The organism is Streptomyces sp. NPDC050549 (assembly GCF_040655035.1).
In the GTDB taxonomy this organism is placed as follows: Bacteria; Actinomycetota; Actinomycetes; order Streptomycetales; family Streptomycetaceae; genus Streptomyces.
On sequence record NZ_JBFAJD010000017.1, the window covers coordinates 1 to 56,154 of the forward strand.

At 70.9% G+C, this 56,154-nt stretch carries 49 protein-coding genes and 1 pseudogene (1 of these 50 only partly in view); 32 read left to right on the forward strand and 18 right to left on the reverse strand.

What is annotated here, in order from left to right:
* Positions 1-306 precede the first annotated feature (306 nt).
* From AB0I51_RS24260 to AB0I51_RS24295, 8 genes are all read left to right on the forward strand, one after another.
* On the forward strand, positions 307-3,102 hold the full coding sequence (locus AB0I51_RS24260; RefSeq protein ID WP_362978361.1) for an AAA family ATPase: 2,796 nt from the start codon (positions 307-309) through the stop codon (positions 3,100-3,102).
* A 147-nt stretch (positions 3,103-3,249) separates the two neighbouring features.
* Positions 3,250-3,996 carry a methyltransferase domain-containing protein gene (locus AB0I51_RS24265; RefSeq protein WP_362978363.1) on the forward strand — a complete coding sequence of 249 codons (747 nt, stop codon included), beginning with the start codon at positions 3,250-3,252 and terminating at the stop codon, positions 3,994-3,996.
* Between the two features lie 424 nt (positions 3,997-4,420).
* A complete protein-coding gene (locus tag AB0I51_RS24270; protein WP_362978365.1) occupies positions 4,421-5,254 on the forward strand; it encodes an enoyl-CoA hydratase/isomerase family protein in 834 nt (277 codons plus the stop codon).
* Positions 5,255-5,385: 131 nt separating this feature from the next.
* Entirely contained in the window at positions 5,386-6,201 is an 816-nt protein-coding gene (locus AB0I51_RS24275) for an oxidoreductase (RefSeq protein ID WP_362978367.1), read from the forward strand.
* Positions 6,202-6,359: 158 nt separating this feature from the next.
* A complete protein-coding gene (locus AB0I51_RS24280; protein ID WP_362978369.1) occupies positions 6,360-7,442 on the forward strand; it encodes a hypothetical protein in 1,083 nt (360 codons plus the stop codon).
* 38 nt (positions 7,443-7,480) lie between these two features.
* Complete coding sequence (locus AB0I51_RS24285) at positions 7,481-8,149, forward strand: TetR/AcrR family transcriptional regulator (RefSeq protein ID WP_362978371.1); 669 nt, start codon at positions 7,481-7,483, stop codon at positions 8,147-8,149.
* A gap of 292 nt (positions 8,150-8,441) precedes the next feature.
* Entirely contained in the window at positions 8,442-8,624 is a 183-nt protein-coding gene (locus AB0I51_RS24290; protein WP_362978373.1) for a hypothetical protein, read from the forward strand.
* 293 nt (positions 8,625-8,917) lie between these two features.
* Complete coding sequence (locus AB0I51_RS24295) at positions 8,918-9,268, forward strand: DoxX family protein (protein ID WP_362978375.1); 351 nt, start codon at positions 8,918-8,920, stop codon at positions 9,266-9,268.
* A 124-nt stretch (positions 9,269-9,392) separates the two neighbouring features.
* Here the strand turns inward: AB0I51_RS24295 and AB0I51_RS24300 are convergent, their stop codons facing one another.
* Positions 9,393-9,995, reverse strand: coding sequence for a TetR/AcrR family transcriptional regulator (locus AB0I51_RS24300; RefSeq protein WP_362978377.1), 603 nt, complete (start codon positions 9,993-9,995; stop codon positions 9,393-9,395).
* Positions 9,996-10,164: 169 nt separating this feature from the next.
* On the opposite strand from AB0I51_RS24300, the gene AB0I51_RS24305 reads away from it, so the two are divergent.
* Positions 10,165-10,878 (forward strand): SDR family oxidoreductase, encoded by a 714-nt coding sequence (locus tag AB0I51_RS24305; RefSeq protein WP_362978379.1) that lies wholly within the window; start codon positions 10,165-10,167, stop codon positions 10,876-10,878.
* 329 nt (positions 10,879-11,207) lie between these two features.
* Here AB0I51_RS24305 and AB0I51_RS24310 read toward each other — a convergent pair whose 3' ends face one another.
* From AB0I51_RS24310 to AB0I51_RS24330, 5 genes are all read right to left on the reverse strand, one after another.
* On the reverse strand, positions 11,208-11,354 hold the full coding sequence (locus AB0I51_RS24310; RefSeq protein WP_362978381.1) for a hypothetical protein: 147 nt from the start codon (positions 11,352-11,354) through the stop codon (positions 11,208-11,210).
* 107 nt (positions 11,355-11,461) lie between these two features.
* On the reverse strand, positions 11,462-12,292 hold the full coding sequence (locus AB0I51_RS24315; RefSeq protein ID WP_362978383.1) for an enoyl-CoA hydratase/isomerase family protein: 831 nt from the start codon (positions 12,290-12,292) through the stop codon (positions 11,462-11,464).
* Between the two features lie 101 nt (positions 12,293-12,393).
* Positions 12,394-13,200 carry a strictosidine synthase gene (locus AB0I51_RS24320; protein WP_362978385.1) on the reverse strand — a complete coding sequence of 269 codons (807 nt, stop codon included), beginning with the start codon at positions 13,198-13,200 and terminating at the stop codon, positions 12,394-12,396.
* A gap of 34 nt (positions 13,201-13,234) precedes the next feature.
* Positions 13,235-14,101, reverse strand: a complete 867-nt coding sequence (locus tag AB0I51_RS24325) for an alpha/beta hydrolase (RefSeq protein ID WP_362978387.1) — start codon at positions 14,099-14,101, stop codon at positions 13,235-13,237.
* A 92-nt stretch (positions 14,102-14,193) separates the two neighbouring features.
* On the reverse strand, positions 14,194-15,189 hold the full coding sequence (locus AB0I51_RS24330; protein ID WP_362978389.1) for an NADP-dependent oxidoreductase: 996 nt from the start codon (positions 15,187-15,189) through the stop codon (positions 14,194-14,196).
* Between the two features lie 163 nt (positions 15,190-15,352).
* Between AB0I51_RS24330 and AB0I51_RS24335 the strand changes: the two genes are divergently transcribed.
* The 8 genes from AB0I51_RS24335 to mug all read left to right on the forward strand — a co-directional run bounded on the left by AB0I51_RS24335 (position 15,353) and on the right by mug (position 24,084).
* Complete coding sequence (locus tag AB0I51_RS24335; RefSeq protein WP_362978391.1) at positions 15,353-15,961, forward strand: helix-turn-helix domain-containing protein; 609 nt, start codon at positions 15,353-15,355, stop codon at positions 15,959-15,961.
* A 259-nt stretch (positions 15,962-16,220) separates the two neighbouring features.
* Positions 16,221-17,423, forward strand: coding sequence for an IS110 family transposase (locus AB0I51_RS24340; protein ID WP_362978393.1), 1,203 nt, complete (start codon positions 16,221-16,223; stop codon positions 17,421-17,423).
* Positions 17,424-18,237: 814 nt separating this feature from the next.
* Complete coding sequence (locus AB0I51_RS24345; protein ID WP_362978395.1) at positions 18,238-19,149, forward strand: alpha/beta hydrolase; 912 nt, start codon at positions 18,238-18,240, stop codon at positions 19,147-19,149.
* 209 nt (positions 19,150-19,358) lie between these two features.
* Positions 19,359-21,248: a propionyl-CoA synthetase gene (locus AB0I51_RS24350; RefSeq protein WP_362978397.1), complete on the forward strand. Its 1,890-nt coding sequence runs from the start codon at positions 19,359-19,361 to the stop codon at positions 21,246-21,248.
* Between the two features lie 160 nt (positions 21,249-21,408).
* Complete coding sequence (locus AB0I51_RS24355) at positions 21,409-21,660, forward strand: hypothetical protein (protein ID WP_362978399.1); 252 nt, start codon at positions 21,409-21,411, stop codon at positions 21,658-21,660.
* A gap of 6 nt (positions 21,661-21,666) precedes the next feature.
* The gene (locus AB0I51_RS24360) at positions 21,667-22,008 is read left to right on the forward strand and encodes a DUF4326 domain-containing protein (protein WP_362978401.1); all 342 of its coding nucleotides are present in this window, start codon (positions 21,667-21,669) and stop codon (positions 22,006-22,008) included.
* A 73-nt stretch (positions 22,009-22,081) separates the two neighbouring features.
* Positions 22,082-23,524 carry an adenylosuccinate lyase gene (gene purB / locus AB0I51_RS24365; RefSeq protein WP_362978403.1) on the forward strand — a complete coding sequence of 481 codons (1,443 nt, stop codon included), beginning with the start codon at positions 22,082-22,084 and terminating at the stop codon, positions 23,522-23,524.
* The gene (gene mug, locus AB0I51_RS24370; protein ID WP_362978678.1) at positions 23,521-24,084 is read left to right on the forward strand and encodes a G/U mismatch-specific DNA glycosylase; all 564 of its coding nucleotides are present in this window, start codon (positions 23,521-23,523) and stop codon (positions 24,082-24,084) included. Before purB ends, mug begins: the two co-directional genes overlap by 4 nt.
* A gap of 4 nt (positions 24,085-24,088) precedes the next feature.
* Here the strand turns inward: mug and AB0I51_RS24375 are convergent, their stop codons facing one another.
* The 3 genes from AB0I51_RS24375 to AB0I51_RS24385 are packed head-to-tail and all read right to left on the reverse strand — an operon-like array spanning position 24,089 to position 26,208.
* Positions 24,089-24,505: a hypothetical protein gene (locus AB0I51_RS24375; RefSeq protein ID WP_362978405.1), complete on the reverse strand. Its 417-nt coding sequence runs from the start codon at positions 24,503-24,505 to the stop codon at positions 24,089-24,091.
* A gap of 57 nt (positions 24,506-24,562) precedes the next feature.
* Positions 24,563-25,285 carry an ABC transporter permease gene (locus AB0I51_RS24380; protein ID WP_362978407.1) on the reverse strand — a complete coding sequence of 241 codons (723 nt, stop codon included), beginning with the start codon at positions 25,283-25,285 and terminating at the stop codon, positions 24,563-24,565.
* A gap of 2 nt (positions 25,286-25,287) precedes the next feature.
* Positions 25,288-26,208: an ATP-binding cassette domain-containing protein gene (locus AB0I51_RS24385; RefSeq protein ID WP_362978409.1), complete on the reverse strand. Its 921-nt coding sequence runs from the start codon at positions 26,206-26,208 to the stop codon at positions 25,288-25,290.
* Between the two features lie 108 nt (positions 26,209-26,316).
* Here AB0I51_RS24385 and AB0I51_RS24390 point away from each other — a divergent pair, with 108 nt between their 5' ends.
* The 3 genes from AB0I51_RS24390 (at position 26,317) to AB0I51_RS24400 (ending at position 29,405) form a co-directional block, all read left to right on the forward strand.
* The gene (locus tag AB0I51_RS24390) at positions 26,317-27,474 is read left to right on the forward strand and encodes a histidine kinase (protein ID WP_362978411.1); all 1,158 of its coding nucleotides are present in this window, start codon (positions 26,317-26,319) and stop codon (positions 27,472-27,474) included.
* Positions 27,475-27,488: 14 nt separating this feature from the next.
* Entirely contained in the window at positions 27,489-28,151 is a 663-nt protein-coding gene (locus AB0I51_RS24395; protein WP_362978413.1) for a response regulator transcription factor, read from the forward strand.
* Positions 28,152-28,250: 99 nt separating this feature from the next.
* The gene (locus AB0I51_RS24400) at positions 28,251-29,405 is read left to right on the forward strand and encodes an ROK family transcriptional regulator (protein WP_019070977.1); all 1,155 of its coding nucleotides are present in this window, start codon (positions 28,251-28,253) and stop codon (positions 29,403-29,405) included.
* A 156-nt stretch (positions 29,406-29,561) separates the two neighbouring features.
* Here AB0I51_RS24400 and AB0I51_RS24405 read toward each other — a convergent pair whose 3' ends face one another.
* The gene (locus AB0I51_RS24405; protein ID WP_362978415.1) at positions 29,562-30,323 is read right to left on the reverse strand and encodes a GntR family transcriptional regulator; all 762 of its coding nucleotides are present in this window, start codon (positions 30,321-30,323) and stop codon (positions 29,562-29,564) included.
* A 239-nt stretch (positions 30,324-30,562) separates the two neighbouring features.
* On the reverse strand, positions 30,563-31,447 hold the full coding sequence (locus tag AB0I51_RS24410) for an RNA polymerase sigma-70 factor (protein ID WP_362978417.1): 885 nt from the start codon (positions 31,445-31,447) through the stop codon (positions 30,563-30,565).
* Between the two features lie 109 nt (positions 31,448-31,556).
* Between AB0I51_RS24410 and AB0I51_RS24415 the strand changes: the two genes are divergently transcribed.
* A complete protein-coding gene (locus tag AB0I51_RS24415; RefSeq protein WP_362978419.1) occupies positions 31,557-32,210 on the forward strand; it encodes an NAD(P)-binding domain-containing protein in 654 nt (217 codons plus the stop codon).
* Positions 32,211-32,320: 110 nt separating this feature from the next.
* Entirely contained in the window at positions 32,321-33,151 is an 831-nt protein-coding gene (locus AB0I51_RS24420) for an alpha/beta fold hydrolase (protein WP_362978421.1), read from the forward strand.
* Positions 33,152-33,196: 45 nt separating this feature from the next.
* Here the strand turns inward: AB0I51_RS24420 and AB0I51_RS24425 are convergent.
* A pseudogene (locus AB0I51_RS24425) lies at positions 33,197-34,090 on the reverse strand (DMT family transporter); the annotation flags it as partial.
* Here AB0I51_RS24425 and AB0I51_RS24430 point away from each other — a divergent pair.
* From AB0I51_RS24430 to AB0I51_RS24450, 5 genes are all read left to right on the forward strand, one after another.
* Positions 34,081-35,538, forward strand: a complete 1,458-nt coding sequence (locus AB0I51_RS24430) for a PLP-dependent aminotransferase family protein (RefSeq protein WP_362978423.1) — start codon at positions 34,081-34,083, stop codon at positions 35,536-35,538. The pseudogene AB0I51_RS24425 and the gene AB0I51_RS24430 overlap by 10 nt on opposite strands.
* Positions 35,539-35,643: 105 nt before the next feature.
* On the forward strand, positions 35,644-37,227 hold the full coding sequence (locus tag AB0I51_RS24435; protein ID WP_362978425.1) for an alkaline phosphatase D family protein: 1,584 nt from the start codon (positions 35,644-35,646) through the stop codon (positions 37,225-37,227).
* A gap of 140 nt (positions 37,228-37,367) precedes the next feature.
* Positions 37,368-38,771: an SWIM zinc finger family protein gene (locus tag AB0I51_RS24440; protein ID WP_362978427.1), complete on the forward strand. Its 1,404-nt coding sequence runs from the start codon at positions 37,368-37,370 to the stop codon at positions 38,769-38,771.
* Positions 38,768-41,449 carry a DUF6493 family protein gene (locus AB0I51_RS24445; RefSeq protein ID WP_362978429.1) on the forward strand — a complete coding sequence of 894 codons (2,682 nt, stop codon included), beginning with the start codon at positions 38,768-38,770 and terminating at the stop codon, positions 41,447-41,449. The genes AB0I51_RS24440 and AB0I51_RS24445 overlap by 4 nt, the downstream gene beginning before the upstream one ends.
* 144 nt (positions 41,450-41,593) lie before the next feature.
* Positions 41,594-43,048, forward strand: a complete 1,455-nt coding sequence (locus AB0I51_RS24450) for a GNAT family N-acetyltransferase (protein ID WP_362978431.1) — start codon at positions 41,594-41,596, stop codon at positions 43,046-43,048.
* Here AB0I51_RS24450 and AB0I51_RS24455 read toward each other — a convergent pair.
* Complete coding sequence (locus tag AB0I51_RS24455; protein WP_362978680.1) at positions 43,017-44,282, reverse strand: PLP-dependent transferase; 1,266 nt, start codon at positions 44,280-44,282, stop codon at positions 43,017-43,019. The two genes, AB0I51_RS24450 and AB0I51_RS24455, sit on opposite strands and share 32 nt — an antisense overlap.
* Before the next feature lie 42 nt (positions 44,283-44,324).
* Between AB0I51_RS24455 and AB0I51_RS24460 the strand changes: the two genes are divergently transcribed.
* Both AB0I51_RS24460 and AB0I51_RS24465 read left to right on the forward strand, forming a co-directional pair.
* The gene (locus tag AB0I51_RS24460; RefSeq protein ID WP_362978433.1) at positions 44,325-44,819 is read left to right on the forward strand and encodes an Lrp/AsnC family transcriptional regulator; all 495 of its coding nucleotides are present in this window, start codon (positions 44,325-44,327) and stop codon (positions 44,817-44,819) included.
* 33 nt (positions 44,820-44,852) lie between these two features.
* Complete coding sequence (locus AB0I51_RS24465) at positions 44,853-46,544, forward strand: DUF885 domain-containing protein (RefSeq protein WP_362978435.1); 1,692 nt, start codon at positions 44,853-44,855, stop codon at positions 46,542-46,544.
* A gap of 37 nt (positions 46,545-46,581) precedes the next feature.
* Here the strand turns inward: AB0I51_RS24465 and AB0I51_RS24470 are convergent, their stop codons facing one another.
* Both AB0I51_RS24470 and AB0I51_RS24475 read right to left on the reverse strand, forming a co-directional pair.
* Positions 46,582-47,100: an immunity 21 family protein gene (locus tag AB0I51_RS24470; protein ID WP_362978437.1), complete on the reverse strand. Its 519-nt coding sequence runs from the start codon at positions 47,098-47,100 to the stop codon at positions 46,582-46,584.
* Positions 47,101-47,205: 105 nt separating this feature from the next.
* Positions 47,206-47,646: a rhodanese-like domain-containing protein gene (locus AB0I51_RS24475; RefSeq protein WP_362978439.1), complete on the reverse strand. Its 441-nt coding sequence runs from the start codon at positions 47,644-47,646 to the stop codon at positions 47,206-47,208.
* A gap of 126 nt (positions 47,647-47,772) precedes the next feature.
* Here AB0I51_RS24475 and AB0I51_RS24480 point away from each other — a divergent pair, with 126 nt between their 5' ends.
* Positions 47,773-48,228, forward strand: a complete 456-nt coding sequence (locus tag AB0I51_RS24480; protein ID WP_362978441.1) for an Lrp/AsnC family transcriptional regulator — start codon at positions 47,773-47,775, stop codon at positions 48,226-48,228.
* Here AB0I51_RS24480 and AB0I51_RS24485 read toward each other — a convergent pair.
* The 3 genes from AB0I51_RS24485 to AB0I51_RS24495 all read right to left on the reverse strand — a co-directional run bounded on the left by AB0I51_RS24485 (position 48,222) and on the right by AB0I51_RS24495 (position 53,307).
* Positions 48,222-51,212 carry an SMC family ATPase gene (locus AB0I51_RS24485; RefSeq protein WP_362978443.1) on the reverse strand — a complete coding sequence of 997 codons (2,991 nt, stop codon included), beginning with the start codon at positions 51,210-51,212 and terminating at the stop codon, positions 48,222-48,224. The genes AB0I51_RS24480 and AB0I51_RS24485 overlap by 7 nt on opposite strands.
* A 31-nt stretch (positions 51,213-51,243) precedes the next feature.
* Positions 51,244-52,407: an exonuclease SbcCD subunit D gene (locus AB0I51_RS24490; protein WP_362978445.1), complete on the reverse strand. Its 1,164-nt coding sequence runs from the start codon at positions 52,405-52,407 to the stop codon at positions 51,244-51,246.
* 198 nt (positions 52,408-52,605) lie between these two features.
* Positions 52,606-53,307, reverse strand: coding sequence for a haloacid dehalogenase-like hydrolase (locus AB0I51_RS24495; RefSeq protein ID WP_362978447.1), 702 nt, complete (start codon positions 53,305-53,307; stop codon positions 52,606-52,608).
* A 256-nt stretch (positions 53,308-53,563) separates the two neighbouring features.
* Here AB0I51_RS24495 and AB0I51_RS24500 point away from each other — a divergent pair, with 256 nt between their 5' ends.
* Both AB0I51_RS24500 and AB0I51_RS24505 read left to right on the forward strand, forming a co-directional pair.
* Positions 53,564-54,292, forward strand: a complete 729-nt coding sequence (locus tag AB0I51_RS24500; RefSeq protein ID WP_362978449.1) for an IclR family transcriptional regulator — start codon at positions 53,564-53,566, stop codon at positions 54,290-54,292.
* 169 nt (positions 54,293-54,461) lie between these two features.
* Positions 54,462-56,154: the 5' portion of a protein kinase gene (locus AB0I51_RS24505; protein ID WP_362978451.1), read on the forward strand. 209 nt of this gene lie beyond the right edge of the window; 1,693 of the gene's 1,902 nt are visible here — the first part of the coding sequence; the start codon lies at positions 54,462-54,464; the stop codon falls past the right edge of the window.

Genomic DNA, 56,154 nt, shown 5'->3' on the forward strand with positions numbered 1-56,154 from the left:
CAACGTCTTGTGGGCGATGCTTCGTGACGGACAGTGCTATCAAGGTTCACCTCCCGTCACGGCTGCGGCTTGACATCACGATTGGGAAGTCCTTTGTCAGACGGAACGAGTGACAGATCAACAGAGGTGATGGCCGTCGCCATGTCGTCCTCCTGCGGTGGGGCGCGCAGTGATCACGCTCGACGCTACGGGCGGTGCGCTGGAAGCGGATCCGTCATCTCATCCGTCAAAGGATCGCCAAGCGGCGGTGAACAGGCGGTGTCTGGAGTAGCCCGGGCCACAGCAGGCCCTTAACATTTCAAACAAATGGACCTGTATGGACGGCGCCAGGAACAGGCAGCCCTCGACGAGATCCTTGATGCCGCTCGTCAAGGTGCCGGGGCGGCTCTGATGGTGTGGGGCGAACCCGGTATCGGCAAGACCGCTCTGCTCGATTACGGGGCCGAAGCAGCCGCTGGAGACTTCACCGTCGCGAGATGCCGGGGTACCCGTCTGGAGTCGCGGGTGGCGTTCGCAGGCCTGCATGAACTGCTGTGGCCGGTAACGGACCGGATCAGTGCGCTCCCGGAGCCGCAGGCCAACGCCTTGAACGGGGCGCTCGGCATCAGCGGTGACGTCGCGGACCCGTTCCTGATCAGCGTGGCCGTGCTGACGCTCGTCGGCGAGTTGGCCGGGAAACGGCCGGTGCTCATCGCCGTGGACGATGCCCACTGGCTCGACGAGCCCTCCGCACGAATCCTGGCCTTCGTCGCCCGCCGCCTGCGCGACGAGCCCGTGGCCATGCTCCTGACCGGACACGACGATCCCGTCGAGGGACCGTGGGAGGAGTTGGCGGCGATGGAGGTTCGCGGGCTGGGCGACAAGGACGCCCGGCTGCTCGTCGGTGCCGTCGCTCCGGACGCGGACGAGGCGGTGATCCGCCGCACGGTCCGCGCGGCAGCCGGCAATCCGCTCGCGCTCCAGGAACTGCCCACGTCCATGGCGGCGGGCGACATCTCGGCGCACCCTCTCGCCGGTGAGCAGATCGCCGTCGGGCCCCGCCTGCGCCGCGCCTTCCGCGCCCGCATCGCGAGGTTGTCCGCGCCCGCCCGCACCGCGCTTCTTCTCGTCGCCGCCGATGACCGCAGCGACCGGAACACCATGTCCAAGGCGAATCGTGTGCTCGGCCTCGACTCGGTCGCGTGGGACGAGGCGCTGCACTCGGGCCTGCTCACCACGCGTTCGGACGGTCGTATCCGCCTCCGCCACCAGCTGATGGGGGCGGTGGTCTACGAGGAGGCACCGGCCGCGGACCGACAGGCGGTTCATCGCGCGCTCGCCTCCGTGCTGACCGGTGAGAACGCCGACGAGTTGCGCCCGTGGCACCTCGCCGCAGCCGTGGAAGCCGCGGGCGGACCTGACGGGGAGGTGGCGCGGCTGCTGGAGGAGTCGGCCGACCGCTCCTGGGCACGCGGCGGCTGTGCCACGGCCGGCCGTGCTCTGCGGCGGGCGGCGGCACTCTCCCCGTCCACGGACGACGCGGCCAGGCGGCTCGCTCACGGAGCGAAGGCGGCCTGGGAGGCCGGCCAGGCCGATGTGGCGCGGGACATGCTGGCGCGGGCCGAACAGATCTCCTCCGAAGCCAAGGTCGCGAACCTCAGTGAGGGGTTGCTCGGGCTGATCGAGTTCACGCACGGGCATCTCGAGATCGCCTGCCGTCAGCTGACCCGGGACATGGAGCGGGTGGCCGATCCCGGGCAGGCGTTCAGGCTCGGCAGCGTGGCGCTGTGGGCGGCGTGGGCGGCCGGGCACAGCGCACTGCAGCGCGAGGCGCTCCACCGGCTCGAGCGGCGGCTCGCACAGGGGGACTTCCCGAACGCCGGTCTGCTGCCGTTGCTCCGCGCATGGTGGACGGAGGAGCGGGACAGCGGCGCTGATGACCGCGACCAGATGGTGGCTCTCGGCGGTGAGGGCTTCAACCGGCTCAGCGGCAGTTCCTGGCTCCTGATGCCAACGGCAGCGCTGGGGGTGGCCTGGGGCATCGAGCACGTCCTTGGGGAGGGCCTCCACCGCGAGATCGACCAACTGCGGCACACGGACCAGGTGTCGGCCCTGACCCAGGCGCTGGCCCAGTCCGTGACGGTGGACATCGCGCAGGGATCCTGGGCCTTGGCCGAGGCGAATGCCATCGAGGGACTCCGAGTGGCGGAGGAGATCGGCGACGAGAAATCGGCGGCACAGTACCGCGGCGGTATCGGATGGCTGGCAGCCGCGCGAGGCGATGAGCGGACCGTCGTGGACCATGCCGCCGGGACCGTCGAACTCTGGGCGCCGCGCGGAGTGCGCGTCTTCAGCGCGGCCGCGCAGTGGAGCCTCGGCATGTCGGCGCTCTTCGGCGGCCGGGCCGAGGAGGCTGTGGGCCGCCTGGTCCGGCTGACCGAGGACGGGCACCACGCGGCGCACCCCACCATCGCGATCCTGGCCGCGCCGGACACCGCCGAGGCCGCGGTCCAGGCCGGTCAGCGGGCGACGGCCGAAGAACAGGTGCGGCTGCTGCAGCGGTGGTCCGAGCGGTCCAACGCACCCTGGGCGGTCTCCGCGCTGCACCTTGTCCGTGCCCTGCTGGAGTCCGGGGCGGAGGCGGAGAAGCACTTCCGGCTCGCGCTGGATGTCCCCGGAGCCCAGTCACGGCCCTTCGCCTACGCCCGCACCCGCCTGCTGTACGGCGAGTGGCTGCGGCGGGCACGCCGCCGTGCCGACGCCCGGACACAGTTGGCGGAAGCCGCGGAAACCTTCCGGCGACTCGACGCGGCGCCCCTGCTCGCCCGCACCCGGGCCGAACAGGAGCTGAGCGGACAGCAGGTGCGCCGCGACTCGGGACCGGACCGGGACACCGCAACGGTTCTGACCGCGCAGGAGTCGCGAGTCGTGCGGCTGGCCGCAGAGGGGCTCACCAACCGGGAGATCGGGGCACAGCTGCTGATCAGTCCCCGTACGGTGGGCTATCACCTGGCCAACGTCTTCCCCAAGCTCGGCATCGTCTCGCGCGCCGACCTCGCGCGCGTCGATTTCGAGGACGGGCTGCGCCTGGTGGACTCACCGGGACCTTTCGGCGCCGGCTGAGTGGCGGCTGATGCCCGGCGGGACCCTGAGCGACGGGCCCGGCTGTCTCGCCGACCGCGCTGAGCCTTTACGGCCGCTAAAGGAACCGGAGGGCTTCCGCCACGAACTGCTCGTGGAACTGGAAGATGCCTCCGTGGCCGCGTCGGGATGGATCATCAGCTCGACGTTCTGCAGCCGCCGCGCCAGGTCGGCCAGGTTCTGCGTCGCTGGCACCATCCTGTCGCTCCCGCCGTTGGCGACGAGCACCGGCTGGTCGCCGCCCGCGCGGTGGGCCCGACGGCGACGTCCCTGCATCAGCGGCAGCGGGCCGCCAGGGAGGGCCCCGCCCCGCAAGTGACGACCCAGGTCGGCACACCGGCCCCCTCGCCTGTACCCGACGCCTCGGTAGATTCGGCGCAGTGCGCGTATGTCCTGCACGAACTGGCCGAGACGACTGCCGTGGCCGTCGCTGAGACGTACCGGATGCTCAGGCCCGGCGCGCGGGTCGCCATCGCGGACCACCGCAAGGCCTCGGGCATCGCGCACAACCGCGAGATCGAGGCCTGGTACGCGCGCCGGCCCGGCGGGGCGAGCCTCGACGAGCGCCATCCCACGTCCTCTCTCGAAGGGCCGGAGGAGGTGCGCGCCGCGGACTCGGCCACGCATTCCAGTAGGGCGGTCCTGCTCATGCCGGGGTCACCCCACAGCACCAGCGGTGCTCGTCGCCCTGGCGAGCACCGTCAAGGATCGGGTCAAGGGCTGCCTGCTCCGGGCGCCGTCCGTACAGGTCCATTTACTCAAAAGCTCAATGGGCTGCGGTCGCCCAGAGCCACTGCCGGCAACCCGAGTTTCAACGACACCAGGTCACATGTGACAGACACGGTGACGGATCCGCTTTCCTCGCATCCTCCGTAGCTTCGAGCGCGACCAGTGAACTTGCGCCCCACCGCAGGAGAAAGACATGGCGACGGCGATCCAGGGTCGGGAGCGTCGGCACGACAGCGGCTCGGCTCGCTGTGACGGACGCCGATATCGCCTCGGCGGCCACTCCCCCGAAACCGGGGCCGCGCCGCACCGCCGTCCCAACCGTCGGCCGCCTCAGCACGTTGTGCCGCGTCGCCCCGCCCGGCCCTCGACCAGCCGCGCCGCGCACCCGGCCGGCCGGCTGACCCGCTCGGCTGCCAAGCCGGTCGGAGCGTCGAGGCTGCAACAGCACGGCGAAGCAGGACATGGCCACGCGGCTGCGCGCCCCGGTGCCGGGCGTCGCCTCTGCCGGTTCAGGGCGCTCCGACGAACACGCATCCCTGGCGAACCGTCAGGGTCACCCTTGGAGCGAACGATGACGCAACCCAGCACGATCAGCGTGGAGCAGCTGACACCAGGAATCCGCAAAATCACATTCTCGAATCCACCAGTGAATCTCATCCTCAAAGAGACCGTGTCCCGACTGGTCGAGGTCGTCACGGAGCTGAGCGAGGACCCGCAGGTTCACGTTGCCGTCCTCACCAGCAGTACGCCCGGCTACTTTTTCAACCAGTTCGATCTCGACCGGGTTGCCGACTTCATGCCCTCCGATCCGGAGGCGACGCCGACATGGATCGATCTCGTGATCCGGCTGTCCACAGCTCCGTTCGTCAGCATCGCGTCCATCCGCGGACGGACCAGGGGCGGCGGAGGCGAACTGGCCCTGGCCTGTGATCTGCGCTACGCCAGTCGCGAGCGCGCGGTGTTCGGCCGGTCCGAGGGCGGCGGCGGGATTCTTCCCGGCTGCCGGGGCTCAGAACACCTGCCCCGGCTCATCGGACGGGATCGGGCACTCGAAGCCATCCTGAGCAGCAATAACTACGACGCCGACACGGCAGAACGCTACGGATGGGTGACCCGCTCCGTCGCCGACGCCGAGCTGGACGACTTCGTGGACGGTGCGGCAACCCGGCTGGCGTCATTCGGCAAGGCGGCGCTGGCAGCCGCCAAGGCTCGGGCCAACAGGGCGACGCCCCCGCCCGACGCCGACCCGCGAACGGCCTACACGCAATTCCTTAGCTCCCCGACCCGGCCAGGAATCGAGGCATTCCTGCCCCGGTTCGAGAAGCCCGCTGCCGAAAAGGGTCCCGAGGAGCTGGAACTCCGCTCGGGTGGCCACCTCGGCATCGCACGTCCGAAAAGCCGGTGAACACCGACTCCCCACGATTCCGGATCCTTTCCCAGATCGCCGGACGTGCCCACTTGCCATCGACCGACGACCAGCATATGGTCGTACGACCGTAAGGCATACGATCATAATTTAAAGTGAAGGAGTACGTGATGACGACAACGCGGCCGGTGGCGCTCGTGACAGGCGCCTCGTCGGGGATCGGCAAGGAGACGGCCCGCGCCTTCGTCTCGGCGGGTTTCGAGGTGATCGGAACCGGCCGCAAGACATCCGGACTCACCCCGCCCGCCGGTGTGACGTACCTCGATCTCGACGTCGGCAGTGACGACTCGGCCACCGCCGCGGTCGGAGAGGTGATCGACCGGTTCGGACGCATCGACGTCCTGGTCAACAACGCGGGCATCGGCTCGGCGGGCGCCGTCGAGGAGAACTCCGTCACCCAGGCCCAGAACGTCCTGAACATCAACGTCCTCGGCGTCATCCGCATGACGAAGGCCGTCCTGCCGCATATGCGCGCCCAGGGCAGCGGACGCATCATCAACATCTCGTCCGTCCTAGGGGTCGCCCCCCAGCCCTTCATGGCCCTCTATGTCGCCGCGAAGCACGCGATCGAGGGCTACTCCGAGTCGCTGGACCACGAGGTCCGCGAGCACGGTGTGCGGGTCCTCCTCGTCCAGCCCGCCTACACCAAGACCAGCTTCGACACCAACGCCGCACAGCCCGACACCCCGCTGCCTCTGTACGCGGAGCGACGGCGCGACTTCGACAGGATGATCGCGGATGCGATGAAGGACGGCGACGACCCCGCCGTCGTCGCCAAGGTGATCGTCACCGCAGCGACCGACAAGAAGCCGAAGCTGCGCTACACCGCCGGACCGCTGGCCGCACGCGTCGCCACCGCTCGCCGCCTCGTCCCTGCCGGAACGTTCGACAAGCAGATCCGCAGGAACAACCACCTGCCCACCTGACTCCCCGGCCCGGCTTCAAAGGCGCCGATGACATCCAGGTCCGGCTTCAGGGCCGCCGATTCCGCCTGAACGCCTCTGATGTACCCGACATCACCGACATCACCGATGTCCTCGAAAGTCCCATCGACCAGTCACTCGTTGATTTACCGAGGAGAGTCATGCAGCAGCAACGCCGGCAAACGGCCCGGCGCAGTGCTTCGAGCGCACGGCGTTTTGTGAAGAAGAACGTCGGCATCGCGCTGGCGGTCACAGCGACGGCGGCCGTCCTGGTCTCGGCGCCGTCCGCCTCCGCATGGACGGGACCCTCGTATCGCGCATCCGTTGTCACCGACGTACGGACCGCGGCGAAGTTCGACTTCGCCGCCGGCGAGATCCCCGAGAACATCACCGCCAACCCCGACGGCTCAGTGACCCTGTCGATGCTCGGCAGTTGCGCGGTGTGCGAGCGCACCCACGGGCCGCAGCTGATGCGCATCTCCGCGTCCGGACAGCGCACCGTGCTCGCCACCGGGCAGGTGGGTGAGGCGATCAGCGGCAACACCCGTGGCAGCGACGGCACCGTCTACTACAGCGTGTGGGCCCCAGGCAACGCGGCCAGGAACGGCGTGTACAAACTGCTTGCGGACGGTACACCTCAGCGCGTCGCCGCTCTGCCCGCCGACTCGGGTCCCAACGGGCTGGCCGTCGACCCGGCCGGACGCACCCTCTACATCGCGGACAGCCTGAAGGGAATCATCTGGTCCGTTCCGGTCTCGGGCGGATCGGCGACCCCGTGGCTGACCGACGCCGCGCTGGCGCCGGTACCGACCAAAGCCCTGCCGATCGGCGCCAACGGGCTCAGGTTCCACAACGGCGCCCTGTGGATCAGCAACTTCAACAAGGGAACCCTGCTGCAGGTACCGGTCACTGGCACCGGCACGGCCGGCCCCCTCCACCTGGTCACGGGCGGCCTGCCCAACATCGACGATCTCAGCTTCCTGACCCCCTGGTCCGATGTGGTGTTCGCGGCGCAGAACGGCTCCTCCTCGCAGAACGGTCCGGACAGGGTCGTGGTGATCTACCCGAACGGCACCTACAAGCCCGTCCTGACAGGCGCGGACGGTCTCGCCTCGCCCTCCGCGACCGCCGTCCGCGGCGACCGCCTGTACATCACCGATGGCGGGGTCCCCGAGCCCCACGACCCGAAGCTGCAGATCGCCAAAATCAACTTCCCCGCGCTTCTTGCAGGCGCGGCCCACTGACGCGACCAGCGGCAGCCGGGGCGCAAGCCCCGGCTGCGATGGAGGAACGCCTCGTGCGGTACACGAAAGAACACAAGCAGGAGACAAGGCAGCGGATCATCACGACGGCCGGCCGCCGGCTCAAGCGCAACGGTTTCGACGGCTCCGGAGTGGCCATACTCATGAAGGATGCGGGACTGACCAACGGCACCTTGTACGCCTACTTCGCCTCCAAGGACGAACTCATCGCCACCGCGGTCGCTGACCAGATGCGTGCGCAGCACGAAAACATCGTCGCGCAGGCGGCACCCGGCCGCGCCGGACTCGAGCAGATGATTCGCTGGTACTTCTCGACCGAGCAGCGCGACAGCGTCGAGGACGGCTGCCCCAATGCCGCCCTGCTCGACGAGATAGGACGCTCCACGGATTCCACCAGGCAGGCGTACACCGACGGCGCGCTGGTCCTCGTTGACGGCTTCGCCGCCCGCATGGCACCCCATGACCCGCCGTCGGCGCGTCTGAAGTCACTCAGCCTCCTCGGCATGATGGCCGGGACCCTGCAACTCTCCCGTGCCCTGACCAACCGCCGACTTGCCGACCAAATCCTCGAACAGGGCATCCACAACGCCCTCGCACTGCTGGATGCCGAGCAGCACGATCGCTCGCTTCAGCCGGTGCCATGTCTTCCACGTCGGGAGGTGAAAACGGATGATCCCGGCCCGGCGTGATTCCGGTGAAGACCACCCCCGTCAGGATCTGCCATACCGATGGCTTCCGCATTCACGGCTCGTCCCACCCGGGGAGGCGCGTGCCCAGCCTGCACCTGGCCGAACGCGCCGCCCAGCCGGACGCCGGTCCTACCTCTACCGACTGACCTGGCCGGCCCCAGCGATGAGCGGCACATTCGGCGCCTGCCCGGGCCGGACTTCGGACTGGCCTTCGGCAGCCTGAGCGCAGCCGTCAGCGCCCTCCTGATCGGGTGAGCAGCCGCCCGCCGACGCGGCAGCTCTGTCGCAGTGGGTGCGCTCCGCGTGGGCGGCCTTCGCCACCACCGGCAACCCCGGCCGGCCCGAGTGCGACACAGAGCAGCGTCTCCCCCAGCGCATCGACACCGAACCCGGCGGTACCCCCTACCCGGCCGAAACCACCCTCCGCATCTGGACGGACCACGCCTGCGACTCCCTCCCGCTTCGCCCGGCCTGAGTGCCACCGACGCAGGAGCGAGGCCTGGCCGACTCCGCCCTTCCGTCGGCAGCGCTCCGCCGAGGTCCCGGTGCGAGGCCTTTCGTCCTACGGGTGATACCGCCACCGCCGCAACGCCCGATTCCGAACCTGTGGGAACGACTGGGCCGCTCTCACTCGGCATCACCTGGATCACCTCGTCCACTCCCACAGCAATGCCCCGGACACGAGGCAGTCGCATGACCGCGGCTCATCGCTTGCCGCCCTGAATTCCTCGACCGATCGACCGTCCCCTTCTCTCTCCGGAGTTCTCCATGTTCATCGCCTATGTCGTCCTCGCCGTCGTGCTGTCCCTGCTGCTGGTCTCCAGTGCCCGTTCCGACATCACCCGCGACCCGAAGATCACAGAGCAGCTCAAGGCGGTCGGGGTGCCCGACAGCTGGTTCCTGCCGCTCGGCCTGGTCAAGATCGCGGGCGCTCTGGGGCTGCTCGCCGGCATTGTCTACCGGCCGTTGGGCATCGCGGCGGCGATCGGGGTCGTCCTGTACTTTCTGGGCGCCGTAATCACGCACCTCCGCGCAGGCGACATGAAGGGAGTCGGCACCCCAACCGTCATCATGCTCGTTGCCGTGGCGCCGCTCGTGCTGGGGTTCGCGACGCTCTGACCGTGCTCCACGATCGCGATCGGACCAGCTCGCGATCGCACCGCGCAGCCACTGCCGGACACTTGCCTCCAGCGCCCGGGCTGGAGGCAAGTCGCCCCCGGTACGGCCTGAGGCCAGCCGCGCTTCAGCGAGGCAGCAGGACGTCGACCTGCCTCCGGATGTCCTGCACGATCTCCTCGACGCTCAAGCCGATGTTCACGCTCGCCGCCGTGCTGAGGAACATCACGGCGGACACGATGTGTGCCAGCGTCGCGGCGTCGCCCTCCGTGACCTGCTCGTTCCGGAGCAGCACGGCGGCGATGGCCTCCTCGGCCTGCGCGACGATGGCGAGTGCAGCGCCGTGCCGGGGCTCTTCGGGGTCGCCGAAGACCATCTCTCGCAGGTAGGTACGTCCGTTATCGATCTGGGTGCGGTTGCACTCCACGATCGGCCGGACTATCGCCATCACCGCGTCCAGCACCCCTGGGACGGTCTCGGCGTCCGCCCGGCCCTGCTCGAGCGCTTCGGCGTACTTGGCGTTCTGCACGAGCAGGAGGAGTTCGCCCTTGGTCTTGGCGTAAAGGAACAGGGTCCCGGTGCCGATGTCGGCCTTGTCGGCGATCTGCTGGGTCGTGACCTCATCGATGCCGTGTTCGGCGAACAACTCAGTCGCGGCAGCGACGATGCGGTCGAATTTCTCCTGCTTGTTCCGCTCGCGCCGTCCGACCGGCCGGGGGGCGACAGACATGGCGGTGTCCTCCAGGAATAGTATTCTGACTGCAGTCAGTTATGACTACAGTCGCTACCGCGTGGGCTCGAATATGGCTGTGCTCATTCTCCCATGACAGGGCGAGGAGTCATTGCTCCAACCGTGCAGAGCCACGCACTTCACATCCCCCTGAAACGAAGGAACACCCATGCCCTCCCTCGATGGAGCAGTCGTCCTCGTCACCGGCGCCAATGGCGGTATCGGCACCCACTTCGTCCGCGAGGCCCTGGCTCGCGGCGCCGCCAAGGTCTATGCCACCGCCCGTACCCCGCGCGCCTGGGACGACGAACGCATCGTCCCCCTGGCCCTTGACGTCACCGACCGCGCGTCGATCGCCGGGGCCGTCGCCGCCGCGGCGGATGTCACCGTGCTCGTCAACAACGCGGGCGCCATCCCGCCGAGCGCGAGCCTGCTGGACGTCACCGAGGCGGACATCCGGGCGAACATGGAAACGAACTTCTTCGGACCGGTCCTCCTTGCCCGCGCCTTCGCACCGGTCCTCGCCGCCAAGAAGGGGTCGATCCTCATCGACGTGCACTCCGTTGCCAGCTGGTACGCCTTCGGCGGCGCCTACAGCGCGTCCAAGGCCGCACTGTGGTCGGCCACCAACTCCCTGCGCATCGAGCTCGCACCCATGGGCGTCCACGTGACGGGGGTGCACATGGGCTACGTCGACACCGCCATGGCCGCGCACGCCGACGGACCCAAGATGCTGCCGACGCAGCTGGTGACGACGGTCTACGACGCCGTCGAGGCAGGAGAATACGAGGTCCTGGCCGACGAGCTGACCCAGGGGGTCAAGGCGGCTCTGAGCGGCCCGGTCGAGGCGCTCTACCCGGACCTGCGCAACACGAACGCCTGAGGTTGCCCTTCGGTCCCGATGTGATCTCCTGGCGTCGGGACCGCGTGATCCATGGGGTTCGAACGGTTTGCCGACATGGCGGAGGCACGTACCGTCGTGGACGGACCATCGCGGCTGTCGGACCACGGGTGCAGGCGGTGCCAGGTGCCGCGAGCTCACCTCGGTCGATGTCGATCTCGGTGTCGGTGAAACTCGGACAGGCCATGCCCGGCGAGCGCTTCGTCGAGCATCACCCGGTGCAGTGCGCCCAGCGACCGCCGGGGCCCTTCCCCGACACCACCCGCAGCCCTGTCGGCGTACGGGCCGCGCCACTGGGTGGTGAGCCCTGGCTAGTCGGCCTGTGCCCCGACGCGCTCGAATTCGCCGGCGATGCCGGGTCGCCGGCCGGCCACGGTACGGACGACGTCGAACACCACCGCGTCCGCGGCAGCGCCGATCCGCCGGTCGTTCTCGGTGCTGACCGGGCTTCGCGCCATGGTTCCCCTCCCCCATCGGGCACTCGTACGACGACCCAGGTGGGACTCGCGACAGAACGAGCACGGCCGTGGCATCTGCTGCGTACGTGCTCGCTTGCTGCCGGGCGTCAGCGTTGCTGGTTGGCGACGCCGATGTGGTGCCCGAGACGGTATTCGAAGTCGATGCCGGCCTGTTCGGCGACGGCCTGCGTGCCTGCGGCCCGGGTGAGGAAACCGGGGAGGGTGAGCGAGTGGGCGAACTCGCCGTACGCGGCGACCAGGTCCGCGTCCGGGGGCAGGGATGCCCGGTTGATCTGGGCCTTGGCCGAGGCGAGTGAGGTGCGGTCGAAGGAAGCGAGCCTGGCGGCGACGGTGCCGACGAAGGCGTCGAGTTCGCTGTCGGGGAGGGCGCGGGTGACCCAGCCCCAACGCTCGGCGGTGTCGGCATCGTAGTCGTCGCTGGTGAGGATGGCTTCCAGGGCGCGGTCGCGTCCGATGGCGCGAGGGAGGCGCTCGGTGCCGCCACCGCCGGGCAGCAGTCCGCTGCCGACCTCGGGCTGCCCGAAGATCGCCTTCTCACGACTGGCGTAGCGCAGGTCGAGGGCGAGGGCGAGCTCGTTCCCACCGCCGCGGGTGCGTCCCCGGATGGCCGCGATGGTGATGTACGGCGCCCTGGAGAGTTCCAGGACCAGATTCGTCCATGCCGGCACCGCGTCCGGGTCCTCGGGGGCGGGGAAGTCGGCGGCGGCGGCCAGGTCGAAGTGGTTGTAGAAGAAGTCGGGGGTGGCGCTGTCGAACAGTACGACCTGGATGTCCGGATCGGTGGCCAGTTCTTCGACGATCTCGATGAGGCGCAGGACGGTCTCGCCGGCGATGAGGTTGACGGGCGGGTTGGCGAAGGTGATCTTCGCGATCTGCGGTGAGGTGCGCTCGTATTGGATGGTGCTGTGCTCGCTCATGGCTGGCTCCGGATACGGATTCGGATGCGTGACGGGTGTCAGACGGCGAGGAGGGCCGGGAAGCGTGGGGCGGATGCATTGCCGAGCAGAGCCCGCGCTGCTCACTCCTCGCAGTGCGGGAGGATGTCGCCGTTCTTGACGTAGGTGAGGGCGGCGGTGACGTCGTAGGCGTGGATCGCGGAGACCTGCGGTGCCAGCCGGTCGGACAGGTCCTGGATCACGTTGCCGGTGAAGAAGGCGTCCCGTGCCTCTGTGTCGGTGAACCCTAGGCTGAGGGAGGCGTGGAAGTGCTGGTCGTGGGGGTTGTCGTGGGCGACGTCCGGGGTGTCCCAGAGTTTTTCGACCCAGGGCAGGAACGTCTGCGTGCGCAGTTCCTTCAGCACTCCGGTGCCGGCGAGCGCGGGAGCGACCTGCTCGTTGACGAACTTCCGGAAGGCGCCGGCGCCGGCGCCGTCTCTACGGCGCAGGTAGACGAGAGTGCGGGCACCGACCGTCTCTCCGGGGCCTGCGACGTCGTACCAGCGGGATGAGTTCGGCGAGCCGGCGTAGAGCAGGGTGCGGCGGAACACGTTGATCTCGTCGGCGTAGGCCAGCTTCGTCTGCTTGCGCCCTTTCAGGGGTGCAAGCGCCGATTGGAAGGTGACTTCCGCGACGCCGTCGATCTTCCGGTCTGCGGGGATCGCGGTCTGGACCCCGTCGGTGGCCGGCCACCGGCCCGGGTTGTGCTTGGCGAGGTGGATCTGCCGGTACTCCTCCAGGCCCGGGGTGGCGGAGATGATCCCGGAGTGCGGGCCCTTCCAGTGGTCCATGCCGGTCTGGCGGGGCTGATCGGTCCGCACCCACAGCAGGATCGAGGAGGTGAGGTGCTTCTTCACTTCCAGGGGTGCGACGGCCGGTGACGTGCTCATGATGTTGCCCTTCTCTTCCTGGTCTGACGGGTTGTCATGGGGCGAGGAACTCGACCGCCACGGGGGCGAACCGGTCGTGGTACTGGAAGATGCCGCCGTGCCCGGAGTCGGGGTAGATGATCAGCTCACTGCCCTTGATGCGCTGGTGCAGGTCCTCCGACAGGATCGACGGCACCATGCGGTCGTTGTCGCCGTTGGCGATCAGGGTGGGCTGCGTGATCGACGACAGGTCGTCGGGGGCGGAGCGCCCCCACTTCTTGATCGCCTTCAGCTGTGTCTGGAAGGCCTTGGTCTTGATCTCCGCGTCGCGGTCGACGGTGCGCTCTTTGAGCCGGTTGACGAACGCGCGGGCGGCGGGCTTGCCGGTGGCGTTGCGGTTGAAGAACAGGAACTCCTTGGGGTCCGAGCGGGTCAGGGTGGCGCGCAGGATGTCCCAGTAGGTGGTTCCGGCGACCTTGTCGATGTCCTTGCCGCCCTTGGGCCCGGTGCCGGTGAGGACGAGCTTGCGGACGAGCGCGGGGTGCTTCACCACCAGGGCCTGGGCGACCATGCCGCCGAGGGAGAAGGAGAAGACGTCGATCTTGTCGTACCCGAGCGCCCTGATGAAGGTGTGGGCGTCGTCGGCCATCGCCTCGACGCTGTCCGGCACCTGGCCGGTGGATGCCCCGACACCGCGGTTGTCGAAGGCGATGACGTGACGGCCCTTCGCGACGGGGTCGACGATGCGGGGGTCCCAGTTGTCCAGGGTCGCGGCGAGGTGGACGAAGAAGACGACGGGGATGCCGCCCTTCGGTCCCAGCTCGCGGTAGGCGTAGGTGACGCCGCCGGCGCTGACGGTGCGGGCCGGGGCCTTCGCGTAGGAGGTGATGACGGCTTCGTTCGGGGTGCCGGTGCTGCTCATGACGGATTCTCCTTGCGTGTTTTTTGTCGCTGTGCGTCTTGTCTTGCTGTGCGTCTTGTGTGATCCGTCGCGGTTGCGGCGGGTCAGCTGGGTCAGCTGCTGCCCATGACGGCCTTGCCGCGGATACCGCCCTGGGACAGGGACTGCAGCGCCTGCGGGGTCTGGTCGAAGCGGACCACCTTGCCCACGACCGGACGCACCACGCCCTCGTCGATGAGGGTGGTGATCTGGCGGAGCTGGTCGCCGCTGGCGCGCATGAACAGGAACTCGTACGTCACACCGAGCTTCTTCGCCTGCCTGCGGATCTTGCCGCTCAGGCCTGCGACCGCAAGGCGCAGCAGCGGGTTCAGGCCGGCCTCTCGGGCGAACGCGGGGTCCGGGGGACCGGCGATCCCGATGGCCTTGCCGCCGGGCTTGAGCACCCGCAGGGACTTCTTGAGAGTCTCCCCACCGATGCTGTCCAACACCAGGTCGTAGCCGTTCAGGAGCTGCTCGAAGTCCTGGGTGCGGTAATCGATCACCGTGTCCGCGCCGAGCGCGCGCACGAAGTGCGCGTTGGAACCGCTGGCGGTCGTGGCGACGCTCGCACCGAGGTGTGCGGCGAGCTGGATCGCGATCGAACCGACCCCGCCGGCGCCGGCGTGGATGAGAACCTTCTGCCCGGGCCGCACCTTCCCGCGCTCCACCAGCGCCTGCCACGCCGTGAGCGCCACCAGCGGCAGTGAGCCGGCCTCATCCATGCTGATCGAGGCGGGCTTGAGCGCCACGTCGCCTTCCGCGACGGCGATGCGCTCGGCGAACGTGCCGATGCGGTCCGCGGCGGGCCGGGCGTAGACCTCGTCTCCGGGCTTGAATCCGCGAACCGCCGCCCCGACGCCGATGACGGTGCCCGCGACGTCGTTGCCCAGGGTCAGTGGCAGCTTGTAGGGCAGGATCTGCTTGAACTCACCCGCGCGGATCTTCTCGTCCAGCGGGTTCAGCCCGGCGGCCTCCACCCGGACCAGCACGTCGTGCTCCCCCACGGTGGGCTCGGGGACCTCCGCCTCCTGCAGCGGCTCCTTGTACTTGGTGACGACGAACGCTCTCATGGGGCGCCACTCCTAGTCTTCGTCCTATTTATTCGTGTTTGAGATTGGATCGGCAAACTCGGTGCGGCATCCAGGGCCTCGCCCACCCGATCAATCCGAGTACACTCAACTATGAGTCCACTCATAAATAATGTCAAGGGGGGTCCCCATGGGAGGCGGTCACATGCCGATCGGGCGCCGCGAGAGGGCCAAACAGGACAAGCGCGAGCGCATCATGACCGCAGCCCGCGAGCTGTTCGCCGAACACGGCGTCGGCAGGGTCACGACGCAGCAGGTCGCCCGCCGGGCAGATGTCGCGATCGGCACGCTCTACCTGTACGCGTCCACCAAGGCCGAGTTGCTGATCATGGTGCAGAACGAGAAGTTCGCCGCCGCCATCGATTCAGGCCTCGCCGCCGCGAACGCCGCCGTCGGACAGGGCGCGCTGGAGCCTGTCATCGCTCTCATCCGTCCTGTGGTGGAGTGCGTGAGGGAGCACACCGAGAACGGCCGCACGTACCTGCACGAACTCGTCTTCGGCGACCCGGCCGAGCCCTACCGGCAAGCAGGCCTGACCCTTGCCGGCCGCCTCGAGGACGGCGTCACCGGCCTGCTCACCCGCGACGAGCACATCGGCGCCGCCGACGCGGCAACACTGGCGCGGGTGATCACCGCGATCATCCACATCAGCACCACCGCCACCGCGCACCTGCACCACAGCGACGAAGCCGTCCTCGCCGACATCCGCGACCAGATCCACGCCACCCTGGCGCCCCACCACCGCGCCGCATAACCGCTCGCACCACGAGCCAACCGCCCCCGTTACCTTCTAGACGCCCCCGATCTTGGGGCTCCCGGCCTTCTGGCCCGGCATGACTTTTGCCCCCTGTCGACCATGACCCGGGGGGTGGTGTCACCGGGTCGGGAGGCGCCGGTAGATCGCTGATAGGGGCAGGAGCGCCGGTCCGCCGGCAACGCTCTTCGTAACGTGGTTGCCGGATGTCGGCGCCGTGCCTTGGCCGGGAAGACAAGTCCCTCCCAGGAGGAGTGAAGTGATCGACATCCGCGACGTGGCCGTCTTCCTCGGCCTCGACGTCGGCAAGGGCGAACACCACGCCACCGGCCTCATGCCGGACGGCAGGAGCGTCGTCGACAAGCCGCTGCCGAACAGCGAGCCGAAGATGCGGGCCCTGCTCGACAAGCTCACGGCCAAGTACGGCCGGGTCCTGGTCGTCGTGGACCAGCCCGCCTCGATCGGTGCTCTGCCACTGGCCGTCGCCCGCGCCGCGGGCTGCGAGGTGGCCTGTCTGCCGGGCCTGACGATGCGGCGGATCGCGGACCTCTGTCCCGGCGAGGGCAAGACCGACGCCCGCGACGCGGCCATCATCGCGGACGCCGCCCGCACCATGCCCCACACGCTCCGGTCGATCGAGCTGACGGACGAAACCATCGCCGAACTCCACATGATCGTCGGGTTCGACGACGACCTCGCGGGCGAGGCCACCCGGGTCGCGAACCGGCTCCGCGGCCTGCTCACCCAGATCCACCCGCACCTCGAACGGGTCCTGGGGCCACGCGTCCAGCACCCGGCCGTGCTCACGCTGCTGGAACAGTTCGGCTCGCCCAAGGCGATCCGCAGGGCCGGACGACGGCGCCTGATCACGCTGCTGCGGCCAAAGGCGCCCAGGACGGCCGAGCGGCTGGTCGAGGACATCTTCACCGCACTCGACGAGCAGACCGTCGTCGTCACGGGCACCGACGCGGGGGTGATCGTGCCCAAGCTCGCGAAGAACCTGGCCGGCCTGCTCGACCAGCGCAAGGAACTGGCCCCGGACATCGAGGAGTTGCTCAAGTCGCACCCTCTTTCCGACCTCCTGACGTCGATGCCGGGGATAGGCGTCAGGACCGGAGCCAGGATCCTCATCGACGTCGGTGACGGCACCGCCTTCCCGACCGCAGGCCACCTCGCCGCCTATGCCGGGCTCGCTCCGGTGACCAGGCGGTCGGGGTCCTCGATCCGCGGCGAGAGCCCGTCCCGCAGAGGCAACAAGCACCTGAAACGGGCCTTCTTCCTCGCCGCGTTCGCCTCGCTGTCCGACCCGGCCTCCCGGGCCTACTACGAGCGGAAGAAGGCCGAGGGCAAGCGGCACAAGCAGGCCCTGATGTGTCTCGCACGCCGCCGCGTCGACGTGCTCTTCGCGATGCTCCGCGACTGCCCGTTCTTCGAACCTCAAGCCGTCCCCCAAGCCGCCTGAAACATCACCAATCAACCGATCAGCCCCTTGACGAAAGAGATAGGGGCACCCCCCAGAAAGGGGGCAGCTCGTGAGCACGCACTACGGCGTCGTCGCCCTCGGCGCCGGAACATCCCGAACGCTCAACCGCCGATCCACCCCCACGCCGGGCATGGAGCGCAGTTCCAGTACCCCGAGCGCTCCCTGAAGCACGCCCTTCAGTTCCTCGACGAGTAGCACCCGAGCGGTCGCTGATGCCTGGTGTGCAATGACGGCCCAGCCCAACGGGCCCCGGGACTGCGACCAGCGCGCCTTCTCGTCCGCGAAGTCCTGTACGCCTCCACGGTCGCAGACACAGGACAGTCCGGCGGCCGGATCGCCGCCGTTCCCGTCGACTTGCCCAGTTGCCCAGTTGCCCGGCAATCCGACAGGCCTACCGGTGCGGCCGGCCGAGGCGGCCGAGCCCGCGCGATGCGGGCAGGGCGTACTGGCGCCCGGCTGCCCCGCCCGCACCCACCGCCACGCGACTGCACCGAAGCCAAGCCTGGACACGGTGGCAGAATCCCCGGACCGCCGGCCAGGACGGCGCCCACAGGCGCGTCGCACGCACTCACCCCACCGGCCCCCGGGCGGTCCGGTCCACAGGTCGCGACCCGCCCGGCAGGCGCCCTGCAAGATCCAGACCCGATGCCCCGTCATGGACCTCCGCGCATCCACGAGGTGATTCCCGCCTCACCTGAGTTCACTTTCTTATACTCAGAAATCGCGACCATCACATCGACCCGGCCGCCGCGGGGGAACCCGGCACGGCGCCCGTCCGAGAAGGAGCAGCACCATGGGAGTAAGCCAAGAGGCACACGAGTTCGCGGAGTTCCTCGCGAGCGTGAGCGCGAAGTCGTCGACACCCGGTCTCGACCTGGCCGTCATCCGCGACATCGTCGACTCCAACCACAAGGCGTCGACCGAGCCGGAGGGCGTCACATACGCCGAGGTGGACGCGGGCGGCGTCCCCGCCCTGTGGGCCATCCCCGAGGGCGCCGATCCCGACAAGGCGCTGCTCCACTTCCACTTCGGCGGATCCGTCACCGCCTCCATGCACTCGGACCGCAAGGCCGCCGGCCACATCGCCAAGGCCGCCGGAGCCCGCTCCCTCGTCGTGGACTTCCGCCTGGCGCCCGAACACCCCTACCCCGCGCAGCTCGACGACGCCGAGACGGCCTACCGCTGGCTGCTCTCGCAGGGCTACGAGCCGCGGAACATCGGCACCACGGGCCACTCGATCGGCGGCACCCTCGCGGTCATGCTCCCGCTGCGCCTTCTCGCGAAGGGGGAGGCCACCCCGGGCGCGATCGTCAGCGTCTCACCGTGGACCGACCTCACCATCCAGAACGCGTCGGTGGACGAGAACGAGGACAACGACAAGATGCTCAGCAGGAGTACCCTCGAACTCTTCCGAGGAGCCTGGCTGCAGGATCCCGCCGTGGACTTCACCGACCCCGCGATCAGCATCGCGAACGCCGATCTGACCGGCCTGCCGCCCACGACCGTCCACTACGGCGAGTACGAGACCCTCGCCGACGACGGCGCCGAACTCGGCCGCCGCCTCGCGGACTTCAAGGTCACCTCCGAGGTCCACCCGATGCCCGAAGGGCAGCACTCGTTCGTCCTGGGCGCCGGGCGCGTACCCGAGGTGGACCAGGCGATCCAGCAGATGGGTCAGTGGCTGCGCAAGCACCTCGGCACGTGAGCAGAAGCCGTACCTGACGGAAGGCCTGCTGACGGCCGGGCGCCGCACCACCGCCATGCCGGGCCGCCGCACCGCCGCCATGCCGGCGACCGGTCCGCCGGTTTCCGGCATCCTGCTCGACCATGTCGGCCGGTGTGCGGTACTTGTGTCCGACACCGTTCAGCAAGCAGCCCCCACCACCGTCCCTCGATGCCACAAAGGAGTGCGCGATGGGAACGTACGAGGACGTCTTCCGCTCGAGTACCGAGGACCCGGAGAGCTTCTGGCTGAAGGCGGCGGAGGGCATCGACTGGGATGTCGCTCCGCGACGCGCTCTGGACTCCTCGGGCGCACCCTTCTACCGCTGGTTTCCCGACGGACGGCTCAACGTCTGTTTCAACGCGCTCGACCGGCACATCGAAGCGGGCCGGGGCGAGCAACCCGCACTCGTCTACGACTCTCCCGTGACCGGCACCCGCCACACCTACACCTACGAACAGCTCAGGAACGAGGTGGCGACCTTCGCCGGAGGGCTCGCACAGCTCGGCGTGGGACACGGCGACCGCGTGGTCATCTACATGCCGATGGTCCCCGAGGCAGCCGTCGCGATGCTGGCCTGCGCACGCATCGGCGCGGTCCACTCGGTCGTCTTCGGCGGGTTCGCCCCGCGTGAACTCGCCCTCCGCATCGACGACGCGGCCCCCAAGGTGATCGTCTCCGCCTCCTGCGGGATCGAGGGCAAGCGGGTCATCGCATACAAGCCGCTTCTCGACCAGGCAATCGAACTCGCCGTCCACAAGCCGGAGAAGAGTGTGATCCTGCAACGCCCGCAGAGGCAGGCCGCGCTGGGGCCGGACGATCTCGACTGGGCGGACCTGGTCGCCGCCGCGGCACCGGCCGACTGCGTGCCGGTGGCCGCGACCGACCCGCTCTACATCCTCTACACCTCCGGAACGACCGGAAAGCCGAAGGGAGTCGTCCGCGACAGTGGCGGCTACGCGGTAGCCCTGCAGTGGTCGATGGGCGCCGTGTACGACGTGGGCCCGGGCGAGACCATGTTCACCGGGTCCGACGTCGGCTGGGTCGTCGGGCACTCGTACATCGTCTACGCACCCCTGCTGGCCGGCGCGACCACGGTCCTGTACGAGGGCAAGCCGGTCGGCACCCCGGACGCGGGCCAGTTCTGGCGGGTGGCCGCCGAGTACCGGGTCAAGACCATGTTCACGGCGCCCACCGCCTTCCGGGCGATCCGGAAGGAGGACCCGAAGGGGACGCTCACCGCCGACTACGACCTCTCCCACCTGCGCTATCTCTTCCTGGCCGGTGAGCGCCTCGACCCCGAGACCTACCACTGGGCGAGCGACCTGCTGGGCGTCCCGGTGATCGACCACTGGTGGCAGACCGAGACCGGCTGGCCCATCGTCGCCAACCCCGTGGGCATCGAAGCCGCTCCTCTCAAGCCCGGCTCCCCGACCCGCCCGCTGCCGGGCTGGGACGTCCGCGTCCTCGATGCTTCGGGCAAGCCGGTGCCCGCGGGCGTCGACGGCGCGATCGTCGTGAGGCTTCCCCTGCCGCCCGGCGCGCTCCCCACTCTCTGGAAGGACGACGACCGTTACGTCGCCTCCTACCTCTCCGCCTACGAGGGCTATTACCTCACCGGCGACAGCGGCCACCTCGACGACGACGGCTACGTCTTCGTCATGGGCCGCACCGACGACGTCATCAACGTCGCCGGACACCGACTGTCCACCGGCAGCATGGAAGAGGCCCTGGCCGCCCACCCCGACGTCGCCGAATGCGCCGTCATCGGGGTCGCCGACGAACTCAAGGGACAGATCCCGCGCGGCTTCGTCGTCCTGAAAGCCGGCAGCGACCGCGAACCGGGCGAGGTCGAGGCCGAACTCGTCCAGCTCGTACGCGAGCGCATCGGCGCCGTCGCCTCACTCAAGGACGTCACGGTCGTGGCCGCCCTGCCCAAGACCCGCTCGGGCAAGATCCTGCGCAGGACAATGCGCGGCATCGCCGACGGCCGCGACGAACCCATCCCCTCCACGGTGGACGACCCCGGCGTCATCGAGACACTCCGCCCGGTCCTCCGCCACCCCGGTCACACCCTGTGAAGGACTGACAGCGCCCTGGCCGAGGGTGGGCGAGCACGACCCGCCGGACTCCGCGCGGCACGGCCCGTCGGCCAGAGCGGGGGTACCTTGTGAGGATGGGAACCGACGCCCATGCCTTCCTCAGCGATCCGCTCGGGGCCTCGCACCCAGAGCGGATCAATTGGGCGACGTGGTGCTGCAATACCTGCTCAGCGAGCTTCCCGAGATCTGGAAGTACGAGGACATCGCCGCCGTGGGGCCTGTGGCGTTGTCCGAAAACATCGCTGCCGTTCTGGACTTCCTCGAGCATGGCCTTGATTTGACCGAGATCAGGACGCCACCCGCCGCCATCGAATTCGCATGCCGACTCACCGGCGACGGCCGCTCCCCCAAGCGCCCGGACCTCCTCCCCTACGAGGGCCCGGCGGCGTAACTCCCCATGTCCACACGGGTGATCAACGTCAGGGGCCGCATCCACGACTTCGGCCCCCGCCTGGAACTCGCCCCCGAGGACCTCGTCTACGTCGGCCGCCGCTGGACCCTCGGCGGCTGGGACCTCCCCCGGCACCCGCTCTACAACCCCTTCGCCTACGACACCCCCACGCGCCGCAGGGACGGCACGCGCGCGGAGGTGATGGCGAAGTACCGGGCGTATCTGCTGGACCGCCCCGACCTGCTGGCCCTGGTGCCGGAGCTGCGCGGACGGACGCCGGCCTGCTGGTGCGCGCCGCTGCCGTGCCATGCGGGGGTGCTGGCCGAGCTGGCGGACTCGGGGTGGTGACGGAGGTCTCGTAGCTTCCGACGAAGGAGACTGTGGCGCTGGCCTGCACGAATCGCCAGTAGAATCCGTACACGTGACTTCCGCTGCCGCCAAGCCCCGCATCCCGAACGTCCTCGCCGGACGTTACGCCTCCACCGAGCTCGCCACGCTCTGGTCCCCCGAGCAGAAGGTGAAGCTGGAGCGGCAGCTCTGGCTCGCTGTGCTTCGGGCCCAGAAGGACCTCGGGATCGAGGTGCCGGACGCCGCGATCGCGGACTACGAGCGCGTTCTCGACCAGGTCGACCTGGCGTCGATCGCCGAGCGCGAGAAGGTCACGCGGCACGACGTCAAGGCGCGGATCGAGGAGTTCAACGACCTCGCCGGGCACGAGCAGGTGCACAAGGGCATGACGTCCCGCGACCTGACCGAGAACGTCGAGCAGCTGCAGATCCGGCTCTCCCTGGAGCTGATGCGCGACCGCACGGTGGCCGTCCTGGCCCGTCTCGGCAAGCTGGCCGGTGAGTACGGCGAGCTGGTCATGGCCGGCCGCTCGCACAACGTGGCCGCGCAGGCCACCACCCTGGGCAAGCGTTTCGCGACCGCCGCCGACGAACTGCTCGTGGCGTACGGCCGGGTCGAGGAGCTGCTCGGCCGCTACCCGCTGCGCGGCATCAAGGGCCCGGTCGGCACGGCGCAGGACATGCTGGACCTGCTCGGCGGCGACGCGGCGAAGCTCGCGGAGCTGGAGCAGCGGATCGCCTCCCACCTCGGTTTCTCGCAGGCGTTCACCTCGGTCGGCCAGGTGTACCCGCGCTCGCTGGACTACGAGGTCGCGACCGCGCTGGTGCAGGTCGCGGCGGCACCCTCGTCGCTCGCGAAGACGATCCGGCTGATGGCCGGGCACGAGCTGGTCACCGAGGGCTTCAAGCCGGGCCAGGTCGGTTCCTCCGCGATGCCGCACAAGATGAACACCCGCTCCTGCGAGCGCGTCAACGGCCTCATGGTCATCCTGCGCGGGTACGCGTCGATGACCGGCGAGCTGGCGGGCGACCAGTGGAACGAGGGCGACGTCTCCTGCTCGGTGGTACGCCGGGTGGCCCTCCCCGACGCGTTCTTCGCGCTGGACGGCCTCCTGGAGACGTTCCTGACCGTGCTCGACGAGTTCGGTGCCTTCCCGGCGGTCGTGGCGCGGGAGCTGGACCGCTATCTGCCGTTCCTCGCGACGACCAAGGTGCTGATGGCCGCCGTCCGCGCGGGTGTCGGCCGGGAGGTCGCGCACGAAGCCATCAAGGAGAACGCCGTCGCCTCCGCGCTGGCCATGCGTGAGCAGGGCGCCGAACGCAACGAGCTGCTGGACAAGCTGGCCGCCGACGAGCGGATCCCGCTGGACCGTGCCCAGTTGGACGCGCTGATGGCCGACAAGCTGTCCTTCACGGGTGCCGCAGCCGACCAGGTCGCCGCCGTGGTCGCCCGCGTCGAGGAGATCGCGAAGCAGCACCCGGAGGCCGCGGGCTACACCCCCGGGGCGATCCTCTGACGCCACCGACGCCTCCGAAGCGCTTCACCCAGGCCGAGCTTGAGGCCGCCCGCGACCGTCTCGTACCGGACGTCGTCGCGGACGGCCTCGGTGTGCTGTTCTGCGGGATCAACCCGGGTCTGATGACGGCGGCCACGGGCCATCACTTCGCCCGTCCCGGCAACCGCTTCTGGCCGGTGCTGCATCTGTCCGGATTCACACCGAGGCTCATGAAGCCTTCGGAGCAGGGCGAGTTGCTGTCGTACGGGCTCGGCATCACGAACGTGGTGGCTCGGGCGACGGCACGGGCCGACGAGCTGAGCACGGAGGAGTACCGGGAGGGCGGACAGTCCCTCGCCTCGAAGCTGGCGGGGTGGCAACCACGGTGGCTGGCGGTGCTGGGCGTCACGGCCTACCGGGCCGCATTCGACGACCGTCGGGCTCAAGTGGGGCCGCAGGAGCGGGTGTTCGGGGACACGCGGGTGTGGGTGCTGCCCAATCCGAGCGGGCTGAACGCGCATTGGACGGCGGGGAGCATGGCTGAGGAGTTCGGGCGGTTGCGGGACGCTGCGCGGAGCTAGCAGGTCACGGTGGGTCTATGTCCGTGACCGCGACGAGGAGTTGGATCGCGTCCCGGTCCTCCCGGTCGGCCACGCCGAGGGCGATCCAGCGGCAGGTGTCCTGTGCCTGCCACGCGTCCAGCGCGTCGGTGCGGTCAGCGAGTGCGGCCCAGGGCTCCGGTATCTTCTCGCCCCGCTCCATGCGCACCCTCACCGTAAGCTGGCTCCACGGGAGTTGTTCGCCCAGGCGGTCGTTCAGCCTTTTCGCCGTGCCCTGGCGCAACGCGTCGACATCGTCCGCCGTCAGCTCCTGGTCGGTCTCCAACTCCACCGTGAAGTAGCCCGGCCCGGCCGCGCAGCGACCGGAGGTGCTCGGCTCCGCAGGGAACTCCTGGGTGCTGAGCCGGTCGACGGCGGCCAGGTGCTTCGCGACGATGTCCATGTGATCCAGTAAAGCGGCCGCCACTGACAATTGGCGGGGCGTCAGTGACTACCCGGATCAGGCGTCCCGGCGCCGCACGCTCCACGCCCCCGCAGCCAACGCCGCCGCCGTCCACAGCGCCGTCACCGCGAGCCCGGTCCAGGGGCCCGTCGCACCGTCCCAGGTGGCGTGCAACGCTACTTGGCCGGCCCGGTCGGGCAGCAGGTCCGCGATGTTGTTCGACATGTCGCCGATCACGAAGGACACGATCAGCAGGAACGGGATGAGGATGCCCAGCGTCGCCGCGCCGCTGCGCAGCAGCGCCGTGAGACCGGCCGCGAACAGCGCCATCAGCGTGAGATAGACGGCGCAGCCGACGACACCGCGCACCTGTTCCGCCCAGCCGAGCCCGTCGGCCCTGGTGCCGAGGACCGCCCGGCCCACCAGCAGCGTCACGCCACCGGTGACCAGGCCGACGGCCAGCACGGGTACGGCGATCGCCGTCGCCTTGGCCGCGAACCAGCGCCCTCGGCGCGGCACCGCAGCGAGCGACAACCGTAGCGCTCCGCCCTGGAACTCGGAGGACACGGCGGCCGTGCCGAAGGCGATCGCCGCGATCTGTCCGAAGGTCACACCGAAGAAGACCGAGAAGAGCGGGTCGAAGTCGTCGCCGCCGGTGTCGGAGGAGGCGAGCGCGGAGAAGAGTGCCGTCGCCGCGAGGATCGTGGCGAGGGACACGAGCTGGGAGCGCAGGGTACGGATCTTGATCCACTCGGAGTGGAACACGGGCCTGAATGCCATGGTCAGGCCTCCTGGTGGTGGGCGGTGAACTCGGTCTCGGTGGCGGTCAGATCGAGGTAGGCCTGCTCCAACGTGCCTTCTGCGGAGGCCAGTTCGAGGATCGGTACGGCCGCCGCGGACAAAAGGACGCCGATCTCGTCCACGCGTGCGTGCGTCACGATCCAGTGCCCGTCCTCGTGTTCCACGGCGTCGTGACCGTGCCCGGCGAGCGCGGCCTTCAGGGCGCCGGCGTCCGTCGTACGGATCCGTACGTGGGGCTGCACGCGCGCGTCGATGAAGTCCCGCATGGGGGTGTCGGCGAGGAGTCGTCCGCGCCCGAGAACGACCAGGTGGTCGGCGAAGGAGGCGGTCTCGTTCATCAGGTGGCTGGAGACCAGGACCGTGCGGCCCTCCGCGGCCAAGCGGCGCAGCAACTCCCGGATCCAGACGATGCCTTCGGGGTCGAGGCCGTTCGACGGCTCGTCCAGCAGGATGACTTCGGGGTCGCCCAGGAGGGCACCCGCGATGCCCAGCCGCTGCCGCATGCCCAGGGAGTACGTCTTCACCCTGTGTCGCGCGACCGACGCGAGTCCCGTCTCCTCCAGCACCGCGTCGACCCGGGCGACCGGGATGCGGTTGCTCACCGCCAGGGCACGCAGGTGGTCGCGGCCGGTGCGGGAACCGTGGGCGGCCTGCGCGTCGAGCAGGGCGCCCACGTGGCGCAGCGGCTCGGTGAGTTCGGCGTAGGGGCGGCCTCCGACGGTGGCGGTTCCGGAGGTGGGCCGGTCGAGGCCGAGGACCAGGCGCATGGTGGTGGACTTCCCGGCGCCGTTGGGGCCGAGAAAACCGGTCACCTTGCCGGGGCGGACGCCGAAGGTGACATGGTCCACGGCCCGCCGGGTGCCGTACTCCTTGGTGAGGTCTCGTACGTCGATGCTGGTCATGGCCAACAGCCTGGGCATTCAAGGGAGTTGACGCCTCCCCCGCCGGTGGAGATCGTCTCCCCCGCCCGGGGGAGGTCGAATGTCAGTGCCCGCTGTCACGATGTCGGAATGGCCCGCTTCCTGCGCCCGCTGCTCCGGGGGACGACGTACACGCGTCTGCTGCACCTCTGGGTGCCGATGCTGATCACCAGCGTGTGGATCTTCATCAGCCCCGAGACGCCGTACGCACCCGCGATCGCGCTGATCCCGGTGGGTCTGATCCCGGCCGTGCGGATCGGGGAAGGCGTGCAGGCGCAGCTGCTGCTGACGCCGGGCAGGGATGACCCGGGGATCTCCGTGACGCCCTCGGCGACCTGGCGGGACCGGGGACGCACCGTGCTGTGGCTGGAGGCCCGGATGGCGCTGGGGTGGGCGACGACGTTCGCCTGCGTCTGGCTGCCGATCATCACCTTCCAGCTGATCGAGGCCGCACGAGGGCATGTGCCCCACGACGACGTACGGCTTCTCAAGGAGGCGACGCCGCACGGCTGGTACGCCCTGCTGGCGCCCCTGCCCCTGATAGCCCTGTACGTGGCCGTAGTCGGTCTCGGCACGTTGGCCACGTCGCTGGCGCGGAAGTTGCTCGGCCCTTCGCGCGCGGAGCAGCTCGCCGCGCTGGAGGAGCGCACCGAGCAGTTGCTTGAGCGCAACCGCATCGCGCGGGAGTTGCACGACTCCATCGGGCACGCGCTGACGGTGGCGGTGGTGCAGGCGGGCGCGGCACGGACGGCGGGTGATCCTGAGTTCACCGAACGCGCGCTGGGTGCCATCGAGGAGACCGGCCGGGCCGCGCTGGAGGACCTGGAGCGGGTGCTGGGCGTACTCCGGGAGGCGGAGCGTCCGGTGAGCAGTCGGCCGACGCTGGTGGATGCCGACCGGCTGCTGGAGTCGGCGCGGGCATCCGGGGCGAAGGTCGACGCCGAGGTGACCGGGCCGTTGGAGACGGTGTCCGGGCCGGTCTCCCGGGAGGGCTACCGGATCTTGCAGGAGGCGCTGACCAATGTGCTGCGGCACGCCGGGGCCGTCCCCGTCCGGATCCGTATCCAGGTCGCCGACGACACCCTCGACCTTGAGGTCCGTAATCCGCTGACGGCCGAGATGTCCGGCCCTGGCCGGGGCAGCGGTCTGCGGGGCATACGCGAGCGTGCCGCGCTGCTCGGGGGCCGGGCGTACACCGGGCCGGACGAGGGTGACTGGCAGGTGCACGCGGAGCTGCCCCTGCGCTGATCTAGGCTGGCCGGATGCCGGTCACCGTTCTCCTGGTCGATGACGAACCTCTCGTACGCGCGGGTCTGCGGGCCGTGCTGGCGGCGCAGCCGGACATCGAGGTGGTCGGAGAGGCCGCCGACGGGGCCGCGGTGATCCCGCTGGTGCGGCAGCTGCGGCCCGACGTGGTCGCCATGGACGTACGGATGCCGCTCCTGGACGGCATCGAGGCCACGCGCGCGGTGCTGCGCACGGTCGAGAACCCGCCGAAGATCCTGGTCATCACGACCTTCGAGAACGACGAGTACGTGTACGAGGCGCTGCGGGCCGGTGCCGACGGTTTCCTGCTGAAGAGGGCCCGGCCGGCCGAGATCGTGCACGCGGTGCGGCTGGTGGCCGAGGGCGAGTCGCTGCTGTTCCCGGCCTCCGTAAGGCAGTTGGCGGCGGAGTACGGCGACGGCGGCGGGAACCGGGCGGCGCGCGCGGTGCTGGAGCGGGCCCGGCTGACCGAGCGCGAGGCCGAGGTGCTGCGTCTGATGGCCAGGGGTTTGTCGAACGCGGAGATCGCCGCCCGGCTGGTCGTCGGCACCGAGACGGTGAAGTCGCATGTGAGCGCCGTACTGGCGAAGTTGGGGGCCCGGGACCGTACGCAGGCGGTGATCGCGGCGTACGAGTCGGGGTTCGTGGCACCCGGGTGATCCGGTGGGGCTCGTGAGTCCGTGGCGCCCGGCACTCGCCGGGGTCCCCCGCGCCGAGTACGATCCGCCCAACACGCGCACGAGCTGGGAGGACAGACCTTGGCGGGGCTGACCGGCGGGGACCCCTCGCTGCTGCGGAGGATCAACTCCGCGGTGGTGCTGCACGCGTTGCGTGCGACGGACTGCGCCACGCTGACGGAGATCACCCGGGTGACCGGTCTGTCCCGGCCGACCGTCGAAGGCGTCGTCGAGGGACTGATCGAGGCCGGGCTCGTCGTCGAGAAGGCGGCCGACGAGAGCGTTGTACGGCGCCAGGGGCGGCCCGCGCGGCGGTTCAGGTTCCGGGCCGAGGCCGGGCATCTGCTGGGCCTGGAGATCGGCGCACATCGCGTCGCCGTGCTCCTCGCCGACCTGGACGGCCGGGTGCTGGGCGCGATCGCCAAGGACGTCGACGAGACGGCGTCGGCGGACGAACGCCTGGAGCGGCTGCGCACGGCGGTCGCCGAGCTGCTGCGCCGGGCCGGAGTGGCACGCGGCTCGCTGCGGGCGGTCGGGGTCGCCACACCGGGCATCGTCGAGGCGGACGGCACGGTACGGCTGGGGACCGCGCTGCCCCAGTGGACGGGACTGCACCTGGGCGAGCGGCTGAGCCGCTCCTTCAAGTGCCCCGTCCTGGTCGAGAACGACGCGAACGCGGCGGCGGTCGCCGAGCACTGGAAGGGCGCGGCGACCGAGTCCGACGACATGGTGATGGTGCTGGCTGGGCTGAGCCCCGGCGCCGGTTCACTGATCGGGGGGCGGCTGCACCGGGGGTATCGCGGGGCGGCCGGTGAGATCGGCGCGCTGCATCTGCTGGGCCGGGACGTGACTCCGGAGACGCTGCTGTCCACGACGGACGAACCGCTGCACCCCTTGGACGAACAGGCGGTCGCCCAGGTCTTCGCGCTGGCCCGCGACGGTGACCAGCGGGCCCGCGCGGCGGTCGACCGCTTCATACAGCGCCTGGTGCACGACGTGGCGGCGCTGGTCCTGGCCCTGGACCCCGAGCTCGTCGTCGTAGGTGGCTGGGCGGCCGGTCTGGACGGCGTACTGGAGCCGCTGCGGCGGGAGTTGGCGCGGTATTGCCTGCGACCGCCGAAGGTGGCCCTGTCGTTGCTGGGCGAGGCGGCTGCGGCCACGGGGGCACTGCGGTTGGCTCTCGATCATGTCGAGGAGCAACTGTTCGCGGTCGAAGGCACGGTGACGCGGCGCTAGCTTGGCGGGTGGGCGCGCTGGTGTCGTTTGTCGGGTGCGGCGCAGTTGTGGCTGGGCGCACAGTTCCCCGCGCCCCTTTGGGGCGCCGCGCGGAAGGGGAAACGCGTCGCGCCCCGGTGGAGTGCCGGGGCGCGACGGGGTGAGCTGTGACCGCCGTCAGGAAGCCTGGCGTTCCGGGCCGTGGTGTATTTCCACGCCGCCGGAGTCGGCGAAGGTCAGGCGGCAGGTGTCCGCACGGTAGGTCGCGACGGAGACCGCGGCGGTGCGGCCCTCGGCGAAGAAGCGGGTCGTGACGACGAGGACCGGTGCCCCGGGGAGGCGGTCCAGTTCCTTGGCGTCGTCCGCGCGGGCCGAGCCGAGCTCGACGGCACGGTCCTGGCCTTCCAGTTCGAGGCGCTGCAGCTCGCGCAGTACGGCACGCGCGCGTGCCGTCGCGGACGGAGTGTCTATCGCGGAGAGGTCGGGCACCGACGACTCCGGGATGTAGAGCAGCTCGGCGGCGACAGGCTGGCCGTGGCTCACCCGGGAGCGCCGCACGATGTGCACCGGTTCCTCGGAAGCGGTCTCCAGGACGGCGGCCACGGACGCCGGCGGAGCCGCCAGGACGCAGTCGACGGACTGCCAGGCGTCCTCGGCGGCGCCCGGCCAGGCGTGCTGTTCGGTGCCGACGGCGACACCCACGCGCGGCGGCGCGACGGTCGTGCCGACGCCCCGGCGGCGCTGCAGCCGGCCTTCGAGTTCGAGTTGTTCCAGAGCCTGCCGGAGTGTGGCCCGGGCGACGCCGAAGCGGGCGGCCAGGTCTCGCTCGTTGGGCAGAATCTCGCCCACGGAGAACTCGGAGTCCAGTGCCTCACTCAGCACTGTCTTGAGATGCCAGTACTTCGGCTCCGGCACCGATTCCAACTGCGTGGTCCCCACCCTGTCCTCCGCAATCGCCGTGGTCCGGCCGCGTTTTAGCGCCCTTGTTTATTAAAGGTTGTTTCACTTATCAGTGACCATAGGACGACCCACACCCTTGGTCAAGACCAATCCTGGAACCCACAGGCAAGACAGAGAGCGGTTGCCGTGGAGCGTTCACACGGCGTTCGCAAAGGGGCTGTTTCGTGACACGACGGCAAGGCCCCCGTCGCGAAACGGGGGCCTTGCCGGAGGCTCGGCTAAGCGGAAGCCAGCGACCGGAGCTTGTCGGGGTTGCGGACGATATACACGGATCGGATGCGCCCGGCGGATACGTCCACCTGGAAGACGCTGTCGGGCTTGTCGCCCGAAAGGACCAGCACCGCGGGTCCACCGTTCAGCTCAAGGAAGCGGAACGAGATCTCCGGGATGCCCTTGCCCGCGACGGCGACCAGGAAGCGGCCCACATTGTCCGCAGTCTCCAGGATCCGCAGCGGCGCCTTCGCCTTGCCGCCGCTGTCGCCCACCAGTCGGACGTCCGGTGCGAGCAGCTCCATCAGCCCCTCCAGGTCGCCCTCCGCCGCCGCGGCGAGGAACCGCTCGGTCAGATCGCGGCGTTGGACCGGGTCGACCTCGTAGCGCGGACGTCCTTCGTCGACGTGTTTGCGGGCCCGCCCGGCGAGTTGACGCACGGCGGGCTCACCGCGGTCCAGCATGGCCGCGATGTCGGCGTACGGGTAGCCGAAGGCCTCCCTGAGGACGAATACCGCACGCTCCAGCGGCGAGAGCGACTCCAGGACGACGAGCACGGCGAGGGACACGGAGTCGGCGAGGACGGCCCGTTCGGCGGCGTCCGGGACGGTGTCCCCGAAGTCGGTGACGTACGGCTCCGGCAGCCAGGGGCCGACGTAGGTCTCACCGCGTGCCTTGATCTGGCGCAGTCGGTCGATCGCGAGGCGGGTGGTGACGCGCACCAGGTAGGCGCGCGGTTCGCGGACCGCGCGGTGGTCGGCTCCGGACCAGCGCAGCCAGGCTTCCTGGACCACGTCCTCGGCGTCGGCCACGCGCCCGAGCATGCGGTAGGCGACTCCCATGAGGACGGGGCGGTGCTCTTCGAAGACGTCGGTCGGCGTGTCGGTGGTCACCGTCCCATCCCATGCGACGCGTGCGGCCCTGTCCAGGAGAAAACCGTGTGTCCCGGAGCAGAATTGGCCACGGGCCGACGGCGTCCGGCGGCCCCCTCCGGAGGTGGCGATGCGGTACGCGGTACTGGGCACGGGCGAGGTCGGCCAGACCCTGGCCGGCAAGCTGGTCGAGCTGGGGCATCAGGTGACCCTCGGCTCACGCACGAAGGACAACCCGGCCGCTGCGAAGTGGGCCGAGAGCGCGGGTACCGGAGCGGGTGCCGGTACGTTCGCGGAGGCCGCCGCGGCCGGCGAGGTGATCGTGAACGCGGTGGGCGGCCGGGTGGCGCTCGCCGCGCTGGAGGCAGCCGGTGCGGAGCATCTCGACGGCAAGGTCGTCCTCGATGCCTCCAATCCTCTGGCGTTCGAGGACGGCCGACTCAGGCTGTCGCCCGTGGAGTCGGACAGTGTGGGTGAGCAGATCCAGCGCGCCTTCCCCCGCGCGCGCGTGGTGAAGTCCCTCAACACCGTGAACTGCCAGGTGATGGTGGACCCTTCACTCGTGCCGGGCGAGCACCAGGTGTTCGTCTGCGGCGAGGACGCGGAGGCCAAGGCGCGGGTGACGGCCCTGCTGGGGGAGTTCGGCTGGCCCGCGCACCGGGTGCTGGACCTGGGCGGCATCGAGTCGGCGCGCGCCGTGGAGATGGTGCTGCCGCTGTGGGTGAGCCTGTTCCGGAGCCTCGGGCACGCCGAGTTCAACCTTGAGGTGCGCAGCGCGCGTTGAGGGCCGCGAGGTCCGCGGCGATGGGGGCTACCAGTCGGTAGCTTTTGCTGACAAGCTGTCTACACGGCCTGTACGGCGTCTGTCAGCGATTCCAGACGAGGAGCACCCCCATGTCCGCCACCGTCTCCTTCCCGGTCCCCTCTCCGCACGGCCCGCGGACCGTGACCCTGTCCTACGCGCGCGTGGGCAGCGGCGAACCGCTGCTCCTGCTGCACGGCATCGGTCATCACCGGCAGGCCTGGGACCCGGTGGTGGACATCCTGGCGACCGAGCGGGACGTGATCGCCGTGGACCTGCCCGGGTTCGGCGCCTCCCCCGCGCTGCCGGAGGGGCTCGCGTACGACCTGTCCACGACGGCCGCCGTCTTCAGTGCGTTCTGCGAGGCGCTGGGGCTCGATCGTCCGCACATCGCGGGCAACTCGCTCGGTGGTCTGCTGGCCCTGGAGCTGGGCCGCGAGAAGGTCGTGCGGTCGGTCACCGCCCTCTCCCCTGCCGGGTTCTGGTCCGAGGCCGAGCGCCGCTACGCCTTCGGGGTGCTGCTCACCATGCGGCAGATCGCCCGCCGGATGCCGCTCCCGATGGTCGAGCGCCTGTCCCGCACGGCGGCCGGCCGCACCGCCCTGACGAGCACCATCTACGCCCGCCCGGGCCGCCGTTCACCCGAGGCCGTGGTCGCCGAGACGCTCGCGCTGGTCAACGCCCCCGGGTTCGACGACACGCTCCGGGCCGGTACGACGGTCCAGTTCACCGACGACCTCCCCGGCCTGCCGGTCACCGTGGCCTGGGGTACCCAGGACCGGCTGCTGCTGCGCCGCCAGGGCGTCCGGGCCAAGCACTTGATCCCGCGTGCGCGGCTCGTACGGCTGCCCGGCTGCGGGCACTGCCCGATGAGCGACGACCCGGCGCTGGTCGCCCGCGTCATCCTGGACGGCAGCCGCTGACCGGTACGTGAGCCGCGCCGACGCACCTGATCCCAGGGCCACTCCGGCGCCGACGAGGGCGCTGCCGACGGCCTGGGCCGCCCCGTAGGAGCCTGTTCCGACAAGCGGCGCGGTTGCGGCCGCCGCGACCGGGATGAGGCCGGAGAAGAGCGTGGCGCGCTCCGCGCCGATACGCCGCAGGCCCACGTACCAGCACACGAAGCCGACGACCGTGACGACCGCCGCCTGCCACAGCAGAGCGGCGGCCTCGGTGGCATCGGGGCGCCGCACCCAACCGGTCCCGTCGAGGAGCAGCCCGGCCGTCGCCGCCTCGATCGCGGCCACACCGCACACGGTGGCCGACAACAACCGCGGCCCCAGGGGGCGCAGCACGGGCACCGCGAGCACCGCGAAGCCCACCTCGCCCGCGAGCGCGCACCCGGAGAAGGCGATTCCGGCGGCGTCCGTACGGCCCCACCCCTGGACAGTGAACGCGCCGACGGCGACGAGCGACGCCCCGTAGAGCACGGTCCTGCGCGGACGGCGTCCCTCCAGAAGTGGGACGAGGGTCGCGACGACCACGGGGGCGCAGCCCACGAAGACGCCCGGGACGGCCGGTTCGGCACTCTGTTCGGCGGCGACGACGGCAAGGTTGAAGCCGACCATGCCGATGGCCGCGAGCAGTGCGAGTCGGACCCATTGACGTGGCCTGAGCGCCCGCAGCCGGGCCGTCGCGTCCCTGCCGGTGAAGGGGAGCAGCAGCAGGCAGGCGAGGCCGTAGCGCAGGAACTGGCCGCCCGCGTACGGGTAGTGGCCGAGAACGCTGTTGGCGGTGAAGGACGCTCCGACGAGGACGCAGGCGAAGGCGGCGGGTGGGGCGCCGCGGGCGGCGGTTGCGGTCATGGCGGCGACGCCAGGGAGCGTGGCGGTCCGGTTTAAGGTCCACTTCCATGACGTCATCGCGGACCAATCCGGAGGGGCCGACCGATCCGGAGGGTCTGACAGGTTCCGCCGCGTGGGAGCTGCTGCTGCCCGCCGTCTCGGCACCGGCACGCACGCGTGGCCGTTCGCTTCAGGCCGCGTTGCGCGAGGCGGTGCGCTCGGGGCGGCTGGCACCGGGCACGCGGTTGCCGTCGAGCCGGGACCTGGCGGCCGACCTCGGGGTGTCGCGGGGGCTGGTCACGGAGGCGTACGAGCAGTTGACGGCGGAGGGGTATCTGCGCAGCGGCCGGGGTGCGGGCACCTGGGTGGGTGGTGCCGTGCGGTCGGCGCGGCCACGCGCGCGTGATCTCGCACCGCGCTCCCCCGGCGCCCGGGTCGACTTCGTGCCCGGAACACCCGACCTGTCGCTGTTCCCGCGCGCCGCCTGGGCCGCCGCGCAGCGCGGTGTACTGGCGGAATCGCCGCACGACCTGCTCGGCTATCCCGATCCGCGCGGGCTGCCCCGGTTGCGTGCGGCGCTCGCGGAACTGCTGGCGCGCCGCCGGGGTGTGGTCGCCGATCCGGAGCGGCTGATCGTGGTATCCGGGGTGGCGCAGGCGACGTCTCTGCTCGGATTCGTGCTCCACGCGCGCGGGATGCTTACCGTCGGCGTCGAGGATCCGGGCAGCCCGCAGCACGACGCCCTGTACGCGTCGGCGGGCGTCGGCACCGTACCGCTGCCCCTGGACGACGAAGGCCTGGCCATCGGGCCACTACGGACGTCCGGCGTGCGGGCCGTGGTGGCGACGCCCGCCCATCAGTTCCCGACCGGCATCGCCTACTCTGCGCGGCGGCGGGCCCAACTCCTCGACTGGGCACGGTCGGTGGACGGCCTGGTCTTCGAGGACGACTACGACGGCGACTTCCGCTACGACCGGGCCCCCGTGGGTGCGCTCCAGGGCCTCGACCCGGAGCATGTCGCCTACGCGGGCTCGGTCAGCAAATCGCTCGCCCCGGGACTGCGGCTCGGCTGGCTGCTGGTGCCTGAATCACTGACCGACGAGGTCGTAGAGCGCAAGCGGACCATGGATCTCGGCCACCCGACCCTCGACCAGGCGCTGTTCGCCCGCTTCCTGGAGCGCGGCGACTACGACCGCCAACTGCGCCGCTGCCAGCGTGCCTACCGGCAGCGGCGTGACACCCTGGTCGCCGCCCTGGAGGAACACCTCCCGGGAGCGGAGGTCACCGGGATCGCCGCAGGACTGCACGTCATCGCCGAACTCCCGGCGAAGTACGGCCCCCGGGACGACTTCCTGGAACGGGCAGCCTCCGCCGGTGTCACGGTGCGCCCGCTCACCGCCTACGCACACGCGCGTGCCGACGACGCGGTCGTACGGCTGGTCCTGGGGTACGCGCATCTGTCTCCGGGCCGGATCCGCGCGGGTGTACGTCTGATGGCCGGCACCCTGCACCCGGACGGCCTCTGATGTCACGCGTTCCGTTGTTCACCCGTGGTTTCCGTGCGCGCTGCGGCGCACCAGTAGTTGTGGCGGTGCACCCTGACCGCATCCCGTCCGTGGAGGCGCAACCCCATGTCGCATCGTCCGTTCCCCGCCCGCCGCAGCGTCCTGCGCGGCACCCTGGCCGCGTCGGCGGCCCTGACCGTGCCCGCCGCCCTCGGCGCCGCGCCCGCCTTCGCCCTGTCCGGACGTCCGAAGGCGGGCTGGGGTGTGCAGGCGGGGGACGTGACCTCCGACTCCGGTCTGGTGTGGGTACGTTCGGACCGCCCGGCCCGGATGATCGTTGAGACCTCGGCCACCGAGTCGTTCCGCAATCCGCACCGGTGGCACGGTCCGCTGCTCGGCCCGGACACCGACTTCACCGGCACCACCCGGCTGCGCGGACTCCCCTCGGGGCAGCAGATCCACTACCGGGTCCTGCTCGCCGACCCCGACAACCCGCGCCGCACCGGCGAACCGGTCGCCGGCACCTTCCGTACGGTGCCGACCGGGCGGCGCGGCGTGCGCTTCCTGTGGTCCGGTGACCTGGCGGGCCAGGGCTGGGGCATCAACCCCGACCTCGGCGGCTACCGCATCTACGACGCGATGGCCAAGCTCGACCCGGACTTCTTCGTGTGCAGCGGCGACAACATCTACGCCGACGGTCCGATCACCGCGACCCAGGTCCTGCCCGACGGCAGCCTGTACCGGAACGTCACCACCGAGGAGAAGTCCAGGGTCGCCGAGACCCTGGCCGAGTTCCGCGGCAACTTCCGCTACAACCTGCTCGACGAGAACCTCAAGCGGTTCAACGCCCAGGTCCCGTCGGTCATCCAGTGGGACGACCACGAGGTCCGCAACAACTGGTACCCCGGCGAGGTGATCGCCGCCACCGACACCCGCTACACGGAGAAGAGCGTCGACGCGTTGGCGGTGCGCGCCCGGCGTGCGTTCAGCGAGTACTTCCCGGTCTCGACGCTGCGGCCGGGCGCGAAGGAGGGTCGCGTCCAGCGCGTGATGCGGCACGGTCCGCTGCTCGACGTGTTCGTCCTGGACATGCGGACCTACCGCAACGCCAACTCGCCCGACAAGCAGACCGTGGACCCGCAGGGCATCCTCGGCCGTGAGCAACTGGATTGGCTCAAGAGGGAGTTGTCGCGGTCGCGTGCGGTGTGGAAGGTGATCGCCGCCGACATGCCGCTCGGTCTGGTCGTGCCCGACGCCACCGAGGGCAAGGCGAACATCGAGGCGGTCGCGCAGGGCGATCCGGGCGCGCCGCTGGGGCGTGAGCTGCAGATCGCCGAGCTGCTCAGGTACATCAAGCACCGGCGGATCACCGGCACCGTGTGGCTGACGGCGGACGTGCACCACACCTCCGCCCAGCACTACCAGCCCTCGCGGGCCGCGTTCACCGACTTCGAGCCGTTCTGGGAGTTCGTCTCCGGTCCGCTGAACGCAGGCGCCTTCCCGGCCAACGACCTCGACAACACCTTCGGTCCCGAGCGGGTGTTCGTGAAGGCGCCGACCGTGGCGAACGTGTCGCCGGCCGAGGGCTACCAGTTCTTCGGCGAGGTCGACATCGACGGCCACAGCGGGGAACTGACGGTGCGTCTGCGCGAGTCGGACGGCACCGTGCTGTTCACACAGACCCTTCAGCCGGGCCGGGTCGGTCAGTAACTCCACTACCCTCGAACCTGTACCGCGCACCGGCGTCATCCCCCGGTGCGCGGTGCGTCTCGCGGCGCGCCAACATCCGCGCACGGACCGCGTTTTCGCAGGTCAGGTCGATTGTCAGTGGCGGCCTCTACGGTTTTTCCATGACGCGATCTTTGCAGGCCGTGACCTATCGCCGACCCTCCGCGCTGGAGTCGTCGGCGGGTGCGCGGCGCCTCGGGCTCGAGACTTCGCAGGGGGCGACTCCTTCGGGTGTCACCGACCATCCGCGCTTCTTCGCGGGCTTCCTGACCTCGCCTCAGGCCGCCTCGGCGGCGCTGCTCGCGGTGGCCGACGTGGCGGGTGCGCGGTACTACCAGCGCCAACTGGCCGCCTCGCTCGACCCGGTGGTGACGGCGGGCGGTGACCGGCTGCGCTTCGAGTCCTTCTCCGGCTGCGGCGGGGTGTACGCGCGACTGGACGTCCTCGGCCCCGGTCTCGACGGCGGCGAGGTGGGACACGGCACGACCAACGTCGACGTCAACAACCCCCTGCGCGAGGCCCTGTCGCGGATCGGCTCGGACGATCCGCTCCATCTCCGGGTCGGCCCCGAGGAGTTGGCCGTGACCACGCTGGACGGCCCGGTGCTGGAGAAGAAGGTGCCGCTGCCGGACCGCTGGCTGCGCGGCTTCGCGGAGGCCCAGGTCATAGCGGCCGGCTTCGACCTGAAGGCCGAGCTGCCCGCGGCGGAGGCGGTCCGCTTCCTGCGCTCGCTCCCGAAGGCCGGCGCGCGCGGCGCCACGAGCGGCCCCCGCTGGGTCGTACCGGCGGGCCGCGGCCTGCGCCCCACCACCCGTCCCGTCCCGGGCGCGGTGTGCCTGCCGGGCCCGGAGCGGCTGATCGCCCTCCAGCGGGTCCTGCGCCACGCGACGGCCCTGCGGATCTACGGCCCCTCCGTCATCGGTGCCGCCGCCACGGCCAGTGCGTGGGAAGCCGTCCTTCCGGGGATGCGGCTCACCCTGACTCTGTCGCCGGACGCGTCGCGCGGCTTCTCCGGCGAGGGCGGGGTCCTGGACGCGCTCGCGGCCGACGAGGCCGGTGAGGACGCCGAGTTGATCTCCGTGCTGCTGGCCTGGGAACCCCGCATCGACGTCGCCGACCTGGCCGCCGCCTCGGGGCTCACCTCCGAGCGGGTCCACGCCGCGCTGATCCGGCTGGGCACTTCCGGGCGCGTCGGGTACGACACGGCGGAAGCGGCCTACTTCCACCGTGAACTGCCGTACGAGGCGCAGCGCGTGGAGCGTCACAATCCGCGGCTGGGCTCGGCCCTCGCGCTGGTGTCTGCGGGCGCGGTGCGTCTGGAGGGTGCGATCGGCACGGTGACGGCCGAGGACGGTCATGTGCACCGGGTGCGTGACGAGGCGGGGGTGCTGAGTTGCAGCTGCGTGTGGTGGGCGAAGTACCGGGGCGGGCGCGGGCCGTGCAAGCACGCGCTGGCGGTGCGGATGGTGCGGCGAGGTGCCGCGGTTGAGCGGGACATGGTGCGGGTCGACGGGGGTGTGCGATGAGTGCGCTGATGGAAGCGGTGCGGGCGGGGCGGACCGCCGAGGTGGTGGGGTTGCTCGACGGGCTGACGGATGCCGAACGCCGGGCGTTCCTGCCGGAGTTGAAGGCCCTCCGCAAGGAGTTGCGCAACGCGCCGTGGGGGCATCCGTCACACCATGTCTATCCGGCGCTGCACGCGGCCGGTGCCGCCTGTGAGACGGGGGCGGCTGCGGCGGCAAGCTGGATCGCCGCCAGCGACATGCGCTGGTCGCAGTCCTCGGCGGCACTGCTGATCCACATCCTGGGCGACCGCGATGCCTCCTGGCTGGCCGATGTGACACACCGCCTCGCCGGGCGTCCGGCCTCCGCCGGCGTGTCGTACGAGCTGATGGCCGGTCTGGTCCGGCTCTCCGGTTGTCCGGTGCCGACGACGGAGACCTATGTGCAGACCTGGGTGTCGCACACCGGTCAGCTGTGGCAGCTCGGGGACACCCTGTTCGAGCGACTGCGCAAGGACCCTCACCTCACGGAACTGATGGCCGCGCTGTTCGAGACGAACGACGTCGCCGGCCCCATGGAGTGGTCCTCAAGGGAGAGCGTGGACGGTTGGGTCGACGCGATCGCCCGGCTCACCGTCGAGGGCGCCCTGGACCGGAAGCGGACGGTGGACGCCTGTGTGGCCCGGCTGCTGCGGGGCGGGTCGACGCTCGATCACCGGGCGTTCCTGCGCGTGCTGAAGGGGCTCGCCCTCACTCGCGAGGAGGAGCGGGAACACACCGCCGACTGGCTGGCGCTGGCCTCGGACGCGGTGCCCACCGTGGCTTCGCACGCCCAGGGGGTGCTCGGCTCCCTCGCTCTGGACGGGGAGTTGGCGCCGCGCCGGCTGGCGGAGATGTCCGAGGCGGTGCTGTTCAGGTCCGAGAAGAAGCTCGTCCGGGCGCAACTCGTGCTGCTGGGAAAGGTGCTGGCACGGGATGCGTCGGCCGCCGCCGAGGTGCTGCCCGCCCTCGCGTTCGCCTTCGGGCACACGGACACGGAGGTGCAGGAACGGGCGCTGAAACTGGTCGAGCGGCACCTCAAGAAGGTCGACTCACCCGAGGTACGGGCCGAACTCGCCGCGGCGGCCGACCAGTTGGTCCCCTCCCTGCGCTCACGCGCGGTCGAGACGCTGGGGGCGGCGCCGGTGACAGCTGCTGCGGCGGTTCACGAGGAAGTGCTTCCGCCTCCCCCGGTGACAGCCCGCCTCGCGCCGGCACCCGAGTCGGCGGTCGAACTCGCCGAGGAAGTGGGGGCGTTGCTGGCGTCCAACGGCTCCAACGGCTCCAACGGCGATGTGCCGACGTTCGAGCGCGTGCTGGACGGGCTCGTCCGTCATGCCTACCAGGACCGGGACGCTCTGTTGGAGGCGTTGGGGCCGGTGTTCGCGCGCCGCTGGTGGGACAGTCCCGATACAGAGAGCGTCCGTGCGGACAACCACTTCAGCAGGAAACACAACGGACTCAACGGCGTGGCGGAGAGTCTCGACCTCCTGCTGGCCACCCTTCGGAACAGGGTGCACACCGCCACGCTCCACGACGCCGTCCAGCACGACGGTTCCCGGTCCCGGGTGTGCGGACACAGCCCTCTGTCCCGGGCCTTCGAGGCACGCGTCTGGGAGGTGGCGTACCGCATCCGCGCGGAGCCGCTGCCGTTCCTGCTGTCGACCCCCAGCTGGAGCACCGGCCTGCTGGAGCCGAACGAGCTGGTGGCCAGGCTCGACTCCTGTCGGGGCCTGGGCGTGCGGGTCTCGGCGGCGGACTTCGCGCAGGCGCTGCTGCGGGTGCGTCGCGGGGACCGGGCGACGGCAGTGGCAGCGGCCGAGCGCGCGGCGGAGCTCGGTACGGCGGAGGGCGTCCGGCTCGCCCGATGGCTGTCGTCCGGGGGGCCAGTGCTGCCTACGAGCAGACGACGCTCCGCCGGGGCCCGCGTCGAGCTCGAATTCGGTGAACTCCTCTCGCTGCAGGCCGACTTCCCGGCGGGCTTCCGGCAGCTGGGGCGGCCGACGACGGTCTACGGCGAGCGCTGGTACTGCTACCACTGGAACCGGGACATGCAGCAGCACTGGCTCGCGATACTTCCCGAGCTGCGCGAGCTGGTGGCGGTGCGGATAGTGCGGGAGGTGTCCGCCGCGGCCGTGGACGACGCCCGGGGCGCTGCCGCCGTACTTCCACTGCTGGCCGAGTCCGACGGCGTGGCCGGTGAGGCGACGCACCTGTGTCTGGCGTACGGGCTCGGCGCCCGGCACCCCGAGGACCGGCTCGCCGCGGTGGACGCGTTGCTGGTGCTCGCGGCACGGGGGCAACTGGACGGGGCCCGACTGGGCACGGATCTCGGGCAGTTGGTGCGGAGCGGGGCGGTGAAGCCCTCGCGGCTCGCCGAGTCGATGCGGACGGGGGCCGCCACCGGGGCGAACACGAGCATATGGGGGATCCTCCGGCACACCCTTGCCGCGCTGCTCGCCGATCTCGACTGGGGCGTCAAGCCCGCGCCGGCGCGAGGGCTCGGGGACCTGCTGGCCGTGGCCGCCGAGTGCGCGGAGCGGTCCGGGGCTGGGGGCGAGCTTCCCCATCTGGCGCAAACGGCGGACCGGACCGGCTCGTCCCGACTGGTCATGCAGGCACGTCGGCTGCGCAGTGCGCTGGTGGCGGGGGTGGCCGCATGACGTAGGACGCCGGCGCTGACCTTCAGAGCAGCACATTCGTAAAAAGAACTGCAAAAGGTACAGAACCACGCTTTTACCGGTCGGTCACAGAGCGTTCGTGATCACGCAACACCCTTCCTTCACAGTGGTTGCATGAGTCGAGACATGTCTGATGTGACGCGTGCCAGGCACGGGCGTCCGGTGCACCACTGGCGGCGCGACCTGGTGGAGCTGGCGGCGCTGTTCACGGCGGTCGCGGTGGCGGACGTCGTGGCGAATCTGGTGGGGCACGGGCCCGAGGGCCCGGTACTGCTGGCGATCTCCGCGCTGGCGCTGATCGCCACGGCGGGGTTCCACACATGGTGGTCACGCCGCCACGGTCATGCGCCTCCCACGGGCGATACCGGTGCCCGGTCGGCCGCGCGGGTGCGGCAGGCCGGGCCCTCCGAATCGGAGGAGTCCCCGAGCGAGTCCGAGTCGGAGTCCCGGCAGTCGTCCGTGGCGCCCGACGGCGTCGCCGAGCCGGCCACGCTGTGGCGCATGCGGACCACGGTGCGGGACGCGCCCGGGTCGCTGGCCGCGCTGTGCACGGCGCTGGCCGGACGGCAGGTCGACATCCTGAGCCTGCAGACGCATCCGCTGGCCGAGGGCACGGTGGACGAGTTCCTGCTGCGGGCGCCGGGCGAGGTCGCGGCCTCCGAGATCACCCGGGTGGTGGCGGCGGCCGGTGGTTCGAGCACCTGGATCGAGCGGGCCGACGCCCACGATCTGGTGGACGCACCGACCCGGGTTCTGGGCCTGGCCACCCGCACGGCCCTGGACGCGGCGGAACTGCCGCTGGCGCTGCGGCAGTTGCTGGGCCGGTGCACCATCCGTTCACTGCCCGCGGCCACTTCGGCCAAGGGACGCGAGCTTGAATCGGTGCCGACGGAGGGGGCGTTGGAGGACACGGTGATGCGCCTGCGGGCGCCGGAAGGCGGAGTGATCACAGTGGAGCGGCCGTATCTGCCGTTCACGCCCACAGAGTTCGCCCGGGCGCGGGCCCTGGTGGAGCTGGACGCCCGGCTCGGTCCGCGCATCCCGCGCAGCCAGGACGTGCTGACCCTGCCCGAAGGCAACGCGATCACCGTGCGGCGCGCGGACACCGGCGACCTGGAGGCGGCGCGGGAGATGCACGAGCGCTGCTCCGCGCGCACGCTCGGCATGCGGTACCACGGGCCGGTCGGTGACGCCGACCGCTACCTCAACCACCTGCTCTCCCCGCGCTTCGGGCGGACGCTCGCCGTGCAGACGGCCTCGGGACGGATCGTCGGACTCGGTCACCTCCTGTGGGACGGGGACGAGACGGAGGTCGCGCTGCTCGTCGAGGACGACTGGCAACGGCGCGGGATCGGGAGCGAGTTGCTGGGACGGCTGGTGGGGATGGCCGTCGAGGCCGGGTGCGAGAGCGTGTATGCCGTGACACAGGCGTCCAACACGGGGATGGTCGCGGCGATGCGGGGGCTTGAGCTGCCGCTCGACTATCAGATCGAGGAGGGGACCTTGGTGGTCACGGCTCGGCTGGATACCGCTGTGGCTTCTGTGGACGTTACCGAGTTCGGGAGGGCCGAAGCGCCGTAGCAGTCGCGGTTGAGTTGGCGGGTGCGGGTGCGTTGTGGCTGGTCGCGCAGTTGCCCGCGCCGCTCGGGACGGGCGCAAGCGCCCTGTCCAAATCCGACCACAGGTCCTCGACGTCTTCCAGGCCCACCGACAGCCTCAGCAGTCGGTCGCTCACCCCGGCACTCCTGCGGTCTTTCTCACCCACCACCCGATGGCTGATCGACGCCGGGTGCTGGATCAGGCTGTCCACGCTGCCGAGGCTCACCGCCGGGGTGATGAGTCGGACGGCCGCGATGATCTCGTGGGGGTCGCCATGCGCCTCGAAGGCGATCATCGCGCCGCCGATGCGCGGGTAGTGGACGTGGGCCACGCGCGGGTCGGCGGAGAGGCGGCGGGCGAGTTCGGCGGCGGTCGCGGAAGCGGCCCGTACCCGGATCGGCAGGGTCGCAAGACCGCGCAGCAGCAGATAGCCGGCCAGCGGATGCAGTACCCCGCCGGTCGCGAAGCGGATCTGGCGCAGTCGCCCGGCGAACTCCTCGTCGCAGGCCACCACACCCGCCATCACGTCGCCGTGCCCGCCGAGGTACTTGGTGGCGCTGTGCAGGACGAGGCGCGCGCCGTGTTCGGCGGGGCGTTGCAGGACGGGGGTGGCGAAGGTGTTGTCGGCGAGGAGGGGCACCGAGCCGCAGGAGTGGGCGACGGCGCGCAGGTCGAGTTCGGCGAGGGTCGGGTTGGCCGGTGACTCGACGACGACCAGCCCGGTGTCGGGGCGCAGCGCGTCGACGATGCCCGCCGGGTCGGTCCAGGTCACCTCGGAGCCGAGCAGCCCGGCGGTGAGCAGGTGGTCGCTGCAGCCGTAGAGGGGTCGTACCGCCACGACATGGCGCAGCCCCGTCGAGGCGCGCGCCAGCAGGACGGCGGTCAGGGCCGCCATGCCGCTGGCGAAGGCGACCGCGCTGTCGGTGCCTTCGAGGCGGGCGAGGGCGGTTTCGAAGCGGGCGACGGTCGGGTTGCCGAGGCGGCCGTAGACGGGCGGACCGTCGGGTTCGGCGCCGGTGGTGGCGAAGGCGTCGATGCGGGCGGCCTCGCCACGGCTGTCGTACGACGGGTAGGTGGTCGACAGGTCGATGGGCGGGGCGTGCAGGCCTTGCCGGGCGAGGTCGTCACGGCCGGCGTGCACGGCTTCGGTGTCCAGGGCCCGGCGGGCCGGGGAGGGATGCAGGCTCGTTGTGTCCATGGGGAGAAGGGTGAACATCGGGCGGGTCTGCATGCCAGATCTCCGTGCTACGTTCGATGAATGACAGACTCTGTCGTACTGGATCCGGTGGATCTTCATCTGCTGCGGTTGCTGCAGAACGACGCCCGGGCGACGTATCGCGAGCTCGCGGCGCAGATCGGGGTCGCGCCCTCGACGTGTCTGGACCGGGTGGCGCGGTTGCGCCGGGCCGGCGTGATCCTCGGGCATCAACTGCGGCTCGATCCGGCGAAGTTGGGGCGCGGTCTGGAGGCGCTGCTGTCGGTGCAGGTCAGGCCGCACCGGCGGGAGTTGGTAGGGCCGTTCGTGGAGCGGGTCCGGGCGTTGCCGGAGTCGCGGACCGTGTTCCATCTGACCGGGCCCGACGACTATCTCGTGCATGTGGCGGTCGCCGACATGGCGGATCTGCAGCGTCTGGTCCTGGACGAGTTCACGTCACAGCGGGAAGTGGCGCGTGTGGAGACCCGGTTGATCTTCCAGCAGTGGGACTGCGGGCCCTTGCTGCCCCTTGCCACGCCCGTAGCTGAATCGGGGTGACGGGGAGAAGTCCCAGGTACGAGGATGGTCCCCATGTCGCAGACCCCTACTCCGCTGCCCCGGCAGGTCGCCGACACCTACGTCGACGATCTCATCGCCCTCAACCCGGTCATCGGTACGTATCTCGGCGTGAAGGAGAGTTCGAGCAGGCTGCCCGATCTCTCCCCCGCAGGTCAGGAACGACTCGCGGAGCTTCAGCGGGCGACCCTCGCGAAGCTCGACGAGGCAGAGCGCCGACCCGGCGCGGACAGTGGTGTGGAGCGCCGGTGCGCGCGCCTGCTGCGCGAGCGGCTGACCGCCGCACTCGGCGTGCACGACACCGACGAGGGTCTGCGCGAGGTGGGCAACATGCACACCCCCGCGCACTCGGTGCGTGACGTGTTCACGGTGACCCCGGCGCAGACCGAGGAGGACTGGGCGGCGATCGCCGAGCGGCTGCGCGCGGTGCCCGGCGCGCTGGCCGGCTACCGCGAGTCCCTCCAACTGGGCCTGGACCGCAAGCTGTTCGCGGGCCCGCGCCCGACGGCCACGTTCATCGGCCAGCTCACCGAGTGGTCGGACCCGGGCGGCGAGGGACGCGGCTGGTACGAGGACTTCGCCTCGGCCGGACCCGAGTCCCTGCACGCCGAGCTGGACGAGGCCGCCCGCGGGGCGACCGCGGCCCTGGTGCAACTGCGGGACTGGCTGCGGGACGTGTACGCACCGGCGATCGAGGGCGCGCCGAACACGGTGGGCCGCGAGCGGTACGCACGCTGGGCGCGCTACTACAACGGTACGGAGCTGGACCTCGACGAGGCGTACGCGTACGGCTGGTCCGAGTACCACCGGCTGCTCGCGGAGATGAAGCGGGAGGCCGAGAAGATCCTGCCCGGCGCCGAGACCCCCTGGGTGGCGCTCGCGCATCTCGACGAGCACGGGCGGCACATCGAGGGTGTCGACGAGGTCCGTGACTGGCTCCAGGGTGTGATGGACCGGGCGATCGAGGAGCTGGACGGCACCCACTTCGAACTGGCCGAGCGGGTACGGCGGGTGGAGTCGCGGATCGCGCCCCCGGGCAGTGCGGCGGCGCCGTACTACACGTCCCCTTCGCAGGACTTCTCGCGGCCGGGCCGCACCTGGCTGCCGACCATGGGACAGACGCGGTTCCCGGTCTACGACCTCGTCTCGACCTGGTACCACGAGGGCGTTCCCGGCCATCACCTCCAGCTCGCCCAGTGGGCGCATGTCGCCGAGGACCTGTCCCGCTACCAGGCGTCCGTCGGAATGGTCAGCGCCAACGCCGAGGGCTGGGCGCTGTACGCGGAGCAACTGATGGACGAGCTGGGCTACTTGACCGACGCGGAGGAGCGACTCGGCTTCCTGGACGGGCAGATGATGCGAGCCACCCGGATCATCGTCGACATCGGCATGCATCTGGAGCTGGAGATCCCGGCGGACTCGCCGTTCCACCCCGGTGAGCGGTGGACGCCGGAGTTGGCGCAGGAGTTCTTCGGGTCGCACAGCAGCCGTCCGGCGGACTTCGTGGAGAGCGAGCTGACCCGCTATCTCACGATCCCGGGCCAGGCCATCGGCTACAAACTCGGCCAGCGGGCCTGGCTGTTGGGCCGGGACAACGCGCGGCAGCGGCACGGCGACGACTTCGACCTGAAGGCCTGGCACATGGCCGCGCTGTCGCAAGGTTCGCTCGGCCTTGACGACCTGGTGGACGAGTTGTCGCAGCTCTGACGCCAGCACCTGGGGCCGAAGTCCCTTCAACCCCAGGTCAGTTGGGAAGTCGTCGTAGCTGCACAAGGCCCAGCCAGGTCTCCGGACCCGGCTGGGCTCGGCCCGCGCGGACGGCGTACCGTCCCGGTTCCAGGTCGACCTTCAGGTGCTCGGTGCCCTCGGAGTCCCGCCCGGGCCACGCCGAGTCGAAGAGCACCAGCGGTCCGGGAACGTCCCACCGCACCTCGTTCTCCCAGGTCGCGGTGGCGAGCGCAGCGGGCACGCCGGCCAGTACCTCGTCCTCGGAGTCCGCGGCACACCACCGTACGAAGGTGCCGTGCTCCGGCAGGAAGGACGTCGAGGCGGGTTCGTCCCCCAGGACCAGGGCCGCGCTGTCCCCCACCGGCAGCAGGCCGACGCAGCCGCCGACCTCGCACGCCCGGTCGTAGTCCGAGGCCAGTTCGTCGCCGTCCGCTCCCGTCCAGAACGGCAGTACCGTCTCCGGTACCGCGATGAGCGGCCCGCCGCCCGATTCCACCCACTGCACCGCCGTGTCCGGCTCCGCGTATCGCGCCATGGGCAGAACCTAACGCACAGCGAGCCCACATGTTCGTGGTTCGAGCCGCCGCGCGCGCCGCCAACTCGCCTGCGGGTACGGCCCGTTCGCGTGCGGGCCCCGGCTTCAGCAGCCGCAGTCGTCCGCGCCGACCGGCGCCGTCAGCGGGTCGGCCGGGCGTCGCTCCCGCCCCTGCCAGGTCTCGAACTCGAAGCCCTCGCGCACCCAGTACTCGAAGCCGCCGAGCATCTCCCTTACCTGGTGACCGAGTTCGGCGAGGGCGAGGGCCGCACGGGTGGCGCCGTTGCAGCCGGGGCCCCAGCAGTACGTCACCACCGGCACGGACCTGCCGAGGAGCCGCCCGGCCTCTTCGGGGATGAGCGCGGTGGGGAGGTGAACCGCTCCGGGGATGTGGCCCTGGTCCCAGGACTCGGTGGAGCGTGAGTCCACGAGGACGAAAGCGGGGTCACCGGAAGCGAGCGCGGCGGCGACATCGGAGACGTCGGTGTGGAAGGCGAGGCTCGCGCGGAAGTGGGCGGCGGCCGCCGCGGGGGTGGTGCTGCTCATGGATGACCGGCCTTTCACCGAGGTGTCCTGACACCCGGAAATCTACGGTCGGCGACCGGGCACCTGAAGTGACGATTCCCGGCGTCCTCCTTGATCTGCCGGGGATTCCCCTGCTATTTCTCAGGAATGACCGCGTATTCCCCGGACGCCACCGACTGGCGCATCCTCGACGTCCTCCAGCGGGAGGGCCGGGCCGGTTTCGCCGAGCTGGCCCGTGCCGTGTCCATGTCCGCGAGCGCTGTCACGGAGCGGGTGCGGCGGCTGGAGGAGGCGGGGGTGATCCAGGGGTACACGGCGGTCGTGGACCCGGAGCGGCTCGGCCTGCCGATCCTGGCGTTCGTGCGGCTGCGCTATCCGAACGGCAACTACAAGCCGTTCCACGACCTGGTCGCGCTGACGCCGGAGATCCTGGAGGCGCATCACATCACGGGCGACGACTGCTTCATGATCAAGGTCGCGGCCCGCTCGATGCGCCATCTGGAGGAGGTGTCGGGGCGGATCGGCGCACTGGGCTCGGTCACCACCAGCGTCGTCTACTCCTCACCGCTCCCCCGCCGCCCACTGGGTCGCCGACCTTACTGACCCCGCTGGCGTACGGCCGACCCGGCCCGCCCCTTCACGACCTCCAGCTGCGCATGGATGCGCCGCCGCAGGTCGGCGACATGGCTGACGATGCCGACGCTGCGGTCCCGTTCGCGCAGCGAGTCGAGGACGTCGAGGACCTCGTCGAGGGTCTGTTCGTCGAGGCTGCCGAAGCCCTCGTCGATGAAGAGGGTGTCGAGCCGGACCCCGCCGGCCTCGTCGGTGACGACGTCCGCAAGTCCGAGCGCGAGGGCGAGCGAGGCGAAGAACGTCTCACCGCCGGACAGCGTCGCCGTGTCCCGCTCCCGCCCGGTCCACGCGTCGACGACATGCAGCCCGAGTCCGCTGCGGCCGCGCCCGGCCCGGTCGTCGGAGTGGACGAGGGTGTAGCGGCCGGACGACATGCGCCGCAGCCGTACGGTCGCGGCGGCGGCGACCTGTTCCAGGCGGGCGGCGAGGACGTACGACTCCAGCCGCATCCGGCGTTCGTTGTCCGCCGAGGTGCCTGCGGTGAGGGCGGCGAGGCGGGCCACCCGGTCGTACTCCTCGCGCAGCGGCGCGAGTTGACGTGCCCCGGCCGCCGACCGGGTGGAGAGCCGGTCGAGTTCGGTGCAGCGCCGGGCCGCCGCGTCGCGCGCGGAGGCCGCGTCCCGGGTCCGCCGCTCGGCCGCGCTCGCGGCCCGCTCCGCCGCGTCCGGGTCGGCGGGCGGCTGCTGGGCGGCTGCGGCGGTGTCGGCCTCCGCGAGGACCGCCCGTACGGCGGCCTCCTCGGACTGCCAGGCGTCCAGGCGCCGTTGGAGTTCGCGATGGGCACTGTCGTCGAGGAGGGCGTCGGCAGCCGCCCGCGGGGTCTCGAACCCGGCGCGGAAGGCGGCGTCGGCGAGCCGCGCGTCGGCGTCCTTGAGGCGCTGCGCGGTGTCCTCGGCGACCCGTGCGGTGTCGGCGGCGTCGGTGAGCAGCGCGGCCTGCCGCTCCAGCTGGGCGGCGCGCGCCGCGACACTGTCGGCAGTGCCGCGCGTCTGCGCCAACTCCTCTTCCAGCAGGGCGCGTTCGCGGTCGAGGGTGTCGCGGAGGGTCGCACGGGAGGCGGCTCTGAGGGCGGCCTGCTGCTGGATGCCGGTCCGCCGGTCGTGCTCCTGCTCGGCCTGCCGCAGTTCCTCGGTCGCGGGGTGCAGCCAGGACGCGTCCCGGCGCGCCTGCTCGTACAACCGCTCCAACTCCGCCACTTCGTCGGCGAGTTGACCGGTCGGCGTGTCCCCCGCCTCCGCCGTGGCGGCGGCGAGCGCTTCCCGTACGACGCCGAGGCGGCGCTCCGCCTCGGTGCGCTGTTCCTCGGCGCGCTGGTGAGCGGTGAGGGCCTGTTCCTCGGCCGCGCGGTCGACGTGTTCCGCGGACTTGCGGGCGGGCGCGGGGTGTTCGGAAGCACCGCAGACCGCGCAGGGTTCGCCGTCGGTGAGGTGGGCGGCGAGTTCGGCGGCGATGCCGTTCAGCCGCTGTTCCTTGAGGTCGAGCCAGTGGGCGCGGGTCTCGACGGCGCGTTCGGCGCGGGCGAGGACCTGTCGCTGGGCGTCCTCGGTGTCAGCGGCGAACTGGTCCCGCTGCCGGGCCGCCCGGAGCCGGCGCTCGGCGGGCTCGCGGCGCGCTGCGAGCTGTTCGGCCCGGTTGGCTGCTTCCTGGGCCGACTCGATCCGCGTCCGCAGCTCCGCGCGGTTCGTGTCCCACCCGGCGAGCCAGGCCTCGGCCTCCTGGCGTACATCCTCGTCGGCGCGCTCCTGCCGGTCCAACTCGGCCCGTTCCACGCCGAGTTCGGCAAGTCGCTGTTCGGCGCGGCGGGCCGACTCCAGGCCGCCCAGCTCCTCGGCGGCCCGGCGGGCGGCGGCGGTGAGCCCGGCCGCTCCGGCGTCCGCGAAGGTCTCCGGCAACAGGTCGCGCGCGCGTGCCTCGGCCCGGGCGGCTTCCCGGTGCTCGGCGTCGGCGGCCTCCCGCAGCTCCAGCGCCGGCGCCACGGCCTCCGCCTTGCGCGCCCGCTCCATCCGCGCCTGCGCCTGTCGATAACCGTCGGCGCGTTCCTCCAGGAGCGCGGCCCGCTCCCGCGCCTGCGCGAACCGCTGTTGCAGGCGCGCCAGTTCACGTACATCGGCAAGCTCCCGCTCGGCGGCGGCCCGGGCGGACTCGGCGGCGGCCAGGCGGCTGTGCGCGATGGTCAGCTGTTCGCGGGCCGTACTGCGGGCGACCGCCGCCGCGCCCAACACCTCGGCGGCGAGGCCGGGTTCGCCGGGTGCGAGGTCCGGCAGCTCCATGGCGTCCCCGGCGGCCTGCTGCATGCGGTGTGCGTCGGCCAGCAACTCTGCGTCGCCCTGGCGGACTTGGGCCTCGGTGGTGCGCCGACGCTCGGCGAGCCGCTTCTCGACCTCGGCGAAGCGGTGGGTGTCGAAGAGCCGGCCGAGCAGCTTGCCGCGCGCCTCGGCGTCGGAGCGCAGGAACCGCGCGAACTCACCCTGGGGCAGCAGCACGACCTGGCAGAACTGCTCCCGGCTCATCCCGAGCAGCTGCGTGATCTCCTCGCCGATCTCCTGGTGCGAGCGGGTGAGGTCCTTCCAGTCGCCGGCCGTCGCGTCGTACTCGCGCAGCCAGCTCTGTGCCTTGTCCAGTGTGCTGCCGGTGCCGCGCTTCTTGGGGCGGGCCCAGGGCGGCTGCCGGGTGAGTTCCAACCGCCGCCCGGCGACGGTCAGTTCGAGCCGGACCTCGGTGCGGGTGGCGGGCGCCGCGTGGTCGCTGCGCAGGGTGAGCCCCTGGCCGCTCTGGCGGACGCCGGGCACCGAGCCGTAGAGCGCGTAGCACACGGCGTCGAGGACGGAGGTCTTGCCGGCGCCGGTCGGGCCGTGCAGGAGGAAGAGGCCGGCGGAGGACAGTTCGTCGAAGTCGACGGTCTGTGAGCCGCCGAAGGGCCCGAAGGCGGTGAGGTCGAGCCGGTGCAGCCTCATCGCACACCCTCTCCTGCCGAGGACCGCGCGTTCACGGCGTCACCTCCCGCACCACCGCGTCCGCGCGCACCGCGTCGAACGCCTCCTGGAGCACGGTCTGTTCGTCCTCGTCGGGTCCGGCGCCGCGCACATGGGCCACGAAGTCGTCGGCGATCTCCTGGTCGCTGCGGCCCGCGAGGCGCCTGGCGTACGACACGTCGGGGTCGTCCGGGGACCGCTCGGGGTCGAAGACCAGGCTGAGGGTGTGCGGGAAGCGCTCGATGAGCCGGGCCATGGGGTCGGCCGGGCGCACCGGGTCGGTGAGCGTCGCCTCGACCCAGGCCTCCTCGTGCCGGGCGAGCTCCGGATCGTCGAGCAGGTCCTCCAGCATGCCCCGGATCCGGGCCAGTTCACGCGGCACCGGGCAGTCGACGCGCTCGGCGGCGACGGTCCCGTCGGCGTCCAGGTCGACGAGCCACATGCTTTTGCGGTGGTCGGCCTCGGAGAAGGAGTACGGCAGCGGTGAGCCCGAGTAGCGCACACGTCCGGTGATGGTCTGGGAGCCGTGCAGATGCCCGAGCGCCACGTAGTCGACGCCGTCGAAGACACCGGCCGGTACGGCGGCGACCCCGCCGACGGTGATGTCCCGCTCGCTGCCGCTGGCCTCGCCGCCGGTGACGAAGGCGTGCGCGAGGACCACGGACCGGGTGCCGGGCCGGCGGCCGGCGAGATCGGCGCGGACGCGGTCCATGGCGGCGGCCAGCACCGCTTCGTGCCCGGGTTTCTCCACCCCGAACTCGCCCTTCACCAGGGCGGGTTCGAGATACGGCAGGCCGTAGAGGGCCACGTCGCCGAACGCGTCCGAAATCACCACGGGCGTCCCGCAGGCCGACGGCACGGTGCGCAGATGGATGCCCGCGCGGTCGATGAGTCCCGCACCGACGCCGAGGCGGCGGGCCGAGTCGTGGTTCCCGGAGATCATCACCGTGGGCACGCCGAGGTCGGCGAGCCGGTGCAGGGTGTCGTCGAAGAGCTCGACGGCGGCCAGCGGCGGTACGGCACGGTCGTACACGTCTCCCGACACGACCACGGCGTCCACGGCGCGCTCGCGCACGGTGGTGACGAGGTGGCTCACGAAGTCGGCCTGGGCGCCGAGCATGTTCACGCGGTGGAAGGCCCGGCCCAGGTGCCAGTCGGAAGTGTGCAGAATTCTCATGAAACCGATCCGACCTGCACGTTTCCCCTTGTGACGCCCCTGGACCCAGCACCGACCAGCATGGGCACGCCGGTCGGCACCCACCACGCTAACGCCTGTCGGCACCTGATTTCCCACAGGCCTCGCACCGCGGCCCGGCACCGGGCGGCGGACCGTCAGGAATGCCCGCCACCTCACAGTTGGACATATCGCAAAAATTCACCCTCCGGGGAGGCGGGCCTGCGTGGCGGGACCGAAGAGCCACTTGCTCAGCACCGGCAGCACGTCGCGGACATCACCGCTGTCGACAACGGCGTGCGCCCGGGCACGAGCCCCGGGATCCGCGTTGAAGGCGATGGCGCAGCCGACTTCGTCGAAGAGCGGGAGGTCGGACTTGCTGTCGCCCACTGCCGCGCACCGGTCCAACGACAGGCCGTGGCGCATCGCCACGCGATGAGCGAAGTCTCGCTTGACGTACTCGTCGTACGAGTCCAGGGCCCGTCCGGCGAACACACCGTCCCGCGTCTCCAGGCGCGTACCGCACGAGTCCGCGAACCCGAATGTCGTGCGCAGGTAGGAACCCACCGGATCCCAGGCGAGGGTCGCGAGAACGGGGACCACGTCATGGTTCCGGCACCAGTGGACGACCTCGGCGATGCCCTGCACCAGGGGCAGGTCCGACAGCCACTGGCGGACCTGCGTCTCGCTGGTCCCCGCCCAGCCACGTGCGTCCAGTTCCTCGACGTACCGCGCGCCGACGAGCCCCGCGTCCCAGGCCGCCTCGGCCTCGGCCACCTGGTCGCCGTGCCCGAGCCGCTCGGCCAGGAAGTAGGCCGAGGAGATTCCTGGGACCAGAGTGCCGTCGACGTCGAAGAAGGCGACCGCCCGAGGAGCTCTCCGCTCGTCCCGCAATCTGCTCATGCTCGCTCCTCACAGTCCGGGACGGCTGGTACCGATGTGCTGGGCGCGGGTGTTGTCCGCCCCACGGTAGTGGGAACGGCGCAGGCCCTGGCACGTGGTGGTGCGAGGTGGCCCGTTGCCCGCGCGCCATTGTCGACGGCCCGCGCGCACGCATGGCTGAGCTTGGCGTTCCACGTGTATCCCCTACCGCGTTCCGGTCTCCCCGCGTCTCGATTACCCCGCTCCGCATGGCATTGATGCATGCCACACTCACTCCATGCCAGGTCCCATCCAGTCGCTGTCCCGAGGCGCCGCGCTGTTACGGCTGCTGGCCACGGGTGAGGGACGGCTCGGTCTCTCCGAGGCCGCTGCCTCGCTCGGTCTGCCGAAGGGCACGGTGTACGGCATCCTTCGCACACTGCGCCATGAGGGCCTCGTCGAGCAGGATCCGGTGTCCGGCAAGTACGGGCTGGGCGCCGAGTTGGCGCGGCTGGGCGGCAGGTATCTCCAGACCCACGAGTTGCGGGCCCATGCCCTGGCGTGGGCCGACGACCTGGCCCGGGGTACCGGTGAGGCGGTGCACGTCGGCGTGCCGCACCGGTCGGGGGTGCTGATCGTCCATCACGTCTTCCGCCCCGACAACACACCGCAGGTCCTGGAGACCGGCACGGTCGTGCCCCTCGGGGGAACGGCGCTGGGCGCGGTCCTGGGCGCGTACGCGTCCGAGCCGCAGGAGCCGCCCCCGGGTTCGGCGGCTTTCGGCGACAGCCCGGCGGCCGTCAGGGACCGCGGCTGGGCCTGCGTCCCCGGACCGGCCCGGGACGGCACGGCGTCGATCGCCGTACCGATCCGCGACCGGCGGAGGGCCGCCGTCGCGGCGGTGAGCGTCACGGGGTCCGCCGACCGGGTCTGCGCGGACGGCCCGGTGCGCGCCTCCCTGGTCTCCGCCGCGCGGACCTGCGCGCGCTCGATCTCCCGCAGCCTCGGCGACACGGATCGTCCCTGAGGCGGCCGGGTCCCCACAGGAAACTCTCAACTCCCCTGTCCCACAAGGGAGCTGCGCTAATCTCACGTCACACGCACCACCCGAGAGACACAGGGTTCCCATGCCAGTCGAGTACCGCGGTCGGTCCGAAACGATGGCCTATGCGGCGGCGGGGATGGAACCGCCGCCCGTGGTCCCGTTGCGGAAGAGCGATCCCCGGCAGGCGGGCCCGTACCGCTTGCTGTCGGTACTGGGCAGCGGCGGGATGGGCCGGGTCTATCTCGGCCGCGACGCCACCGGCGGCACCGGCCCGGCCGCCGTGAAGGTGATCCGTCCCGAGTACGCGGAGGACCCGCAGTTCCGCAGGCGCTTCGAGCGCGAGGTCGGCGCCCTGGACAGCATCCAAGGGGCGCACATCGTACGGCTGTTGGGCAGCGGCTGCGACGAGGACCTGGTGTGGGTCGCCACCGAGTACATACCCGGGCCCACCCTGGACCAGTTGATCGACGCGCGGGGGCCGGTCGACGCGGCGGCGGCCTGGCGGCTGATGGGTGACCTGGGACGGGCGATCGAGGCGATCTGGCGCGCGGGGCTGGTGCACCGCGACCTCAAGCCGTCCAACGTCGTCCTGGGTGCCGACGGCGCCCGCGTCATCGACTTCGGGGTCGTCCAGGCCACCGACGGCACCTCGATCACCGCCACGGGCCAGAACGTGGGCACCCCCGCCTACATGTCCCCGGAGCAGGTCCGCGGCCAGGAGGTGACCGCCGCCTCGGACGTCTTCTCGCTGGCCTCCATGCTCACCTACGCCGTCGCCGGGGAGACGCCGTTCGGTGAGGGCACGGGCGTCGACGTGCTGCACCGGGTTGCGTTCGACCCGCCCCGGGAGGAAACCCTCGACAAGGTGGCGGCCGTCGACGCGGACCTGGCCGCGTTCATCCGCGCCTGCCTGGACAAGGACCCCGAGCAACGGCCGTTGCCCGAAGCCGTGTTCAGGACGGCCATCGGGCATCAGCTGTCCGGGCCGGTCGGCGCCCCGCCACGGGCGGCTCCCCGGCGCGAGGCGTCCCCCGGGCTTGCGCTCTCCCCCGCCGTCCGTCCCGTCGCGACGCCACCGGAGCCGTCGGCCGAGCCCGGCAAGCCCCAAGTCACGCCCGGGAGACGGGGGTTCGCGCCCGGGAGACGCGGAAAGCCGATAGTGGGTGCCGTAGCCGCGGCAGCCGTCCTGGTCGCCGGCAGCATCACCGCGACGCTGCTGCTGCACCACGACAGCGGGACGTCGGCCGGTGCCGGGCCGGAGGCGGCGACGGCCGTACCGGAGAACTCGCCCTCGGCGCCGAGCAGTTCACCGACCGCGGACACGACCCTGCCGGGGACGGACAACGGGGCGTCGCAGAGTCCGACGAGGGCGCCGGCCACCCACGATCCCGCGACCCTCGACATCCGGATCGCCTCGTGCGTCGCCGAAATCGCGTCGCACTCCCACGGCGACTGCGTCAAGGCCCTCCAACTCCTCCTCGCCGGCCACGGGTTGCACGTCACGGTCGACGGCGACTACGGGGAGGCGACCAGCGACGCGGTGAAGGCGTTCCAGACCGAGGCCGGAACCACCCCGAGCGGGACGGTCGACGCGCAGACCGCGAAGCTGCTGTACGGCACGGAGCGCGGACCGGTCAGGGCCGGTGCGGTGACCGTCACCGAGAGCGTGCACGCCGTCGATGTCGCCCGGTGTCTCGACGCCCGCGTTTCCGCGGTGCAGGTGTGGGGGTGCAACGGCACGGCGGCCCAGAAGTGGGCGCTGTACCGCGTGCCCGGCCACGCCTCCCAGTACCTCGTCGTCAATCAGGGCAACCACCACTGCCTGGACGCCGACGCCGACACGG

Bases quoted from the DNA above. Each gene is read 5' to 3' on its own strand.
- AB0I51_RS24260 (WP_362978361.1), top strand. From the start codon at position 307: ATGGACCTGTATGGACGGCGCCAGGAACAGGCAGCCCTCGACGAGATC.
- AB0I51_RS24265 (WP_362978363.1), top strand. From the start codon at position 3,250: ATGGATCATCAGCTCGACGTTCTGCAGCCGCCGCGCCAGGTCGGCCAG.
- AB0I51_RS24270 (WP_362978365.1), top strand. From the start codon at position 4,421: ATGACGCAACCCAGCACGATCAGCGTGGAGCAGCTGACACCAGGAATC.
- AB0I51_RS24275 (WP_362978367.1), top strand. From the start codon at position 5,386: ATGACGACAACGCGGCCGGTGGCGCTCGTGACAGGCGCCTCGTCGGGG.
- AB0I51_RS24280 (WP_362978369.1), top strand. From the start codon at position 6,360: ATGCAGCAGCAACGCCGGCAAACGGCCCGGCGCAGTGCTTCGAGCGCA.
- AB0I51_RS24285 (WP_362978371.1), top strand. From the start codon at position 7,481: ATGGAGGAACGCCTCGTGCGGTACACGAAAGAACACAAGCAGGAGACA.
- AB0I51_RS24295 (WP_362978375.1), top strand. From the start codon at position 8,918: ATGTTCATCGCCTATGTCGTCCTCGCCGTCGTGCTGTCCCTGCTGCTG.
- AB0I51_RS24300 (WP_362978377.1), bottom strand. From the start codon at position 9,995: ATGTCTGTCGCCCCCCGGCCGGTCGGACGGCGCGAGCGGAACAAGCAG.
- AB0I51_RS24305 (WP_362978379.1), top strand. From the start codon at position 10,165: ATGCCCTCCCTCGATGGAGCAGTCGTCCTCGTCACCGGCGCCAATGGC.
- AB0I51_RS24310 (WP_362978381.1), bottom strand. From the start codon at position 11,354: ATGGCGCGAAGCCCGGTCAGCACCGAGAACGACCGGCGGATCGGCGCT.
- AB0I51_RS24315 (WP_362978383.1), bottom strand. From the start codon at position 12,292: ATGAGCGAGCACAGCACCATCCAATACGAGCGCACCTCACCGCAGATC.
- AB0I51_RS24320 (WP_362978385.1), bottom strand. From the start codon at position 13,200: ATGAGCACGTCACCGGCCGTCGCACCCCTGGAAGTGAAGAAGCACCTC.
- AB0I51_RS24325 (WP_362978387.1), bottom strand. From the start codon at position 14,101: ATGAGCAGCACCGGCACCCCGAACGAAGCCGTCATCACCTCCTACGCG.
- AB0I51_RS24330 (WP_362978389.1), bottom strand. From the start codon at position 15,189: ATGAGAGCGTTCGTCGTCACCAAGTACAAGGAGCCGCTGCAGGAGGCG.
- AB0I51_RS24335 (WP_362978391.1), top strand. From the start codon at position 15,353: ATGCCGATCGGGCGCCGCGAGAGGGCCAAACAGGACAAGCGCGAGCGC.
- AB0I51_RS24345 (WP_362978395.1), top strand. From the start codon at position 18,238: ATGGGAGTAAGCCAAGAGGCACACGAGTTCGCGGAGTTCCTCGCGAGC.
- AB0I51_RS24350 (WP_362978397.1), top strand. From the start codon at position 19,359: ATGGGAACGTACGAGGACGTCTTCCGCTCGAGTACCGAGGACCCGGAG.
- AB0I51_RS24360 (WP_362978401.1), top strand. From the start codon at position 21,667: ATGTCCACACGGGTGATCAACGTCAGGGGCCGCATCCACGACTTCGGC.
- AB0I51_RS24375 (WP_362978405.1), bottom strand. From the start codon at position 24,505: ATGGACATCGTCGCGAAGCACCTGGCCGCCGTCGACCGGCTCAGCACC.
- AB0I51_RS24380 (WP_362978407.1), bottom strand. From the start codon at position 25,285: ATGGCATTCAGGCCCGTGTTCCACTCCGAGTGGATCAAGATCCGTACC.
- AB0I51_RS24385 (WP_362978409.1), bottom strand. From the start codon at position 26,208: ATGACCAGCATCGACGTACGAGACCTCACCAAGGAGTACGGCACCCGG.
- AB0I51_RS24390 (WP_362978411.1), top strand. From the start codon at position 26,317: ATGGCCCGCTTCCTGCGCCCGCTGCTCCGGGGGACGACGTACACGCGT.
- AB0I51_RS24395 (WP_362978413.1), top strand. From the start codon at position 27,489: ATGCCGGTCACCGTTCTCCTGGTCGATGACGAACCTCTCGTACGCGCG.
- AB0I51_RS24415 (WP_362978419.1), top strand. From the start codon at position 31,557: ATGCGGTACGCGGTACTGGGCACGGGCGAGGTCGGCCAGACCCTGGCC.
- AB0I51_RS24420 (WP_362978421.1), top strand. From the start codon at position 32,321: ATGTCCGCCACCGTCTCCTTCCCGGTCCCCTCTCCGCACGGCCCGCGG.
- AB0I51_RS24430 (WP_362978423.1), top strand. From the start codon at position 34,081: ATGACGTCATCGCGGACCAATCCGGAGGGGCCGACCGATCCGGAGGGT.
- AB0I51_RS24435 (WP_362978425.1), top strand. From the start codon at position 35,644: ATGTCGCATCGTCCGTTCCCCGCCCGCCGCAGCGTCCTGCGCGGCACC.
- AB0I51_RS24440 (WP_362978427.1), top strand. From the start codon at position 37,368: ATGACGCGATCTTTGCAGGCCGTGACCTATCGCCGACCCTCCGCGCTG.
- AB0I51_RS24445 (WP_362978429.1), top strand. From the start codon at position 38,768: ATGAGTGCGCTGATGGAAGCGGTGCGGGCGGGGCGGACCGCCGAGGTG.
- AB0I51_RS24450 (WP_362978431.1), top strand. From the start codon at position 41,594: ATGTCTGATGTGACGCGTGCCAGGCACGGGCGTCCGGTGCACCACTGG.
- AB0I51_RS24455 (WP_362978680.1), bottom strand. From the start codon at position 44,282: ATGTTCACCCTTCTCCCCATGGACACAACGAGCCTGCATCCCTCCCCG.
- AB0I51_RS24460 (WP_362978433.1), top strand. From the start codon at position 44,325: ATGACAGACTCTGTCGTACTGGATCCGGTGGATCTTCATCTGCTGCGG.
- AB0I51_RS24465 (WP_362978435.1), top strand. From the start codon at position 44,853: ATGTCGCAGACCCCTACTCCGCTGCCCCGGCAGGTCGCCGACACCTAC.
- AB0I51_RS24470 (WP_362978437.1), bottom strand. From the start codon at position 47,100: ATGGCGCGATACGCGGAGCCGGACACGGCGGTGCAGTGGGTGGAATCG.
- AB0I51_RS24475 (WP_362978439.1), bottom strand. From the start codon at position 47,646: ATGAGCAGCACCACCCCCGCGGCGGCCGCCGCCCACTTCCGCGCGAGC.
- AB0I51_RS24480 (WP_362978441.1), top strand. From the start codon at position 47,773: ATGACCGCGTATTCCCCGGACGCCACCGACTGGCGCATCCTCGACGTC.
- AB0I51_RS24485 (WP_362978443.1), bottom strand. From the start codon at position 51,212: ATGAGGCTGCACCGGCTCGACCTCACCGCCTTCGGGCCCTTCGGCGGC.
- AB0I51_RS24490 (WP_362978445.1), bottom strand. From the start codon at position 52,407: ATGAGAATTCTGCACACTTCCGACTGGCACCTGGGCCGGGCCTTCCAC.
- AB0I51_RS24495 (WP_362978447.1), bottom strand. From the start codon at position 53,307: ATGAGCAGATTGCGGGACGAGCGGAGAGCTCCTCGGGCGGTCGCCTTC.
- AB0I51_RS24500 (WP_362978449.1), top strand. From the start codon at position 53,564: ATGCCAGGTCCCATCCAGTCGCTGTCCCGAGGCGCCGCGCTGTTACGG.